The organism is Komagataeibacter xylinus (assembly GCF_031081985.1).
Classification (GTDB): Bacteria; Pseudomonadota; Alphaproteobacteria; order Acetobacterales; family Acetobacteraceae; genus Komagataeibacter; species Komagataeibacter xylinus_E.
The window spans coordinates 57,672-115,342 of sequence record NZ_JARWSK010000010.1 but is presented as its reverse complement, the minus strand read 5'-3'; the positions used below and the strand labels follow the sequence as shown (position 1 = coordinate 115,342).

Annotated in this window: 48 protein-coding genes, 6 pseudogenes and 1 other annotated feature (2 of these 55 cut by a window edge); of the genes and pseudogenes, 31 read left to right on the top strand and 23 right to left on the bottom strand. The window is 59.1% G+C overall.

Annotation, left to right across the window (positions count from 1 at the left end; all coding sequences use genetic code 11):
• Positions 1–552, bottom strand: partial view of a thiol reductant ABC exporter subunit CydD gene (gene cydD / locus QEG70_RS16305; protein WP_308721578.1) — the 5' end (the start) only. 1,146 nt of this gene lie to the left of the window's left edge; only the first 552 of its 1,698 coding nucleotides appear in the window; the start codon lies at positions 550–552; its stop codon lies beyond the left edge, outside the window.
• A gap of 638 nt (positions 553–1,190) precedes the next feature.
• Between cydD and QEG70_RS16300 the strand changes: the two genes are divergently transcribed.
• Entirely contained in the window at positions 1,191–1,628 is a 438-nt protein-coding gene (locus QEG70_RS16300) for a protein tyrosine phosphatase family protein (RefSeq protein ID WP_308721577.1), read from the top strand.
• Between the two features lie 490 nt (positions 1,629–2,118).
• Here the strand turns inward: QEG70_RS16300 and QEG70_RS16290 are convergent, their stop codons facing one another.
• Positions 2,119–2,682, bottom strand: a complete 564-nt coding sequence (locus QEG70_RS16290; RefSeq protein WP_308721576.1) for a TetR/AcrR family transcriptional regulator — start codon at positions 2,680–2,682, stop codon at positions 2,119–2,121.
• A 68-nt stretch (positions 2,683–2,750) separates the two neighbouring features.
• On the opposite strand from QEG70_RS16290, the gene QEG70_RS16285 reads away from it, so the two are divergent.
• The 3 genes from QEG70_RS16285 to QEG70_RS16275 are packed head-to-tail and all read left to right on the top strand — an operon-like array spanning position 2,751 to position 4,860.
• Positions 2,751–3,455 (top strand): DUF1349 domain-containing protein, encoded by a 705-nt coding sequence (locus tag QEG70_RS16285; protein WP_308721575.1) that lies wholly within the window; start codon positions 2,751–2,753, stop codon positions 3,453–3,455.
• Entirely contained in the window at positions 3,452–3,994 is a 543-nt protein-coding gene (locus QEG70_RS16280; protein WP_308721574.1) for a sugar O-acetyltransferase, read from the top strand. The genes QEG70_RS16285 and QEG70_RS16280 overlap by 4 nt, the downstream gene beginning before the upstream one ends.
• 23 nt (positions 3,995–4,017) lie before the next feature.
• Positions 4,018–4,860 (top strand): PhzF family phenazine biosynthesis protein, encoded by an 843-nt coding sequence (locus QEG70_RS16275; protein WP_308721573.1) that lies wholly within the window; start codon positions 4,018–4,020, stop codon positions 4,858–4,860.
• 171 nt (positions 4,861–5,031) lie between these two features.
• Here QEG70_RS16275 and QEG70_RS16270 read toward each other — a convergent pair.
• Positions 5,032–5,795, bottom strand: a pseudogene (locus QEG70_RS16270) (IS5 family transposase).
• A 72-nt stretch (positions 5,796–5,867) separates the two neighbouring features.
• Positions 5,868–6,071, bottom strand: a complete 204-nt coding sequence (locus QEG70_RS16265; protein ID WP_308721572.1) for a hypothetical protein — start codon at positions 6,069–6,071, stop codon at positions 5,868–5,870.
• 533 nt (positions 6,072–6,604) lie between these two features.
• On the opposite strand from QEG70_RS16265, the gene QEG70_RS16260 reads away from it, so the two are divergent.
• Entirely contained in the window at positions 6,605–7,300 is a 696-nt protein-coding gene (locus tag QEG70_RS16260) for an RBBP9/YdeN family alpha/beta hydrolase (protein WP_308721571.1), read from the top strand.
• A gap of 262 nt (positions 7,301–7,562) precedes the next feature.
• Here the strand turns inward: QEG70_RS16260 and QEG70_RS16255 are convergent.
• From QEG70_RS16255 to QEG70_RS16225, 7 genes and pseudogenes are all read right to left on the bottom strand, one after another.
• Positions 7,563–8,173, bottom strand: a pseudogene (locus QEG70_RS16255) (nitroreductase family protein).
• Between the two features lie 51 nt (positions 8,174–8,224).
• Positions 8,225–8,655 (bottom strand): annotated as a pseudogene (locus QEG70_RS16250) (FAD-binding oxidoreductase); the annotation flags it as partial.
• An 84-nt stretch (positions 8,656–8,739) separates the two neighbouring features.
• Positions 8,740–10,353 carry a rhodanese-like domain-containing protein gene (locus QEG70_RS16245; RefSeq protein ID WP_308721570.1) on the bottom strand — a complete coding sequence of 538 codons (1,614 nt, stop codon included), beginning with the start codon at positions 10,351–10,353 and terminating at the stop codon, positions 8,740–8,742.
• Complete coding sequence (locus QEG70_RS16240) at positions 10,350–10,949, bottom strand: cysteine dioxygenase family protein (protein ID WP_308721569.1); 600 nt, start codon at positions 10,947–10,949, stop codon at positions 10,350–10,352. The genes QEG70_RS16245 and QEG70_RS16240 overlap by 4 nt, the downstream gene beginning before the upstream one ends.
• 5 nt (positions 10,950–10,954) lie before the next feature.
• The gene (locus tag QEG70_RS16235) at positions 10,955–11,755 is read right to left on the bottom strand and encodes a class II aldolase/adducin family protein (RefSeq protein ID WP_308721568.1); all 801 of its coding nucleotides are present in this window, start codon (positions 11,753–11,755) and stop codon (positions 10,955–10,957) included.
• 25 nt (positions 11,756–11,780) lie between these two features.
• The gene (locus tag QEG70_RS16230; RefSeq protein ID WP_308721567.1) at positions 11,781–12,758 is read right to left on the bottom strand and encodes an NAD(P)-dependent oxidoreductase; all 978 of its coding nucleotides are present in this window, start codon (positions 12,756–12,758) and stop codon (positions 11,781–11,783) included.
• A gap of 11 nt (positions 12,759–12,769) precedes the next feature.
• Positions 12,770–13,861: an LLM class flavin-dependent oxidoreductase gene (locus QEG70_RS16225; protein WP_308721566.1), complete on the bottom strand. Its 1,092-nt coding sequence runs from the start codon at positions 13,859–13,861 to the stop codon at positions 12,770–12,772.
• 151 nt (positions 13,862–14,012) lie between these two features.
• Between QEG70_RS16225 and QEG70_RS16220 the strand changes: the two genes are divergently transcribed.
• The 8 genes from QEG70_RS16220 (at position 14,013) to QEG70_RS16185 (ending at position 22,787) form a co-directional block, all read left to right on the top strand.
• Positions 14,013–14,906: a LysR substrate-binding domain-containing protein gene (locus QEG70_RS16220; RefSeq protein WP_308721565.1), complete on the top strand. Its 894-nt coding sequence runs from the start codon at positions 14,013–14,015 to the stop codon at positions 14,904–14,906.
• 99 nt (positions 14,907–15,005) lie between these two features.
• Complete coding sequence (locus QEG70_RS16215; protein WP_308721564.1) at positions 15,006–15,704, top strand: peroxiredoxin-like family protein; 699 nt, start codon at positions 15,006–15,008, stop codon at positions 15,702–15,704.
• A complete protein-coding gene (locus QEG70_RS16210; protein WP_308721563.1) occupies positions 15,694–16,227 on the top strand; it encodes a flavin reductase in 534 nt (177 codons plus the stop codon). The genes QEG70_RS16215 and QEG70_RS16210 overlap by 11 nt, the downstream gene beginning before the upstream one ends.
• 25 nt (positions 16,228–16,252) lie before the next feature.
• Positions 16,253–17,335: an ABC transporter substrate-binding protein gene (locus QEG70_RS16205; RefSeq protein ID WP_308721562.1), complete on the top strand. Its 1,083-nt coding sequence runs from the start codon at positions 16,253–16,255 to the stop codon at positions 17,333–17,335.
• Positions 17,332–18,327: an ABC transporter permease gene (locus QEG70_RS16200; RefSeq protein WP_308721561.1), complete on the top strand. Its 996-nt coding sequence runs from the start codon at positions 17,332–17,334 to the stop codon at positions 18,325–18,327. Before QEG70_RS16205 ends, QEG70_RS16200 begins: the two co-directional genes overlap by 4 nt.
• Positions 18,321–19,088 carry an ABC transporter ATP-binding protein gene (locus tag QEG70_RS16195; RefSeq protein WP_308721560.1) on the top strand — a complete coding sequence of 256 codons (768 nt, stop codon included), beginning with the start codon at positions 18,321–18,323 and terminating at the stop codon, positions 19,086–19,088. Before QEG70_RS16200 ends, QEG70_RS16195 begins: the two co-directional genes overlap by 7 nt.
• Before the next feature lie 271 nt (positions 19,089–19,359).
• The gene (locus QEG70_RS16190) at positions 19,360–19,905 is read left to right on the top strand and encodes a thioredoxin family protein (protein WP_308721559.1); all 546 of its coding nucleotides are present in this window, start codon (positions 19,360–19,362) and stop codon (positions 19,903–19,905) included.
• 371 nt (positions 19,906–20,276) lie between these two features.
• Entirely contained in the window at positions 20,277–22,787 is a 2,511-nt protein-coding gene (locus QEG70_RS16185) for a TonB-dependent receptor plug domain-containing protein (protein WP_308721591.1), read from the top strand.
• A 217-nt stretch (positions 22,788–23,004) separates the two neighbouring features.
• On the opposite strand, the gene QEG70_RS16180 is transcribed toward QEG70_RS16185, so the two are convergent.
• The 4 genes and pseudogenes from QEG70_RS16180 to QEG70_RS16165 form a co-directional block, all read right to left on the bottom strand.
• Positions 23,005–25,419, bottom strand: a complete 2,415-nt coding sequence (locus QEG70_RS16180; RefSeq protein WP_308721558.1) for a TonB-dependent receptor — start codon at positions 25,417–25,419, stop codon at positions 23,005–23,007.
• Between the two features lie 354 nt (positions 25,420–25,773).
• Positions 25,774–26,314, bottom strand: a pseudogene (locus tag QEG70_RS16175) (IS5 family transposase); the annotation flags it as partial.
• A gap of 286 nt (positions 26,315–26,600) precedes the next feature.
• A complete protein-coding gene (locus tag QEG70_RS16170; RefSeq protein ID WP_308721557.1) occupies positions 26,601–26,906 on the bottom strand; it encodes an O-methyltransferase in 306 nt (101 codons plus the stop codon).
• A complete protein-coding gene (locus tag QEG70_RS16165; protein WP_308721556.1) occupies positions 26,887–27,273 on the bottom strand; it encodes an O-methyltransferase in 387 nt (128 codons plus the stop codon). The genes QEG70_RS16170 and QEG70_RS16165 overlap by 20 nt, the downstream gene beginning before the upstream one ends.
• 106 nt (positions 27,274–27,379) lie before the next feature.
• Here QEG70_RS16165 and QEG70_RS16160 point away from each other — a divergent pair, with 106 nt between their 5' ends.
• Positions 27,380–28,015: a TetR/AcrR family transcriptional regulator gene (locus QEG70_RS16160; RefSeq protein WP_308721555.1), complete on the top strand. Its 636-nt coding sequence runs from the start codon at positions 27,380–27,382 to the stop codon at positions 28,013–28,015.
• A 30-nt stretch (positions 28,016–28,045) separates the two neighbouring features.
• Here the strand turns inward: QEG70_RS16160 and QEG70_RS16155 are convergent, their stop codons facing one another.
• Both QEG70_RS16155 and QEG70_RS16150 read right to left on the bottom strand, forming a co-directional pair.
• Entirely contained in the window at positions 28,046–28,717 is a 672-nt protein-coding gene (locus QEG70_RS16155) for an NAD-dependent epimerase/dehydratase family protein (protein ID WP_308721554.1), read from the bottom strand.
• On the bottom strand, positions 28,714–30,120 hold the full coding sequence (locus QEG70_RS16150; protein ID WP_308721553.1) for a coniferyl aldehyde dehydrogenase: 1,407 nt from the start codon (positions 30,118–30,120) through the stop codon (positions 28,714–28,716). Before QEG70_RS16150 ends, QEG70_RS16155 begins: the two co-directional genes overlap by 4 nt.
• Positions 30,121–30,220: 100 nt before the next feature.
• Here QEG70_RS16150 and QEG70_RS16145 point away from each other — a divergent pair, with 100 nt between their 5' ends.
• From QEG70_RS16145 to QEG70_RS16060, 17 genes and pseudogenes are all read left to right on the top strand, one after another.
• Entirely contained in the window at positions 30,221–30,829 is a 609-nt protein-coding gene (locus QEG70_RS16145; RefSeq protein ID WP_308721552.1) for a TetR/AcrR family transcriptional regulator, read from the top strand.
• Positions 30,830–31,101: 272 nt separating this feature from the next.
• Positions 31,102–32,544 (top strand): annotated as a pseudogene (locus QEG70_RS16140) (tyrosine-type recombinase/integrase).
• A 126-nt stretch (positions 32,545–32,670) separates the two neighbouring features.
• Positions 32,671–33,905: pseudogene (locus QEG70_RS16135) on the top strand (IS3 family transposase).
• Positions 32,958–33,074: a sequence feature (AL1L pseudoknot), on the top strand. (Overlaps the previous pseudogene by 117 nt.)
• Before the next feature lie 745 nt (positions 33,906–34,650).
• Positions 34,651–35,073, top strand: a complete 423-nt coding sequence (locus QEG70_RS16125; RefSeq protein ID WP_308721551.1) for an NADH-quinone oxidoreductase subunit A — start codon at positions 34,651–34,653, stop codon at positions 35,071–35,073.
• Positions 35,073–35,708 (top strand): NADH-quinone oxidoreductase subunit B, encoded by a 636-nt coding sequence (locus QEG70_RS16120; protein ID WP_308721590.1) that lies wholly within the window; start codon positions 35,073–35,075, stop codon positions 35,706–35,708. Before QEG70_RS16125 ends, QEG70_RS16120 begins: the two co-directional genes overlap by 1 nt.
• Positions 35,709–35,712: 4 nt before the next feature.
• Entirely contained in the window at positions 35,713–37,482 is a 1,770-nt protein-coding gene (nuoC, locus tag QEG70_RS16115; protein ID WP_308721550.1) for an NADH-quinone oxidoreductase subunit C/D, read from the top strand.
• Positions 37,469–37,960, top strand: coding sequence for an NADH-quinone oxidoreductase subunit NuoE (nuoE, locus tag QEG70_RS16110; RefSeq protein WP_308721549.1), 492 nt, complete (start codon positions 37,469–37,471; stop codon positions 37,958–37,960). Before nuoC ends, nuoE begins: the two co-directional genes overlap by 14 nt.
• Positions 37,957–39,255, top strand: coding sequence for an NADH-quinone oxidoreductase subunit NuoF (gene nuoF / locus QEG70_RS16105; protein ID WP_308721548.1), 1,299 nt, complete (start codon positions 37,957–37,959; stop codon positions 39,253–39,255). Before nuoE ends, nuoF begins: the two co-directional genes overlap by 4 nt.
• Before the next feature lie 2 nt (positions 39,256–39,257).
• On the top strand, positions 39,258–41,984 hold the full coding sequence (nuoG, locus tag QEG70_RS16100) for an NADH-quinone oxidoreductase subunit NuoG (protein ID WP_308721589.1): 2,727 nt from the start codon (positions 39,258–39,260) through the stop codon (positions 41,982–41,984).
• On the top strand, positions 41,981–42,934 hold the full coding sequence (gene nuoH / locus QEG70_RS16095; protein WP_308721547.1) for an NADH-quinone oxidoreductase subunit NuoH: 954 nt from the start codon (positions 41,981–41,983) through the stop codon (positions 42,932–42,934). The genes nuoG and nuoH overlap by 4 nt, the downstream gene beginning before the upstream one ends.
• A gap of 28 nt (positions 42,935–42,962) precedes the next feature.
• On the top strand, positions 42,963–43,475 hold the full coding sequence (gene nuoI / locus QEG70_RS16090) for an NADH-quinone oxidoreductase subunit NuoI (RefSeq protein ID WP_308721546.1): 513 nt from the start codon (positions 42,963–42,965) through the stop codon (positions 43,473–43,475).
• 5 nt (positions 43,476–43,480) lie between these two features.
• Entirely contained in the window at positions 43,481–43,981 is a 501-nt protein-coding gene (gene nuoJ / locus QEG70_RS16085) for an NADH-quinone oxidoreductase subunit J (protein WP_308721545.1), read from the top strand.
• Between the two features lies 1 nt (position 43,982).
• Positions 43,983–44,294: an NADH-quinone oxidoreductase subunit NuoK gene (nuoK, locus tag QEG70_RS16080; protein ID WP_308721544.1), complete on the top strand. Its 312-nt coding sequence runs from the start codon at positions 43,983–43,985 to the stop codon at positions 44,292–44,294.
• A 4-nt stretch (positions 44,295–44,298) separates the two neighbouring features.
• Positions 44,299–46,269: an NADH-quinone oxidoreductase subunit L gene (nuoL, locus tag QEG70_RS16075; protein WP_308721543.1), complete on the top strand. Its 1,971-nt coding sequence runs from the start codon at positions 44,299–44,301 to the stop codon at positions 46,267–46,269.
• A complete protein-coding gene (locus QEG70_RS16070; RefSeq protein WP_308721542.1) occupies positions 46,266–47,759 on the top strand; it encodes a complex I subunit 4 family protein in 1,494 nt (497 codons plus the stop codon). Before nuoL ends, QEG70_RS16070 begins: the two co-directional genes overlap by 4 nt.
• The gene (locus tag QEG70_RS16065; protein WP_308721541.1) at positions 47,756–49,210 is read left to right on the top strand and encodes an NADH-quinone oxidoreductase subunit N; all 1,455 of its coding nucleotides are present in this window, start codon (positions 47,756–47,758) and stop codon (positions 49,208–49,210) included. The genes QEG70_RS16070 and QEG70_RS16065 overlap by 4 nt, the downstream gene beginning before the upstream one ends.
• 43 nt (positions 49,211–49,253) lie before the next feature.
• The gene (locus QEG70_RS16060; protein WP_308721540.1) at positions 49,254–49,754 is read left to right on the top strand and encodes a CBS domain-containing protein; all 501 of its coding nucleotides are present in this window, start codon (positions 49,254–49,256) and stop codon (positions 49,752–49,754) included.
• A gap of 28 nt (positions 49,755–49,782) precedes the next feature.
• Here the strand turns inward: QEG70_RS16060 and ligD are convergent, their stop codons facing one another.
• The 6 genes from ligD to QEG70_RS16030 form a co-directional block, all read right to left on the bottom strand.
• Positions 49,783–50,673, bottom strand: coding sequence for a non-homologous end-joining DNA ligase (gene ligD, locus QEG70_RS16055; RefSeq protein WP_308721539.1), 891 nt, complete (start codon positions 50,671–50,673; stop codon positions 49,783–49,785).
• A 74-nt stretch (positions 50,674–50,747) separates the two neighbouring features.
• Positions 50,748–51,392, bottom strand: coding sequence for an OBAP family protein (locus tag QEG70_RS16050; protein WP_308721538.1), 645 nt, complete (start codon positions 51,390–51,392; stop codon positions 50,748–50,750).
• Positions 51,393–51,765: 373 nt separating this feature from the next.
• Positions 51,766–53,217 (bottom strand): efflux transporter outer membrane subunit, encoded by a 1,452-nt coding sequence (locus QEG70_RS16045; RefSeq protein WP_308721537.1) that lies wholly within the window; start codon positions 53,215–53,217, stop codon positions 51,766–51,768.
• Positions 53,174–54,346: an efflux RND transporter periplasmic adaptor subunit gene (locus QEG70_RS16040; RefSeq protein WP_308721536.1), complete on the bottom strand. Its 1,173-nt coding sequence runs from the start codon at positions 54,344–54,346 to the stop codon at positions 53,174–53,176. The genes QEG70_RS16045 and QEG70_RS16040 overlap by 44 nt, the downstream gene beginning before the upstream one ends.
• On the bottom strand, positions 54,339–57,503 hold the full coding sequence (locus QEG70_RS16035) for an efflux RND transporter permease subunit (RefSeq protein ID WP_308721535.1): 3,165 nt from the start codon (positions 57,501–57,503) through the stop codon (positions 54,339–54,341). Before QEG70_RS16035 ends, QEG70_RS16040 begins: the two co-directional genes overlap by 8 nt.
• Before the next feature lie 112 nt (positions 57,504–57,615).
• A protein-coding gene (locus QEG70_RS16030; protein WP_308721588.1) for a hypothetical protein crosses the window boundary here: on the bottom strand, positions 57,616–57,671 show its final stretch. The gene runs 259 nt beyond the window's last position; only the last 56 of its 315 coding nucleotides appear in the window; its start codon lies beyond the right edge, outside the window; it ends in the stop codon at positions 57,616–57,618.

The window sequence follows — 57,671 nt, the reverse complement described above, 5'->3', positions numbered from 1 at the left end:
CCCCACCAGCGCCATGAATACGGGAATAAGCGGCCCCGTGCAGGCAAGGATGACAAAGCTCCATGCATCCAGGTGCATGACCACGCCAAGCACCAGCAGCGGCAGGACCACCATCATGGCGGCGCGCGGCACGTATTGCGCAAAATAGGGCTCCAGCGCTGCAATGCCACCACCCATCACGGTCACCATATGGCCCGTCGCCTGCCCGGCCAGGCCAACAGGGCCGACATGGAACAGGTGGCGCAGCAGTTCGCGACGCATGGCTGCGGTCAGGCGCAGAGCGCCTTCATATGCCACCATATCGGCAGCCCATTGCAGCAACGCGCGCCCGGCCAGCAGGGCCAGCAGCATTGCCAGCCCGGCAGACTCATCGGAAACGACGCGGCCATGGAACGCAAGGTCGGACACGATGCGCGCCAGAACAGCCAACTGGAGAACCAGCATGACTGCCGCTGCCCCACCCAGCACGACAGCCGCACCAAGCCAAAGGCCGATGCGCCGCGTAAACCCCATGAGCGTTCTGTTACCGGGATTGTCCATAACCACTTTCACACCATTTATCTGCCCCTATCCGGACAGATAATTACATACTTTATGTATATATGATTATATTAAGTATGTAAATATTTGATGTCAAGAAGGAGCGAGGCGGTCCTCTTTAAAAAAGACCTCGGATGGGCTGGAAAATCCTGGCGGCAGGCGAGACTGTTGCGCGACAACATCACCCCGCGAGCGCCATTCGCTTGGCGGATCAGTCAGCGCCGAATACTCATAATGGACCAAAAAAACTCTATAAAACAGTTCGATGGGTTCATAAGTGCGCACAAAACAGACCGGGCAAGAGGGCACTTGCAATGAACTGCGCGATCGATCGAATGCGCACATACCCAGCGCAGCAAGGGCGCTAAAATTCAAGATGCATCGCCGATATCAGCCTGCAACAACATTCTTGACGACGGACGATACGGGGGATAATATTTACATACATAATATATTTATGTAATTAAAATGCATTCAGGAGGTGATGCCCGGTAGCGTCATGCAGGCAGTAGCCACGCGGGTCGAGGCTGGTTCAGCATGAACCTCTGCCCTGGCCATGGGGGGCTACCTTCAGGCTACGTGCCATATGTATTAAAAATGGCATGAATACCTGCGTATTTATTTCTTCATACAAAATAAGGATCTGTTCCGTGAACGATTTGGCCCGCGCCCTTACGCCTATGTTCTATGTTGCTCCGCAACTGACTGTGTCCGATATCAACAAGGCAGCTTCTGACGGGTTCAAAAGCATCCTTTGCGCTCGCCCTGATGATGAACAGGGAAATCATGTACCAAGCAAAGAGATTGAACAGGCTGCTTTTTGCCTGGGTCTTGATTTTACAATTATTCCAGTGCAGCAGGGGCATCTGCCAGATGCCAATGCCGTGACCCGCATGCGCGCGGCGCTCAAACTTATGGCCGGGCCTGTACTTGGATATTGCCGTTCTGGCACACGGGCAGCGCAATTATGGGCGATGGCCGAGGTTGGCACCCTGCCGGATTCAGAAATATTGGAAGCCGGGCGCAAGATTGGCATCGATCTTTCTGCCGCCATTGCCGCAGCCCCAAGGCCGAATGCCGACACCTGAGCGATGCAGTTCCGTGGCAGCGCCCATCAAGGGTGCAAGTTCTGCCATACGGTTGGCCCGCAGGCGATATGACGCAGATTTCCTGATATGAGCGCCAAACACGGACGATACGTTCTGATGGCGCGGATATCTCCATGCCCAGTGGGGATATCGTCAATGCAAGGAGGGGCGTTGTCGGGCAGCGTTTGTGAACATGAAACATACCAACGCGATGGCATGGAAACCCGCTCGTGCTGAGGCATAATGCCCGTAATCCTTGACGAGCCTACGGCATCGTATTGTCTACGCAACAGATCGGTCGACTTACCCACCGGCGTGGCAGCAAGACAAAGCCGCGTCCGGCCTTGGCGCAGATGACCGAACGGGGATATCCGCGGCTCGGGGCCAGCATACATTCACCGTATGTGTGGAAGCGGCAATTCGCAAAGGTGGCATCCGGCGATACCAGCAGGGATGCAAAGTGAGATACGCTTGCATTACCGGGCACTCTTTAGCCATGCGAACCGCAGATGCGACGGATGATATCCTCTATCTGCCCACGGTCCAGCTTTGCGTGATCCACCGAGCCATGAATGCCCATGCCCTCGACCAGGGCATCGAGTGCGCGGCAGGTCAGCGGATCGAAGAAGCGCCCCAACGCCTCCCGGCTGGCCTGCATCCAGTCGCGCATGATGGCCGCGAGTTCGGGCTTGCGGGCGGCAAAGGCGTATAATTCATAACTCAGCAGCAGCGTGCGTGGCGTGGACCAGATGTTTCCGGCGATGATATCGACAAGCGCTCCTATCGCTTCCTCCCGGTTTCCGGCCTCGGCCAACCGCCCGACAAAGGCTGCGGAACTGGCCTGAGCCACCTGCGTAAAAGCCAGTTGAAGCAGGTCGTCCATGCCGTTGAAATGGTATGTCATCGAGCCAAGCGGCACGCCTGCCGCCTTGGCCACGCGGCGGTGCGTCGTGCCCTGCACGCCGTGTTCCACGATCACGTCCACGGCAGCATTGATGATGCGCTGCTTGCGGTCGGGATCAGGGCGGCGGATGGCTGAAGGGTTGCTTGACATGAAGGAACAGGTTTAGCCTTGCGCTATGTGTACATTCGTACACAAGATGAATATCTCAACGATGCGGGATGGTAGCAGTGAGCGAGAATACCGAAAAGAACGGTTCCCCCGGCATGACACGACGCACGGTCATCGCAGCAGGCGCGGCAGTCAGTGGCATGGCCTTGGGCGGTCGGGCACATGCCAGCACGCGCAGCCCGTGGCGTGGCGGGGTCTGGCTCAACAAACCACACCACAGCGCGATCAGGGCCGATGCGCTTGAGATGACGACTGACAAGGGCTCCGACTTCTGGCGCGAGACTTTCTATGGCTTCACGCGCGATAGCGGCCATTTCTACGGCATGCATGCCCCTGCCCGCTTCACCGCGCAGCTTCGCATCCGCGCCGAATATGAAAAGCTGTACGATCAGGCCGGTCTCATGGTGCGCATTGACGAGACGCGTTGGGTCAAGGCTGGCATAGAACTCTCGGATGGCCGCGCCATGCTCAGCAGCGTGCTGACCGATGGCCGATCGGACTGGGCCACGGCGCCTTATGAGGGCGACCCGAAGGATTTCTGGATGCGCGCAAGCGTGGCCGATGGCGTGCTGCGGCTTCAGGTCTCGGGTGATGGCAGGACCTGGCCGCTCGTGCGTCTGGCCCCCTTCCCCGTGGCTGAGTCCTATCTGGTCGGGCCGATGTGCTGCACGCCGGAGCGCGAGGGGCTGAAGGTGCGTTTTTCTGACTGGCACCTGACCCCACCGCTTAACAAGCCACTGCATGACCTGACATGATGCCCCACCGCAGCGAAAAACAGAAAATGCTGGCAGGCGAGCTGTATGTGGCCAGCGACCCCGAATTGCAGCACGAACTGGCGCAATGTGCCCAATGGGTTGCCCTGTACAATAGCGGCAACGCCTCCCTGCCCGAACGGCTGGGTGCGGTTGGGGTGAATACCTGCATCCGCCCGCCATTTCATTGTGATTATGGCTACAACATTTTCCTCGGGCGCAACGTGTTCCTCAATTTCAACTGCATCGTGCTTGATGTGGTGCCGGTCAGGGTCGGGGATGGCACGCAGATCGGCCCCGGCGTGCAGATCCTAGCAGCCGATCATCCGCGTGACCCGGATTTGCGCCAGAAAATGCTGGAATCTGGCCGCCCCATTACCATCGGCAGCAATGTCTGGATCGGTGGTGGCGCCATCATCCTGCCTGGCATCACGATCGGGGATCATGCCATTATCGGGGCGGGCAGTGTCGTCACCCGCGATGTGCCTTCTGGCGTCACCGTCGCTGGCAATCCGGCGCGGCCCCTGCATATTGGATCATAACCTCGGCGGACAAGCGGACACCCATGGCTGAATTCCAGTTTCAACAGATCGATGTATTCTCCGCCGAACCGACCAGGGGCAATCCGGTCGCCGTAGTAATCGGGGCCGACGGCCTGACCACCGAGCAGATGGCCGCCTTTGCCAACTGGACGAACCTGAGCGAAACCACGTTCCTGCTCCGGCCCACCACGCCGGATGCGGATTACAGGGTGCGTATCTTTACGCCCCGGACCGAACTGCCGTTTGCTGGCCACCCTACCCTGGGCAGTTGCCATGCCTGGCTGGCTGCGGGCGGCCAGCCACGCGGGAATACGATCGTGCAGGAATGTGGGCTGGGCCTTGTGCCGGTGCGCGCGCATCATGACTGCCTCGCCTTTGCAGCGCCCCCATTGCAGCGATCGGGGGCGGTGGAGCCCGCCCTGCTGCACCGGGTTGCAAATGGGCTGAAGATTCCCGCCTCCTCCATCCGGACTGCGGCATGGACTGATAATGGGCCGGGATGGCTATCCGTCATGCTGGGCTCACGCAGGGAGGTACTGGCGCTTGAACCCGATTACGCGGCCCTGTCTGACCTGTGTATCGGCGTAACAGGCCCTTGGGATCCCATTCTCGATGGACAACAGGCACAGTTCGAGGTGCGTGCCTTCGCCATGGCCTGTGGGGTCAATGAAGACCCCGTGACCGGAAGCCTGAACGCCGGGCTGGCGCAGTGGCTCATCGGCAGCGGGCTCGCGCCCGGGCATTACATTGCCAGCCAGGGCACCTGCCTTGGCCGGGCCGGCCGCGTGCATGTTGATCTGAAAGATGGAAAAATCTGGGTTGGCGGAGTAACAACGACCCTGATTGCAGGCATGCTGCGGTTATGATCCTTCCTGCGGGAAAGGTGGTCTGTCTGCCCCAGCATTGTTGAGCAGGCAGGCGGAACAATGCAAGATGTTTTTCCATCTCAGATGAAGGCGTTAGCGGAATACGCTCTCCAGCACGACATCGAGCGCCTGCGGGGTATCCGTGCCAACAATCCCGTCTAGGCTCAGGGCTCATTCTTTGAGATAGAAGATGAAGCTTGCTGCGATGTGGATTGCAGACATGACTGTATGAACGCAGCGGTCGTATCTGGTCGCTACACGTCGCCAGTCTTTCAACTTTGCGAACATGTTTTCGATAAGGTGGCGCTTTTAATACAGGTGCCAGTTGTAAGATGGCTTTGATTTCCGGTTCTTCCTCGGTGGAATGCAGGCGGTAATGTCCCGTTCGACAGGATATCGTCTGATCCGGTTGCTGTCATAACCCCGATCCCCGATGACCTCTTCTGTTTCTTCCGGCAGGTGCGCCAGCAGAATATCTGCCCCTTTGAAGTCACTGACCTGTCCCGCAGTCAGATGAAGCCGGATCGGTCGGCCCTGACCGTCGCACACGGCATGGAGTTTTGAGTTCAGGCCGCCTTTCGTGCGTCCGATATGGCGGGGAAAAACCTCTTTTTAAGCAAGGAGGCTGCTGTCCGGTGTGCTTTCAGATGTGTCGCATCAATCATCATACGCTTCGAACGGCCAGCCTGTTCTGTCAGGGCGACAAAAATTCTGTCAAAGACACCTAGGCGGCTCCACCGGATGAAGCGATTATACAAAGTCTTGTGCGGACCATACGCTTTCGGGGCGTCTTTCCACTGAAGACCGTTGCGGATCACGTAAATAATCCCGCTCAGAACACGACGGTCATCCACACGCGGAACCCCATGAGCCAGAGGAAAAAACGGTCTGATCCGTTCTATCTGGCTCTCAGACAGCAAAAACACGTCACTCACAGCCTAACCTCCATCGGTAAGCCTGTGAATCACAATACCCCACTCAGTTCAATAAATTAATAGGTCCTGAGCCTAACCAATCGTAGTAGATGCACGTGCGCAGCGATAATGACGGACGACTTGATTCATCAAATCACCTGCTGCACTGACGGTATGGTTATGAAAGGTGCGCACGCTATCATGCGCGGCATAGAAGCGCCGGGTTTTACGGTCAGCTTCCAAAATGAGGGCACCGAGAAATGTGCCATCAATTTCTACAATCTGAGATTCGAGCATGGAAATCCTGTTCCCTCTCTCTCTACACGCTTTCACGCGTCTCTCGAGGTCGACAGTCATTCTGCCGACCATTCTATCCGATTGCCGTCACGTATTGTGCGGCGGTCGTGGTGCTACATCGATTCATGCAGCACATTCGTCTGATGGCATGGATCATATGATCTTAGTCCCAAACTCTGGCACGCGGGTTAAGGGGAGAACGTGGGCACCATACACGCCCCACATTGTAGGTCAACATATATATCATTTTTTTACAGTGGTATAATTTTAATGCATCATTTTTATGTTTTTTATGAAAGGTGATCTCCATTATCGTATAAAATTGAATCCTAACAGATTGTTATGGCGACAGTTTTCTCATGCGCCATGCCTGCCAATTTCTACGCCAAGTATCTGCTCTTTGCTACATCCGGGAGTAGATGGAGGTCAGCATCTGTCGGTTTTGCAGACATCGATCATTGATGTCCAATTTCACTATATACTATAGTTATATAAAAATGAAAACGTCATCGCTTGATACGTCAGGAAATACCATGTCTTCTTTCAATATGCCGCACTACGGCACAAGAACTGATCCCATGACGACATGCGATTTTTTGAGAACATCCGTTCAGGACATCGACCCGAGTGAAAAAGCAGCGGCAGCACTTGCCAGTTATGATGTCGTCATCGTGCCGGGTTTGGATGGATCAAATCCTCGGCACTGGCAGTCTCGCTGGGAAATATTGTTGCAGCAGCATGGAGCATCCGTATATCGGGTTCAGCAGGACGACTGGATGCATCCATTTTATCCTACATGGAAGCAGGGATTATTATCTACACTGCGGCAGGCTCATCGGCGTGTTATTCTTGTTGCGCACAGTCTGGGGGCAATACTGGTGGCTCACGTGGCTGCTGAAGAAGGATTGCCTGAAGTTGCGGGGGCTTTTCTGGTCGCGCCCGCTGATATTGAGCAGTATGAAGGCCCTGCCATCACGCGCATAAAGGCATTCCAACCCCTGCCCAGAAAACCCCTGCCTTTTCCTGCTGTCATCATGGCGAGTGAGAATGATGAGTGGTTATCTTTATCCAGGGCACATGTCCTGGCCACTGAGTGGAAAGCGGAATTGGTCAATGCTGGTACAGTCGGGCATATTGGCAATGTTGCAAATATCGGCATGTGGCGTGATGGTCTGTCGGCATTGACGCAATTTGCTGATAACCTGCCATCCAGAACGCGGACCTGTTAGGTTTTGTATTGCATAGCTATTCGTGGCCGACATGATTCCGTCTGTCTTTACCTGATGAGACAACGCGCCGTGCCCGCCCTGAACGCGCCAAGACAGGCAAAAAGGCAGGCACAGGAAGGGTAAGGCTCTCGGCCCCAGGATCGGTGTCGCCTCAGGTGGTTATGGGCTGGGCGCTCTTTCATCCTGCCAAGGAAAAACGATCCTCAAGTCGCCTGTCCCCCATGGGCTTGCAGGTACCGGCATCTGGCTGAAGACCTGTCGGCTATGCCATGTCCTGATCTTGTTGACTGACAGTAAAACGCCCCTGAAAAGCAAGCTGGTGTAATGCCCGCCGTCCTGATGGCTGTTCGCGCTGCCGCAATGAATCGGGGAGGGTTTTTGTCTCTCCCTGCCGACCTATGATGATAGCGGCATTGGGCGCGTAATCATCGGATAACTCAAGCCCCGCACGTGCCAGTTCCTGATCAAATCCACTGACGGGATGCGTGGCCCAACCTGCCTTGCTGGCCTGAAGCTGGATCAGCACCGAGGCTGCCCCCGCATCGAATGCATGGGTTGGCACGGGCTCGGCCTTTCCCCTCCATGACAGTGTGCGATGCGATATAGACCAGGGCAGATGCATGCTGCGCCCAGCCATGGTTGAACGGGATCAGCCATGACAGGAACCGCTCCCATTCCGGCGTATCGCGCCGGGCATAGATAAAACGCCAGGGCTGCGAATTATAGGCCGACGGCGCCCAGCGCCCGACATCGAGAAAGGCCAGAAGCTCCGCCTCGGCAATCGGGGCAGGCGTAAAGGCGCGGGGCGACCCAGCGGTCAAGGATCAGGCGCTCGACCGGGGTATCGGACAGGCATTCGGGGGCTTGGGTCATGGAAGTCCTGTTTTCAATGCCGTGGAAATACGCGTTCGGGGCCAATGCCCCTTAACCCTGATAGACCGGCCCCGGCGGCAGCAGCTTGCCGGGGTTGAGGATGTTGAGCGGGTCCATGGCGTGCTTGAGCGCGCGCATGACCGCAAGCGTGCCCGCGCCGTGCTCGGTCTCAAGAAATTCCAGCTTGTGCCCATGCCCACGCCATGCTCGCCACTGCATGAGCCACCCAGCGCCAGCGCCCGGTGCACGATCCTGCGGTCAAGATCCAATGCGCGGGCATGGCCTGCGGGCGTATCATCGGTGATGATGAGGGAGTGGAAATTGCCATCGCCCACATGCCCCAGCAGCGGCACGCGCAGGCCGGAGGCCGCAATATCTTCCCGCACGCCCGCAATCAGTTCGCCCAGCTTCGAGATCGACACGATGCAGTCGGTTGAAATGACGCGCGCAATAGGCTCGGTGGCCTTGGCGACCCAGAAGGCCAGTTACAATCATGCTGCGAGATGGCAGGGCACGGGAAAAGTCATGTTCTTTTCCCGGTCCTGGCAAATGGCGTTGCAATCAGGTTATGGGCCATCTTCCAGCACGCTGAAGCCATGTGTCCCGTCACGTTCCAGTTGCGCTACAAGTCCGAATTCCCAATCCAGATAGGCCTGCATTGCGGCGGCGGCATTATCGGTGCCTTCATAAGGGCGCTTGTACACATCATCAGCCCGCGACAGGGCACGGCTTTCATCCAGCCCGGTTTCAAGCGGCAGGCCCGCATCACGCCATGACAAGGTGCCTCCCGCCAGTACGCGTATGTGCAGCCCCTGTTTGCGGAGTTCCGGCGTGGCAATGCGCGCGCCCAGCCCATCGGGGGAAGTCAGGACGATCTCGGTATTCTTCTCCCATGTCTGTGAAGGCAGATCGCTCCGAATGGCGAAGACCGCGCCGGGCACATGACCGCGGCGGAACGTGGGGCTGGATGCGAGGTCAATCACAACCGGGGCATGCGATGTGTCCAGTTCGGCCGCCAGTTCCAGCGCACCCACCGTTTCCACCTCCGGCAGTGGTGCCACCAGCGTGGCGGGTTCAGGCCCGCTGGCGCGCGGCAGGCCTGCCCAGTTATGCAGGACATAGACTTCCTGCCAGCCCAGTTGACGGAGCCAGTGGCCTGTCATGCGCGCGCGCACGCCGTCATCATCGGTCAGCACGATGGTGCCATGGCGCACGCCCACCCATTCATCCGTGGCCTGTACCAGTTGCCCACCGGGCGCGGAACGGAAACCCTTGAGGTGCTGCGTCACGTATTCCTCAGGTGAGCGGACATCAAGCCGATAAAGGGTGCGTCCTTCCCCTGCTTCCAACTGGTCCAGTTCCATGCGCCCGATTTCCCGCACACCCGTGCGGCGGGCAAGGGAGCGGGCTGTCTCGCGCGCCTTTGCCACATTATGGGCTGATGGGTCTCCCGCCTTCCGGGTTGCATCATGATCGAGTTGCAGGCCGGCCAGTGTCCAGCCGATCGTGCCGTTACGCAGCGCAAGGACCGGGTTGGGAATACCGGCATTGACCAGGGACTGGGTGCCGATAATGGAGCGTGTGCGCCCGGCGCAGTTCACCACCACCGTTGTATCGGGCGATGGCGCGATATCGCGCACACGTAGCGCCAGTTCCCCCCCGGGCACGGAGCGGGCGGTCGGAATGGACATGGTATTGTATTCGCCAAACCGTCTGGCATCGAGGACGACAATATCCTCCCCCCGCTCCAGCCGCTCATGCAGGTCGCGCGCCGCGATCGAGGGTGTACCGTGCACGTGTTCCACCAGCTCCCCAAATGCCTTGGAAGGGACATTGACATCAATGAACAGCTCCCCCCCAGCCTCCCGCCAGCCATCCAGGCCGCCTTCGAGCACACTGACATCAGTATAACCCAGCGCCGCCAGAACAGGCAGCGCACGGGCCACGCGCCCTTCCCCATTGTCATACAGCACAATGGGGGCATCGCGGCGAGGGATCAGCCCCCCGATCCGCTCCTCGATGCGGCCAAGGGGCAGATTGACGGCAAACAGGGGGTGTGCCGAGGCAAACGGACCTTCCTCACGCAGGTCGAGCAGGGCGATTTCATGCCCTTCGCGCAGGCGATCGCGCACGAAACTGACGGAAGCAACGCGGGAAGCCGCGGGAATCTGGATATTCATGCTGCCTCCGCACGGCGGGAGCGATCCCACAGGTTGGGCACTTCCTCGCTGGAATAGCCAGAGATGAAGGTTTTCTCCGCCCCCGTGGCCACATCATAGGTCGCGCGGGCAACACCACCGATATTATCCCCATAGACATGGATGGAAATGGAGGCCCGATCCGGCAGGGCGTTGGCCACGAGATGGTAGTCATTCACGCCCGGCGTAAGGGAGGCCACCTGCCCCGGCTCAAGAAACGTGGTCTCTATGGCGCGGAACGTGCCATCAGGATCACGCGCGAACTGGGTCTCGCTCTCCCGCCCCCGCAACATGCCGATCAACCCCCATACACGATGATCATGCAATGGCGTTTTCTGCCCTGCTCCCCAGACAAAACTGACAACCGAAAAACGCTCCAGCGGGTCGCAGTGCAGCAGGTACTGGCTGTACCGCGCCGGGTTGGGGCGGGTAAAGGGTTCGGGCAGCCAGTTATCGTGCTGGACCAGCCTGCGCAGCAGATCGGCGCCTTCAGCCTGAATGGCGGCCGGTGAGAGGCCGCGATCATACAGCCTTGTAAAATCGGTTACGAAATCGCGTAGCGGTGAAATGGTGCTCATGTCATTCAGTCCAGTAAATCGGGTTCAAGGGCCACGATCCAGTCCCACAGGGGCTGGAAGCAGAAATATCCACCCTGCTGGGTGCCCACCTGACTTGCGGTCAGGCGTGCGATGTCGGGGGCAATGGGTTTGACCCGGCCTGCGGCTTCGGCGAGGAGCTGGGTATGGGCGGCGTTGTCCATGCTCAGGAACCACCACGCTGCTGCTTCCACCGTCGGGCCGACGGTCAGCAGGCCGTGATTTTGCAGGATCAGCGCCTTGCGCGGGCCAAGGGCGTGGGCCAGGCGCTCGCCTTCGCTGTCATCAAGCACAACGCCACTGAAAGGATCAAAAAGTTCATGATCCTCATAGAACGCGCAGGAATCCTGCGTGATCGGCAGCAGCTTTTTGCCCAGCGCGGAAAAAGCCTTGCCATAGGTGGAATGGGTGTGGGCCGCCGCAATAACGTCGGGCCGCGCCCGGTGCAGGGCGGAATGGATGGTAAAACCCGCCGTGTTGATGGGCCGGTCCCCCTGCAGGATCGTGCCGTCGTGATCCACCAGTTGCAGATCGGATACCCTGATCTGGGAGAAATGAACCGCCAGCGGGTTGATCCAGTACTGATCGGGAAATTCCGGATCGCGCGCGGTCACGTGCCCGGCCAGCCCCTGATCGAACCCGTAGCGGGCAAACAGCCGGAACGTTGCGGCCAGCCGCTGCTTGCGGTGCAGACGCTCGGCTTCAAACGACGCGGCTGCCGGGCGTGGTTGCAGCCTGCGTGCCCGTGCCTGCGCCTGATTGTGCCGGGAAGAGGGTACTACGTTCATGAAGAAGGCTCCCTGTCAGGAAAGATCAGTAACCACGGTCCGCATCCACCACATCAAGGAGCGGACGATCGCCGAGGAAACGGTTCAGATTGTCCGCGATGCGGCGGGCGAGATTCTGGCTCACGGCAGGCCCTGTCCATGACAGGTGCGGCGTCAGCCGTATGGCGGGATGGCTGTAAAACGGGTGCCCGCGGGGCAATGGTTCAGGAGTGGTGACATCAAGGGTGGCAAACCCGAGCTGCCCGCGATCAAGCGCATCGAGCAGCGCGTCCTGATCGACCAGGCCACCCCGGGCGACGTTGATCAAGTGGCGGCCGGTCCTGGCACGCGCCAGCAGGGCGGCGTTGACGCATAATGCCGTCTGGGCCGTCAGCGGCAGGGCGAGGACAAGGTGATCGGACTGCCCGGCCAGCGCCTCGAGTGTGGCAACGGGCTGCACATCCGTATCCGCATGGTCCCAGGCGCCACGCCGCCATGCCAGCACCCGCATGCCAAACGCCCGCGCACGCACGGCCACCGCCCGCCCGATCGCCCCATACCCCGCCAGCCCCAGCGTCTGGCCTGCCAGACTGGCCAGCGGCGGCATGGCCTTGGCCTCCAGCCACCCCTCCGGTCCGTCCGGCGTCATCGCATCAAGTCGTTTGGCGCGCAGCAGAATGGCCGCAAGCACGTATTCAGCAATGGGGATGGCCGCATCACCACGACCACATGTTACCGTGCGCCCACGCAGCAGCCATTGCGGAAACCCGTCCACGCCAGCGGAAGCAAGCTGTACCCATCGCGGGCCGTGCCGTTGCCATGCCTCTGGCGGATGAAGCGGCGCGTTGCGCCATGCTGGCGTGGGTGCGGTCAGCAGAATATCCGCATGCCCGACATCCCACGGCGCCGCGCATTCACGCTCCCCCGTCACGACTTCTATACGCTCCGCGAACTCAGCCAGCGCTGGCGCCAGAAACGCGCCAATCTGGTTGACCACAACCGGAGCCCTGGCGATTACGGCCATCCCCCTGTTCCTCAGGCTGCCGCAGTCTGGCCTTGCCCATCCTCGGCCGCAATCAGGGCGCGGACGCGCGGGATCAGGTCCCGCCCGTATTCATAGGCATCCTCCAGCGGATCAAAGCCGCGGATCAGGAAGGTGCTGATTCCGATACGGTAGTAATCCAGAAGCGCCTCCGCCACCTGATCGGGCGTGCCAACCAGCGACGTCGAGTTCCCGCGTGCGCCGGTCAGAGCGGCGATGCCGGTCCATAAGCGCTTGTCGAGGCGTGACCCCTGTTCAGCCGCGGCCAGCAGGCGGCGCGAGCCTTCGTTCGGGATGTCGGCGGCACGGGCGTAGCCGGTTTCAGCCTGCAGGGCGCGGGCGGTTTCAAGGATCCGGTCGGCCTTGGCCCAGGCGGCCTCTTCCGTATCTGCCAGGATCGGGCGCAGGGAGAGCGAAAAGCGCGGGGAGCGTCCATGCCTTGCGGCGGCGGCCCGTACGCGCGCTACGGTTTCACTCACCTGTTCATAGGTTTCACCCCACAGGGCATAGACATCGGCATGCTTGCCCGCCACCACGATCGCCTCATCGGAAGAGCCGCCGAAATAAACGGGAATGCCACTTTCACGGTAGGGATGGACCAGCGAGCTGGCCCCGCGCACATTGTAGAAATCCCCCGTATAATCAAAGGGCACGCGACTGTCCCACTCCGCGCGGACGATATCCAGATATTCGCTGGTGCGAGCATAGCGGCGGCCCTTGGTCGTATGATCGCCATCAGCCTGCAGTTCGACATCACTGCCCCCAGTGATGATATGCACCGCAACGCGCCCCCGGCTCAGGTTATCAAGCGTTGCCAGTTGCCGTGCCGCGATGGTGGGGGCGTTGAAGCCGGGCCGGTGCGCGATCAAAACCCCGAGATCGCGCGTAACCGAAGTGACATGCTGCGCCAGAAGAATACTTTCGGGCGAGTTGGAATGAAACGCGATCAACGTACGGTCAAAACCGGCGTTTTCATGGATTTTGGCCGAAGCCTCGATGTGGTTGAGATCCACAGCCGCTCCCTGCGGAGGAATGGTTTCCGACTGATTGCGACTGCCGATAAAGCCGATAAATTCCACAGGCATTGCTGCTACCCCCATATTGCACGATGATGATTCGTCGTTTAGATAAATTTATCACCATAACAATGTTAATTGGCAATTTAAAAACCGTTATATAACGGTTTAATGTCGTTAATATGAGATGCTCTTTCCTGCCTTATGGAGATAAGTCATCGTGTCACATCCCCCTCCCCCGCGCGCGCCACAGCGGATGGCGCGCAATGTGCAGACTGAACTGCTGCGTTCGTTTGTTGCCATTGTGGAGGCGGGCTCCATGGCGCAGGCGACGGAAACAATCTTCCTGACCCAATCCGCACTGAGCCTGCAGATGAAACGACTTGAAGACATGCTGCAGCAGAAGTTGTTCCGGCGTGACGGGCGCAGGCTGCTGCTGACCGCAACGGGCGAGGAACTGGTCACCTATGCCCGCCAGTTGCTGGCGCTGAATGACCGGATCATGCAGAATCTGGGCCAGCAGTCCGACCCCGAGCCGATTACGGTCGGCATGGTCCAGGATTTTGCCGATACCATCCTGCCTGACGTGCTGGGTCGCTTCCGGCTGGAACATCCGCGCGCGCGGTTGATCGTACGCGTGGGAGGCTCGATGGAACTGCTTGAAATGTTTGACCGTTCTCGCCTTGATCTGGTGCTCTGCCTTGGCCAGCATGGCGACCGGGCCGGTGCATCATGGGATGTCGTGGGGCATGACCGGATGGTCTGGCTAGGCGATCCCGCCAATATCGAACGCGAGGAACTGCCCCTCGTGCTGCTTGAGCCCCCCTGCCGTTTTCGTGATGCGGCCCTGCGCACCCTGACGGAAGCGCGGCGGGATTATCGTATCGTCATGGAGACACCCAACCTGCCTGCCCTGCGCGCAGGCGTGCGTGGTGGGATCGGAATCAGTTGCCGCACGCGCCGGTTTGCCGCTGCCGAAGGTTTACCGGTCATAACCGCCAGTTCCCTGCCACCCGTACCCGATATCGAAACCATTCTGGTCCGGCGTGATGGACTGGCGGACAGCGCCCATGATTTTGGTGACCTGCTCGCCGATGCGGCGGGGAACCAATGAGTAATCCTCACATGCAAATTGAGGGAAACTCTTTTGTCGGCTGGGTGAGTGTTAATTCATAATAGCGACTTCTGATCGTGATTTCGCAGGAATCGAGACATGAATGCCGACCATTTCACTACCGGCGCCTCGCTACGGAAGCGTTTTCTTGAGCTGGAAAACGAGCGCAAACGCAGCTGGGCGCCTGAAGCACTGGCCGTAAACGCCAACCAGCGTGCAACACTGGTTGGCGGGCATGGGCTCGAGCCTCATGTCAGCGCGGGCGACACCCTGCCCCCGGCTGGCCTGACCACTGTGGATGGTCACACGATCACGCTGGATGAACTGAGTGCGCAGGGGCCAGCGGTTCTGGTCTTTTTCCGCTTTGCGGGGTGTCCCGCCTGCAATATTGCACTGCCGCATTATCGCGATACGCTGTGGCCCGTGCTGCGGGCGGCCCATATCCCGCTTGTCGCGATTTCGCCGCAGCCCCCTGCCCTGCTCAAGGAAATTGTCAGTCGGCATGACCTGCCTTTCCCCGTCGCAACCGACAGCAACCTCGCCCTCTCCCGGGCACTGGGGATCACCTATGAGTTCGATGCGCCGTCCCGCAGTGCCGCACAGGCAAAAGGCAGCACCAGCCAGGGCCTGAACGGCACGGATGCATGGGAACTGCCCAAACCTGCCGTGATCGTAATCGGGCCCGGCCGGATCGTGCAGTTTGCCGATATTTCACCCGACTGGATGGACCGCACGGAAACGCCGGCAATCCTGTCCGCCCTGGGACTGCCCGCGAAGGAAAGCCTTCATGCAATCTGATACGATCATGCCTGTGGAACAGGTGCCGGATGTCACGGGCGATCTCTTCCGTAACGCCATGAGCCGACTGGGCGCGCCTGTTACTGTCGTAACCACCAGCGGTCCTGCTGGCCGGCAGGGACTGACCGTTTCCGCCATAACCAGCGTCAGTGCTTCACCACCCACAGTGCTAGTCTGCCTTAACCGCGACAACCGCTCCCATATAGCGTTCATTCAGAACGGTGTGATCGGGATCAGCCTTCTTTCACGGGGGCATGAAGACCTTGCGGGCATATTTGCCAGCAGCCGTCGCACGCCGGATGAAAAATTCGCGGTGGCGGAGTGGCGTACCGATGTAACTGGCGCGCCTTTGCTGTCTGATGCGCTGGTTACGCTCGATTGTACCATTGCCCTCATTCATGCCGCCAGCACGCATGACGTGCTGTTCTGCACGGTAGAAGCCATTCACGTTCATCCCGCCGGTGAAACCGGGCTGACCTGGTTCAACCGTCAGTTCCATACCCTGCCGCTGCTCCCGGCCTGAAACGGGCCCAGAACAAGGTTTTCCGATGTCCATATTTTCCCGAATTTCCCGACGGGAAGCCCTGACTTCCCTTACCGGGCTGACAATTGCCGCGTTCGTGTCCGGCCGCGGGCCGTCAGCCCGCGCGGCAGATGAAATGCCCGGCATGGACGCCAATGGAGCCTGCGTGGGGGCAGAAGGGAACGGGGCCATCGCGCCACCGTCTGGACCACCACGCAAGCTGACCATTGCGTGGAATGAAACGGCACTATGTGTGGCGGCCATACCGGTTGCCAGGGAGAAAGGCTTTTTTGCCCGCTACAATCTTGATGTTGATTACGTCAATTTTGGCGGTGCGACCGACCAGTTGCTTGAAGCCCTGTCAACCGGCAAGGCGGATGCAGCCCCCGGCATGGCGCTGCGCTGGCTCAAGCCATTGCAGCAGGGTTTTGACGTCAAGCTGGTCGGCGGCCTGCATGCGGGCTGCATGTACATGCTTGTGCCCCCGGGCAGTGCCATTCGGCAACTGACCGATCTGCGCGGCAAGACCGTAGGGGTTACGGATATTGGTGGGCCTGACCGTAATTTCTTTGGCATCCGCCTCAAACAGGCCGGTGTAGACCCGGAAAGCGAGGTGCAGTGGCGGCAATATCCCGCCGACCTGCTGCCGCTGGCACTTCAGCGCGGGGATGTGCAGGTCATCACGGATTCCGATCCGTTTACCTATGTGCAGAAACGGCAGTTCGGGCTTGTCGAGATTGACAACAACATGAAAGACGCCTGGGCCCATGCGGCATGCTGCGTGATCGGCCTGCGGGGCAGCCTGATCCGTAATGAACCCCAAGTGGCCGTGGCCGTAACCCGCGCCATACTGGATGCCGGTGCGTGGCTGGCGTGCAACCCCGATGAAGCCGGGCGCATCTTCAAGCCATATGCCCCGAAGGTCAGCGCCGAAGATTTGGCGCAGATGATCAGGATTGAAGGCCATCACCACCAGAGCGTAGGGCCGAAATTCCATGATGAAATTGTTCAGTATGCCAATGCGTTAAAGGATATCGGCGTATTCCGCCCTTCCCTTGATAGCGCACGTTACGCCAACCGTGTCACACAGGACCTGTTCAGCGCATGACCCAGACAACGTCCTTCCCCATCCATGACATCGACACCGTGCCGGAAGCCGCCATCTCCCCCCGCAAGGCATGGCCATCTGGCCTTTTACCTTGGCTGGCGGGGCCTGCGTGGTTCGTCGCTGCTTTTGTGACATGGTTCTGGCCGGATGCTGATGATTTTCCGGCCACTGACAGTCTTGCCATTGTATTTGCAATCATGGGTATCATTCTTGTGCCCGCAGCATTGCTGCGGCGCTTTTCGGCAAAAGCACCGTGGATGATCGCCCTCGCCCTCGGCTTTGCTGCGTGGGAAGGAGTGCAGGCCAAACTACTCCTTCTGCCCCGTCCCTTTTTTGGCACGCCACAGGACCTGCTGGATGTGTTCATGACGGACTGGCACAAACTGGGGGACAGCCTGCTCCATTCACTGGGCCTGCTCGCGGTTGGTTACATCACGGGGTCCCTGCTGGGGATTGCCATTGGGGTCGGGCTGGGCCGTTCGGCCCGGTTCCGCTACTGGGTGCAGCCCGTCATAAGGCTGGTTGGCCCGCTCCCGCCTGTTGCCCTGCTGCCTCTGGCTTTTGTGATCATTCCCTCAAGCTGGGCTGCAAGCGAGGCGCTGATGGCGCTGGCCTCGGCCTTTCCGGTCATTGTGCTGACATGGTCGGGCATCTCGGCGGTGGACCCGGCCTATTACGACGTCGCCCGCACCATGGGGGCACGTGACCGCTTTCTGGTTTTTCGTGTGGCGCTGCCTGCGGCGGCTCCGCAGATATTCGTGGGCCTGTTCATGGGGCTGGGCATGTCCTTTGCCATGCTGGTCGTGGCTGAAATGCTGGGCGTCAAGTCAGGACTTGGCTTTTACATGCAGTGGGCACAGGGGTGGGCGGCCTATCCCAACATGTATGCTGCCCTTGTGGTCATGTCCCTTATGTGCACCGGGCTGATCACCATTCTGTTCCGTATACGTGACCGTATTCTTGGCTGGCAGAAGGATGGACTGAAATGGTAAACGCCACCATGACCCCGCTGGGTATCCAGCTTGATAATGTAAGTCACGGCTATGATATCGGGGGACGTTTTACCCCCGTTCTGGAAAACGTGAACCTGAATATCGCGCCAGGTGAGTTCATTGCCCTGCTCGGCCCTTCCGGCTGCGGCAAATCCACCCTGCTGCGGCTGGTGGCAGGCCTTGAGGCACCGCATGCCGGGCGCATACTGGCCGATGGCGCCCCCATAACCGGCCCCGGCCCTGACCGGATTGTCATGTTTCAGGACCCGACCCTTTACCCATGGCGCAGCGTACGGGCCAATGTCGCACTCAGTCAGGATATTTCTGGCAGGGTCGATAACGCGGCGGTGGATGCCACCATTGCCATGGTCGGACTGCAGGGGTTTGAACGTGCCTGGCCGCACCAGCTTTCTGGCGGCATGGCACAGCGGGCCGCACTTGCACGGGCACTGGTCAATAATCCACGCCTGCTCATTCTCGATGAACCCCTTGGCAAGCTGGACAGCCTGACACGGCTGACCATGCAGACCGAACTGCTACGCCTGTGGCAGGATCGGGGCTTCACCGTCATCATGGTCACGCATGACGTGGAAGAAGCATTATTGCTGGCCACCAGGGTTATTACCTTCAGCTCCCGCCCGGCCAGCGTGGTGTCGGATATCAATATCGACCTGCCCTATCACCGTCATCGCGATGATCCACACCTGCTTGCATTGCGCCGCGATATCCTGGTCCAACTAGGGCATAGTGCGGACTGGTAACCAGCAGCGACACCCGCAACATGCGGCCAGAAACCCGATTGACCGGGAGGAAATCACATGGTCGGGGAGCCGTTTACATGACGTTAAATCCGGATCAGGAAAGAGAATATCATAATCAACGAATTAATGGTGTTGTTTTAAAATACGACGAAGATTATAGATGGTTCCATTGTCTGCCCGAGCTATCCTGTTCAAGGGCCATGAGCCGGTTTTCGTGCCCGAAGCCCTTTTATTTTCTGCAATAGAATGAATTCATTCGGGAGCGATATGCATGAATTATTCTTCCCTGCCTCAAAAAATCTTCCTGGCATTGGCCCTGTGCATTCCCGCGGGCCAGACAGCCTTTGCCGCACCGCAACCTCCTGCCTTCGGCACGGACCCCATCATCCCGGTCAGTCACCCCTATGGCGCGGCCGAGGGAGCACAGCAGGCTGTTGATGCCGCCTTTCAACAGGCGCGGCAGACTGGCCGGAAAGTATTGCTTGATTTCGGTGCCAACTGGTGCCCTGACTGCCAGATACTGGCAGGCGTGCTGAAACGCCCGGCCATTGCGGCATGGGTTGACCAGAACTTCGTAGTTGTAGCCCTCAATGTTGATCGCGCTTCCGGCCCGACAGACCCGGGTGAGCGATTCAACAATAACATGGATATCGCACGAAAATACGGTGTCACCATCAAGGCCATTCCCGCCGTGCTGGTCTTTACGCCCGAAGGCAGGCTGCTCAATGGTGACAACGCGCTGGTACTGGGCAATGCGCGCACCCTGTCCGGGCAGGCGATTGTGGATCAACTGAACGAATGGGCACAGCATTCCTGATCCTGCGCTGCGTCACATGATCCCTGTTATCGCCTGATTTTCATTCCCCCTGTCCGGCTTGTGAGCAAACCAGACGGGGACTGCCCTGCACCTTTTTTGCATACTGATACTTAACGCTGCCGGTAATTCGTGTGCGGCGGCATCTGGCATGTCATCTTTCCGAATACCCTGCTTTCGCGCCCATTCCCTGCGCATAGTGCATTCGGCCATGAAAGGTTTGTATTCATTAAGTTTTTCAAATATGACACAGCTTGAAAATTCATTCATTAATGACAAGAAACACTGTTGAAAAAATAATTCACATAATATAGTGCGCTATCTGGATTTGTCTTTTTTCCCAGGAGCTTACTGTGCACTCACGCCGTTCGATCATGGCCCGCCCTGCCCGTTTTACACGGCCTCTGTTTCTGGGGACAACATCCATATTCTGCCTGCTGGCTGAACCGCTACATGCCCAGAGCGCAGGCACTCCCCTGCCTGAACAGCACCAGCCCGAAGGCGAGAAAACAGCAGCGGTATCGCATGCCCGGAAACTGAGCGTGGTTACCCCTCATCATGTAGCCGGACAGGACGCGGCTGGCACCGAGACCATTATCGTGACCGGCACGCGTGAAATCGGCAAAAAAGCGCGCGACAGTATTTCGCCTGTCGATATCATCACGGCACGCCAGCTTTCCGAGACGGGCATGCCCTCCCTTCGTGAAGCGCTGACCCAGCTCACGCCATCACTGACCATGCCCACGAGCGGATATGATGCAGGGGCCCTGACCTCGGCCTTCAGCCTGCGTGGGCTGAGCCCGAACGAAACCCTTGTGCTCGTTGATGGCAAGCGCCGGCATACCACGGCCAATATCTATGCTGATCCCGGCCCCCAGCAGGGCAGTACGCCCGTTGACATCGACATGATTCCACTTGCCGCGATCGATCATGTCGAGATCCTGCGCGATGGCGCCTCGGCCCAGTACGGGTCCGACGCGGTGGCGGGGGTAGTGAACATCATTCTGAAAAAGCAGGACCATGGTTTTCATGCCCAGTCCCTTACCGGCATCACCGCGTCAAAGGACGGGTTCGAACAGGGCATCTACATGGATGGCGGCGCGAAGCTGACGGATCGCGGCTATATCCATATCAGTGGCGACTATGTGCATGAGGATCATACCTATCGCAGTGCGCCAGACCTGCGTACCGGCACCACGGCCAACAAGCTGCTGGGGCAACCGGAACAGACACGCGAAACCGTGGCCATAAAGGCCGGTTACCATATACTGGACAACCTGGAAGCCTATGCGGTGGCAACATACGCACACCGCCACGCGGAATCCTTCCAAAACTATCGCACGGCCAGTTCCCTGCAGGACTACCCGGGTTATGCCGCTCTTTATCCTGATGGTTACTCGCCTGTCATGACCATGGATGAAAACGACTGGGAAGTAACGGCAGGCCTGCGTGGCGAACTGGCGCATTGGCACTGGGACCTGTCATCGGTCTACGGGCGCGATTACGACCGGATCGGGATTGCGAGTTCAGCCAACCTGGGGCTCTCCACAGCTACGGGGCGCACGCCAACGGATTTTGATGCCCAGGGCTACAGTAACGAACAGTGGAGCAACACGTTCGACCTGAGCAGGGCTTTTCATATTCATGGCTGGCCGCATGCAATCAACGTGGCGGGAGGGGCATCATACCGCTATGAAAGCTACAGCATCGCCACCGGCTCGGCTGATTCCATTTATGGCAGCGGTTCAGATGCCCTGCAGGGAACCGTGGCCGCCAATGCCGGCAATTACAACCGTGATGTTATTGGCGGTTATATTGATGTCGCGACCCACCTGGCAAAGAACCTGCAACTCGACCTGGCGGGTCGATATGAACATTATACCGATGTAGGCGATACGCAGACCGGCAAGGTTGCCCTGCGTTATGATCCCCTGCCTTGGCTGGGCCTGCGCGCCACGATCTCGAACGGTTTCCATGCGCCAACGCTGGCGCAGGAATATTACAGCGCCGTTGCGGTTTCTCCTTCCGCCGCGCGCGGCATCATTGCCGCCAATTCACCCGGCGCGCGCGCGAATGGTGCGGGTGAACTCAAGCCGGAACGCTCGACCAGTGTTTCAGGCGGGATCGTGCTCGAACCTGTCAGGCAGTTGCACATCACTGCGGATGTCTACCAGATCAACCTGCGCGACCAGATCCTGCCGGGCGGTAACGTATATGGCACGAATGCCCTCTCGGCACTGCAGATGAACGGGTTCACGCTGCCCGCCGATGCGGCCTCATGGGGCAGTTCGCTCTCCACCCACTGGTTCGCGAATGTGGCAAGCACGCGCACGCAGGGGCTGGACATTACCGCGACATATCCGACAAGACTGGGGAGCAGGATCGGCAAAATCGACTGGGATGTAGGCATCAACCTCAACCGCACGCGCCTCACCCATCAGGCCGACGCATCGGATGGCACATCCCTGCTGACAGCCCAGAGCATTGCCTACATTACAACAGCCTACCCGCGCAGCAAGATGATCTGGGGTGGCCGCTTTACCAGCAGCAATGGCAAATGGACCGTTGGCGTGCATGAAATACGCTGGGGGCAGACCACTTCGGAACTGACTGACTATACGGGGGCAACGAACAGTTCCAGCCTCAGTGCCTATTCATTTACCCAATTCCATAATGCCCCCAAATTCGTGACCAATCTGGACATCACCTACCGGGTCATGCCGCAACTGTCCTTTACACTGGGGGCCAATAACCTGTTCAATGCCATGCCATCGCGCGTGCCGGAGGAAAACCGCTACCTGGGTGTGCCCCAGTATTACATGAGCACATCGCAGCTTGGCATAAACGGTGGATTTTATTACCTGAAGGCGGATGTGAAGCTATAGGCTTGGATATTTCTGGCTGACAGCGAAAAGTCAGTAACGGCCTGATGGCAGTCAACTGACCCTTACCGCCTCATGATGCTTTCTGGGGGCACTCCGTTGAGGACATGCCCGCGCGCAATGCTGTTCTGGAGACGGTGTCTTTTCCATGCAGGCATCGTTGCTAATGACAGATAAATCATACGCGAGAGTAAGTAATACCCTCGCGTATGATACGGTTTTACAACCTGAACTGTGCCGTGACATAAATGGTGCGTGGGTCCGAGTAGGCTGCGGCATACCCCGTGCCCACACCGCCGCTGTAAAAATATGACAATGTCTGCGGGTACCGATGATTTAACAGATTGCGCGCCTGCCCGGTTACGGTCCAGCGCTGATCGGGGCTTGTCCATATAGCGATGGCATTGACATAAGTCTGGTCAGGCAGACGCGTCTGCGCATTTTCATTTCCATCCAGGAACAGTGATGACTGGAATGATACATCTGCGCCAATCCGCAATTGCCCGGCAACGCGCGGCAGTGGCAGACGATAGCTGGTCGAAGCACTCATCTGGAAACGTGGTGAATATGGTAGCACGTTGCCCGCACGTGGTGTTGTATTATAGCTGGTGTTGTTAGCCAGAACGGTGGCGGCAGATGGACGGCCATAGAACTCATCGAGCCTGGAATAGAGGTATGATGCTGTATAATGAATATCCCATGCACGCGTTACCTGCGCTGTTGTCTCAATTTCCGCTCCGACAGAATGTCCTTTCCCTGCATTGAAGCGCTCGGATACGCCGGTAGTGGGATTGTAGGTGGTCATCTGTATATTATCAAAATTATTATAGAATAGCGCTCCATTAAAAGTCAGTATCCGTGGGAGTGGGCTCGTCTTTACACCAATTTCATATGTCGTAACCATTTCAGGATTGTACGGGCTAGTAGCCTGTTGTGGAACACCTGGTGTCTGCGCACGATAGTCGAAACCTCCCGATTTACTACCCTGAGAGATGGAAACATAGGGCATGAGGTTTGGCAGTGCCTGCCAGCTCAATGTACCCTTGGGCAAAAGTTGAAACCAGCTTTTATGGGCTTCCGCTTCGTATGCCCATGCGGCTGCCCCCGGCGTACCAAACAACGTTGCAATATCCTGGGCCCAGCCCACTTCATGATTGGCCGTATGAGCAAGATAATTCAGCGTGGAAGAATTTGAATGGTCCTCCCAGTTAAAACGCAGGGCAGCGGTGGCAGTAAGTCTGGGAGTGATTTTATATTCAGCCTGCCCGTAAACTGCCCAGTTCCGTGTTTGCTGATCGATCACAGAATATACCGGAGTATAAAGCTGATCTGCTGATATGGCAGGGGACGCGGTAGCACCCAGGAAACCGTTGGCAGGCGTATTCGCACGACGGTTGGTATACCAGTCCTCATATTCAAAAAACGCGCCTGTAGTAAAGGATATCTTGTTATAAACACCATGCAGGCTCAGATTCTCGGAATAAGAGCGGTCCGTATATTTCACCCATTGTGAACTCTGGGCATAATATGAACCATAATTGTCGTACATTCCGATATTGTCATATCCCCGGATTCCAGTTGTGGAATGTAGGGAAAGATGATCGTTTATAATATAGTTTATGTTTCCCGTAAAACCTATTTCACTATAATTGTTTTGAGTATAGACAGAAGAATAAAGTCCATATTGGTATGTGTTGTTTATATTTCCGTATCCACGATTGGAACTGTTATCAACCGTTCCGTCAAAAGCTAATGTAATATCCCATCGACTATTGGGCGTGAAGCGAATCTTGCCACGTGCCTGAGAAAAATCGATATCATTTTCCTGTCGGTCGAGCGTGTAATTATGGTCTATACCGTCTCTCGCATGCCGATCAAATGAAAGGCTGGCATATACCTTGTCCTTGACGAGCGCACCGCTCGCCATGCCAGCAATACGATATTCGTTATACGTACCGTAACCTGCCAGAAGACTGAGATGCCGTGCGTTGGTGGGAGCGAGCGTATTGATACGGACTGCCCCGCCCTCTGCCTGATGACCATAATCAAAGCCCACGGGACCACGATCAATCTGAACATTATCAACGTCCAGAAGTTCCTGCATGGTACCTATATTGCGTGGAAGATACACTCCATCAACATATGTGCCCACGGACGGTTCACCCTGCGGATCAAGTTCGCCGATCCCGCGGATAAAATAATTTGTGGCGGAAAATCCTACGGTTGCTCGAGGCTGATACAGATTGGGAGTCTGGTTGCTGAGTTGTCTCACATCCGTGACGCCCAGCTCACGCAAGCGCTCGGCCGACAGGATCGAAACAGATGAAGGCGTTTTCTGGACTTTTTCGCGCAACTGAGCCGTATGGGATTGCTGATGCACATGAATATTTTCTGTCTTTCCTCCAATCCTCCCCCCTGTCGAGCCATTGCCCTGCGAGGTATTGGCAGGTGTCGACGTCTTACGCGCTGCGCTGACCTGGCGCGGCGGCGACTCAGCAGCGAATGCCGAATTTCCTAATAGGAAGATGGGGGAGAGGCTGAAGAGAAGTGCGGATCGGTAGATTTTTACCGATTTTCGTAAGGGAGATATCCTATATAACAGAAATGAAATTCCGGTAACGTTAAATGTATCCATCAGATATCCCCTTCATATATTATTTATGAATAATATATTTTCCGTATTATACTTTATATTTTTTTTGTTATACAATGGTTATAAATGTTTATTTTTTAAAACTTTGACTTTACTATTTTTAATGCTAATTTTTTTGTTGGAATTTGAAATCCCTCATACGTTACAGAGACTGCAGAAGGAGCCTGAACCGGCATTTTCACAGGCGAAACATCAGTGATATGGGAACCTTTGACTAAGGTGTTTCACCCTCGGAGCAAGACACAGTCGCAGGTTCTGCAACGCCTGTTATCGGGGATATTCTGATGTTACGAAATGGCGCAAAATAGCGAAATATTCCACCCGAACCAGGGCCTGTTAGGCCTTGATATAGTCTGCTGTAGCCGCGATGAGGATGACAGAGAGAAAGGACGCGGCTGTTTTTTCGTATCGGGTCGCGACAGCCCGTCACTCCTTGAGCCTTGCCCACAGATTTTCGACTAGGTGCCGGTGTCTGTAAGCCCATTTGGGACAAGCGACTTCTGGATCATTCTTCCTTGGCAGGATGACAGGACGAGATCCGCGGTTCCAAAGATCTTCACGAAATTTATGTGGAGCATACCCGCGATCGCAGACGACATAGATTGGTGGGTGTGGCAGAGCGTCAAGCAGGGCGTAGGCACACGGTAATTCGTGCGCCTGTCCAGCAGGGACAGCGTAAAGGACAGTGCCCTGCCATGACTGTCCGCAGCTACGCAGACCTTGGTGCCAAATCCTCCACGTGAGCGGCCAGGAGCCTCACGATCCTTTCGGCGTTCTCTGTGCCCCCTTTTTTAGCCGCTCCGGCTGCCTTGTGATGGGCACGGATCGTCGTGCCATCGAGAAAGACCATGCCGAGAGCCTGATCCCTGCGGTTTATGCATCTATATTACCAGATTTCGAATGAGAGCATTCTTGCTACGCACGCTGGGTAATCCACGGTCGCTTTCAGGACAGCCGATCGTAGCCCTGCAAGTCCCGGATGAGGCGTTTGCCACCTGACTGATTGTCTGTTTGCTTCATCAAGCTTATCTGGGGGTTTTTCACCAGTCTGCTACCTGACACCTCCACGGCGGCCGCTTAGGGCGCTTGCAGCCCCCTTGCCCGTAAGCGATCATGGTTCTCGCTTATGGGCAATAAGCTCCGCCCCGCTCAAATCGCGGCATTCAACCAAGTTTCATAGACAGTTCCACATCCCCGTCAAACGGCAGGGACAGGTAACCAGATTCTGGAGCCCGCACCCGCGCCAGATAGTCTGGACTGTAATCGGCATTATCCGCGACAATCATCGCGCCGGGTCGCAGCCTACTTTCCAGCAACGCAAGAATGTCGAGATAAAGTGGCTTGGCACCATCGAGCAGTACAAAGTCGATGGTTTCGGGCAGATTGGCGGCGAGCGTGGTCAGGGCATCCCCCTCGCGTATTTCCACAAAATCGTCCAGTCCAGCTTCTTCAACATGCTTGCCGCGCACGGACGATCTTGGAAGGTTCAAACTCGGTGGTAATCAGCCTGCCACCTCCATTGTCGCGCAGGGCAGCGGCAAGATGGATTGTCGAAATCCCGAAGGATGTTCCGAATTCCACAATGTGCTGCGCCCGCATGGCGCGGGCCAGCATGTAAAGAAGCGGGCCTGTTTCGCGTGAGACGGGAAGCCACAGGTCTTTTGCGAGGCCATAGAATTGCACATAATCAGCCCGGCTGCCGACCAGACGCTGCAATTCTTCTGGAGCCAGATTGGAGACGGCAGGGCTCGTGGCGGCATCCGCCTCGGCGAACAGCCGGTCGAGCAGCGGAGCGACTGGTACGCTGATCAGGGTGGGAGCTTTATCAGGGGTCATGATGTGATCTCTGTTCAGTAACGGGATTGCTGCGGCACTTCACCTTGCGCACCCCGCGAAAATACGATTGATTCATCGCGTTTCCTATTCGCATTCCCCGGAACACATGACCGATCGTCGCAATCCAAGGATTTCCGTCCGCAAACAGCCTAGCCAGGTGCGTTCGGCGGCACTTGTCGCCACGATTCTGGAAGCAGCTGTTCGTGTTCTGGCCAAGGAAGGCGCCACGCGTTTCACCACGGCGCGTGTGGCGGAGAAAGCCGGCGTGAGCATCGGCTCGCTTTACCAATATTTCCCCAACAAGGCCGCCATCCTGTTCCAGCTCCAGACCGACGAATGGCGGGAGACGACTGCAATGTTGCACAATACGCTTGACGATGCCAGTAAACCACCGCTGGCGCGTTTGCGCACGCTGGCCCACGCCTTCATCCGTTCGGAATGCACCGAAGCCTCAGTACGTGTGGCACTCAACGATGCCGCTCCCCTCTATCGGGATGCACCAGAAGCCGTCGAAGTGCGGCAGGCCGCGGATGACATCATCCGACGCTTCATGTGCGAGGTTCTCCCCGACACTTCGGATGTCACGCGCGATATAGCTGGGGACCTCATCAAAAAGACTTTTGGTGCGGTCGGCAAGGCATTTTCGGAAACACCCCGAAGCGACGCGAAAATTGTAGCCTATGCCGATGCCATGGCCGATATGTTCGAAGCGTACCTGATACGACTGGCCAAAGAATCATAATCCGGGCCGGCTGTTCCGAACCGGGCACCCTCATCGGCTTGCAGTCTGACTGGCGATGCGGCGCAGGTCCGCGTTGTCATATGTCCGGCATCCATCACCCGCCTGCCCCACAAGTCTGGCACTCGCCTTCGCAACGGTTTTCGCGTCAATGCCACCATATCTGGAAAGCCTGCCAACCATAAGCGGCGACAGCGCCACGGCCAGTCGTTGACCAACCGCCTCCATCGGTCGTGCCACCGCACGGTGACCCAGCAGCATGCCGGGGCGTAGGATATCGACACGGCTGAAACCCAGTGCCCTGATGTCGCGTTCGACCGCGTCCTTGGTCCTGAGGTAAAAACCGGGACCACCCGCCCCCACTGAAGATACGAGAATGAACTGACGCACGCCAAGCGCATGCGCGCCCCTGGCAAAAGCGAGGACGTAATCGTGATCCACGCGGAACATGGCCGCCTGCGATCCTGCGGCACGAATTGTCGTGCCCAGGCAGGAAATCGCCACGTCAGCACCTGTTGGGGCCACGGTCCGTAACGTCACCTCGGGCGCCGTGCATAGACGTTCGAAGTCAATGACATGATCAGAGCCGGATGATTGCCGACGCGTCAGGCTGGTGACGAGGGTATCGAGCCGCGTGGCAAGGTCCGCATCGATAGAATGCCCGATGAGACCGGTGCCCCCGATGAGCAGAATGCGCGTCGTCATCGCAGGATCAGATTGGTGATGGCGTCGGTGAATTTGCCGAAGGGTGGCTTAAGCAGCGTTGCCGCATTGAAACGCCCCTGTCGGTACACGCCACGGGCATGCGTGAGCGCGATGAAACCTTCCTTGCCGTGATATGCTCCGATGCCGCTATCCCCCACGCCGCCAAATGGCAGGTCGTCCTGCACATAATGCATCAATGTGCCGTTGATCGTCACGTTTCCTGAAACCGTGTTCTTCAACACCCTGTCGCGTTCAACGCGATTGTCGCCAAAATAATACAGGGCCAGGGGGCGAGGCCGCGCGTTGATGAAGGCAATTGCTTCGTCCAGTGTGCGGTAGGTCAGCACGGGCAGGACGGGACCGAAAATCTCCTCCTGCATGACCGCCATCTGGGGCGTGACATTGAGCAGCAGCACGGGGGCCAGGACATGATCCGTAGTCGAATCACTGCCCAGCCGGATCACCTGCGCGCCCTGTGCTGCGGCATTATCGATCAGACCGCTCAGCCGTCCGTAATGATGCGTGTTGAGAATGGCCGTATAATCAGGCGACCCCACATAACCGCCCGGATGCAGCTTTTTCACAGCGTCCTGATAGGCTGCGGCAAAAGCGTCTCTATCGTCTTCATGCACCAGCACGTAATCCGGCGCGATGCAGGTCTGCCCGCCATTGGTCAGCTTGCCGAACGCCACGCGATCTGCCACCCGCTGCATGGCAAAGCCGGGCGCGATCACTACGGGCGACTTGCCGCCGAGTTCGAGCGTCACCGGTGTCAGATTGCGCGCCGCCGCCTCGGCAACCTTCTTGCCAACCGCCGTACTGCCGGTGAACAGGATATGATCAAACGGCAGGGCCGAGAACGCGGCGCCCAATTCGCCATTGCCGGTCACGACAGAAACCTGTTCTGGCGGAAAGATGGACTGAACGATCTGGCCGATCACAGCCGATGTGGCCGGTGTGAATTCCGATGGTTTGAGCATGGCCCGGTTACCAGCGGCAATTGCTGTCGCCAGCGGCACAAGGGCAAGCGAGACCGGATAATTCCACGGCGCGATAATGCCCACCACACCCACCGGCTGCCGGACCACCCAGGCACGACCGCATTTGAAATAGGCCGAGACGTGGCGGCGCTGCGGTTTCATCCAGCACCCCAGATGCGCGATCATGTAATTGATCGACTGCACCAGCGGGATCAGTTCCACGATGGCGCTTTCGCGCTCCGACCGCTGGCCGAAATCCGTTTTCAGGGCACGCACGATCTCGGTGCGCCGCTTCAGGATTTCGGCCTTGAGGCGGCGCAGATCGGTCCGGCGCTGTTTCAGGTCGGGTGGTCCGGCATTCATGAACGCGGCACGCTGGCGGTCGAGAATACGGTTCAGGTCAGCAGGCGTAACATCGGACATCGTGTCCTCCATGTTTACAGGAGAAACTTATGCGGGCAAGGTATGGAGCATGACGATCTGGTGTCAATAAAAGTTTCTTGTGTAAACATGGACCTCACGAATGAGTAAAACAAAGGACCGCCCCTACCATCACGGTGACCTGCGCCGCGCCCTGATCGACACGGCGCTGGACATGCTGGCGGCAGACCAGAACTGGACCTTCACCCTGCGGGAAGTGGCGCGGCGCACAGGTGTCAGTCACGCAGCACCCTACAAGCATTTCCGTGATTGTGAGATGTTGTTACGCGAACTGGCCCGGATCGGCTTCATCAGGCTTGGGGAGAGCCTGATAGAGGCCATGTCTCTGGGGCTGCCGTCCACGCGCGCGCAATTCATGGCGGCGGCGCAGGCCTGTATCAGGTTCGCCTGCCAAAATCCCGGCCTTTATCGTCTGATGTTCAGTTCCGATGCCGACAAGACAATAGATCCGCCGCTACATGATGCGGCCATGAAGACCTTTGGCATTCTTCTGGGGCTTCTGGAAAGGGGACAGCGCGACGGCAACTTCCGGCCGGTTGCCGTCAGTGCTTTGGCAACGGCAAGCTGGGCACAGGTGCATGGCCTGGCCATGCTGGCGATCAGTAACCAGTTGCTTGAGGAGAAGGTCGGGCCAGCACCAGTCCCGGCCGCGCTGGACGTGTTGCTGGATGGTATGGGCTGCAGCGATTGATTGAACCACGACGTGTCAGCTTTTTAGAACGATTGGTAATTTTCTTGATGATTGAAATGTTACGGAAGTAGTCTCAGTTCTGAAAATCCTGAAATCATTCCTTCGCATAATTAAGGATATTTTTTCATCTCAATTAAAGATATTCTCGTAATTAACGTATTAAAATAGGCGATTAATAAAATAGGATTCCTATTCCCATTAATGAGGCTTTCCAGCAAAAATCCTGCAATGCACCTACTCCAGAGCCTTTTCCCCATGTCTGTCTACCTGCCCTGCTGAGCGACGTCCAGATCCTCGGCTCCAGCAGGCGGGCGCAGGCCGCGCTGCACGCCCGCGTTGACCAACTGACACGACAGCGTCTGGCCGAAACACAGGATCCGGCGCGTTGGCGCGAAATCCTCTCGACCGCGCGTTTCACCCCGCCCCTGCCCCTGCTTCTGGCGGGCATCAAATTGCCCGACGGTAGCTATTCCCCGGATACCCCCCTCGCCCAGGACGTGCCGTATGCATCCGCCGCCCAGCAGATGGCTCAGGACCATGTGGCCGATATCCCATCAGGGTTTGATGGCCGTCGGGCTGGAAATCGATGATGGCACACCCTGTTTCCTGGCCTGGTTCCGGCCACTCCAGCCCGTAGGCTCCTGTTCCGGGACGGCAGACGCGGCGCCCCCTGCGCCCGTCGGCCAGCCAGCCGCCGCCGTCGCGCAATGGTTTTCCGTCGTCTCGGCACAACCCGTACCCGAACATGATGGCCGCCTGGCTACGGCCCGTCAGGCGGCCGATGCCTATATGCACCGCAGCAAGGCCGAAAACACACTGCGCACCTATCGCACCGCCGTGCGGTCCTGGTGTCGCTGGGCTGCCGGTCATGCCCTGCCCGCCCTGCCGCCCAGCAGCGAGGATGTTGCCGCCTATTTAGCCGACATGGCGCTTCAGGGCCGCAGGACCAGCACCATCGACCTGCATCGTGCCGCCCTGCGCTACCTGCACCATCTGGCGCAGATTACCGTACCCACCGCTCACCCGATGGTGACCGCAACGCTGGCCGGCATCCGTCGGGAGACAAAGGAGACCCTGCCCCGCCAGAAAACCGCGCTCACCTGGGACAGGCTGGTCCGGGTCGTCGAGGCCATCAGTCTCCACGATCTGGTCGGCGCGCGGGACCGGGCCATTCTTCTGCTCGGCTTTGCCGGCGCTTTCCGGCGCTCCGAGCTTGCTGCACTGAAGGTGGACGACCTTACGGTGGACGAGGATGGCATGCAGATCCGGCTGGGCCGGTCCAAGGGAGATCCCCAGCGCAAGGGCGCGCTGATCGGCATTCCGCGGGCCTGACCCGGAACTGCCCCATTCTGGCGTATGAGGCCTGGCTCCGGCAGGCCGGGATCACGGACGGTCCGATCTTCCGGCGCATCTGGTCCGCTCGGGACCGCAGGGCGGGCGCCACTCCCGTCGGAGCCCCGCCCAGGATCGGGCCGCACGCCCTGTCGGACCGGGCGGTCACGGACCTCATCCGCAAGCGATGCGGTGACACCCACCTTGAGGGGGACTTTGGCGGACACAGCCTGCGTCGTGGCGCCATCACCACGGGAGCAAAGGACGGGTATGATCTTCTGGAACTGAAGCGCTTCTCGCGGCACAAAAGCCTTCAGGTCGTCGAGACCTATATCGACGAAGCCAGCATAAAGGCCCGGCACCCAGGAAGATCGAGATTCTGAGCCTGTCTTGACCCCTGCCTTCAGAGCGCTTCAACTGCAGCACGTCAGGGCGGATCAAAGAGAAAAGACAGCGTGATGAACTGCCCCGGGTTTACCGGAGAGTAAAACTCTTGAAGGATGAGCCCTATGATAGAGAAGAAGAAAACATCACGTTATTCGCCTGAGTTACGTGAACGTGCCGTGCGCCTTCTGGATGAGCGGCGGTCGGATTACCCAAGCCTATAGGCGACCTGTCGCGAGATTGGTGGCAAACCTGGATGCTCGGGCGACAGCCTGCACGACTGGTGGAAGCAGGCCCGACGGGACGCTGGGGCGCAACCGGGACCGACCACGGCCGAGACAGCACGGATCAAGGCGCTGGATCGTGGGGTCCGTGAACTGCGTCAGGCTAATGAGATCCTTAAGAAGGCCTCGGCTTATTTTGCTCAGGCGGAGCTCGACCGCCCGTTTCGCAAATGATCGCGTTTATTGAAGCCTATCGTGCCGATTACGGGGTTGAGCCAATCTGTCGCGTTCTGCCGATTGCCCCGTCCAGGTTTTACCAGCAGGCGGTCATGGCAAGAAATCCGGCCAGGGCCAGCCCGCGTGCCCTGCGCGATAGGGAACTGATGGAACATATCTGCCGGATCTGGCGGGACAACCGTGCTGTTTATGGTGCGCGCAAGGTCTGACACAGCCTGCACCGTGAGGGGTGACAGGTTGCACGCTGCACTGTTGAGCGCCTGATGCGGCAGATGGGTCTGAAGGGTGTAATCCGGGGCCGGAAGGTCATCACGACCCGTCCAGATACGGCGCGCCCCTGTCCCGATGACAGGGTCAACCGGCAGTTCCGGGCCGAGAGCCCCAACCAGCTATGGGTCTCAGACTTTACCTATGTCCAGACCTGGAATGGCATGGTCTATGTGGCGTTCGTCATTGATGTGTTCGCCCGCAGGATCGTGGGCTGGAAAGTCTCGACTTCCATGACCACCCGGTTCGTGCTCGACGCCCCTGAACAGGCCATCTGGCAACGAAAGCCCGCAGGAAACAAGGCGCTGATCCATCATTCGGACCGTGGATCACAATACCTGTCGATCCGGTATACCGAACGCCTGGCACTGGCTGACATCGATGCCTCGGTCGGCACGGTTGGTGACAGCTACGACAATGCACTGGCGGAAACCATCAACGGTTTATACAAGGCCGAGGTCATCCATCATCTGGGGCCATGGAAATCCATGGCGCAGGTCGAATGGGAAACCCTCAGATGGGTGGACTGGTACAATAACCGACGCCTGCTGGCGCCAATCGGCTACAGGCCTCCCGCCGAAGCCGAACGCGCCTTCTATGCAGATCAGAGCAGACTTGATCTCGCAGCCTGATTACTGAACAAATCGCTCTCCGGTAAACCCTGGGCAGTTCAGAACTGGCCAACCCGCCGTCAGGCTACTGCCGCCATCTGCCAGTATATCAATGGTTTCTGCAATCCACGTCAACGCTATTCATATCTGGGCGGCATCAGCCTTCTCGCTTTCGAAGCAAGAGTGGCATAATCACTTCCTGACCGGCACAGAACCGTCACAAGTCCATAACCGACCTGATCTTTCCACCTGCCGGGGCTGATCGCATCATGACCTTTCTGAAAATGGCATGACCAGATTCAGGCATATAAAGATAACCCTTCTTGACGGCAACAAATAATCAAAACGTTTTACGATCTGCTTCTGGACGATAAATGGAATATCACGAACCGCTGAATTATGAAGAACCCGCATAGTTTACGGTGTAGCGCCTCATCAACAAAGCCAATGTAGAAAGCCATGAGGCGATGTTCCTGCGGGAAGAAGATCATGATCTCGCCCTACACGATCGACATATCTGACGAACGGCTTGCCGCAATCAGGGCCAATGTCGAAGCTTATCATGATCACACCGCAACTTCCCCTTTACATACGCGTATAAGCGACTGACAGCATATTCCGGCATTCCATACATCCAGCTGGAATACGTAGGGGGTGCCTGTATGCCCCTCCTGAAGCAGTGTCTGGTTATGGCCTGTCAACGCGAATAGCATTATACAGATTGCCTCCGTTCAAAATAAAACCAAAAGAAGCGGAATTGCCAGTTATGGAAACAATGTACAACATATGGTCAGTATTTTCGTATGCTATAGTCATAGGAATACTGCTTGCCGGTATGCTTGGACTGTCTTCCATCACCGGCACCCAGCGAACCGGCGGGAGCATGGGCCGTTCCATGTCTCAACCCTTTGAATCCGGCATCGTACCCACGGGGTCGGCACATCTGCGGTTGCCTGTACAATATTATCTGGCAGCCATATTCTTCGTCATCTTTGATGTCGAAACAGCCATTCTGCTGACATGGGCAACCGTTGTAACACAAACGGGCTGGATCGGTTATACGGCGGCCCTCATCTTTACTGTCTTTCTGGTCATTTCTCTTGTCTATCTGTGGCGTGCCGGGGCACTGGACTGGGGGCCACGGGTCCACCTGCGCCAGGTAACGGATACGCAGAAGGATCATGTATGATGAACTGGTCCCTTTCCTCCCCCCATGCGGCTGGCAATGCCCAACCTGCGCCCAGCTTCAGTGAGACTGTGCGCCGCAATCTTGTCATGGGCCGGTTGCAGGATTTTGTGGCATGGGGGCAGAAAAACTCCATCTGGCCGCTGAATTTCGGCCTGTCATGCTGTTATGTGGAAATGGCGACCGCCTTTACCAGTCGGTTCGATATTGCCCGCTTCGGTTCTGAAGTCCTGCGCGCCACGCCACGTGAAGCCGACCTGATCGTCATTTCCGGCACCGTGTTCGTCAAGATGGCCCCGGTCATCCAGCATCTGTACAACCAGATGCTGGAGCCGCGATGGGTCATTTCCATGGGTTCCTGCGCCAATTCCGGCGGCATGTACGATATCTACAGTGTCGTGCAGGGCGTGGACAGCTTCCTGCCGGTGGATGTGTACGTTCCCGGTTGTCCGCCCCGCCCCGAAGCACTGCTGGAAGGCCTGCTGTTGCTGCAAAAATCCATTGGCGCGCAGCGCAGGCCCCTTAGCTGGCTCATGGGCCCGCAGGGTGCCCAACCCGTAACACCGCCCAGCCTGCGCGATGAAAAACGCGCCGGGCGTCAGGCCATGCGCGACCTGCGTACGCCCGACGGGGTCTGACACCATGGCTACCACCCTTCTTTCTCCTGCCCGCGAACAGGGCCTGGCGGATATCATTTCGCACCATCTGCCAAATGGCTTTCTGGCCACCCAGCCTGCGTGTGACGGCGTGCCCACCCTCTGGATTGCGGCTGCTGACCTCCGCCCCGTCATGGCCGCGCTGAAGGCATCGGCCGCCATATCCCTCATGCTGCTCGACCTGACCGCCATAGATGAACGTCAGCGCACCCACCGTAACGGACAGCCACAGGCCGCATTCACGGTCGTCTATCATCTGATCTCGCTTGCCACCCGCACGGATGAGGTGCGGATCAAGGTGCCCCTTGGTGCAACTGCCCCGGCCCTTCCCAGCATCTGCGACCTGTGGCCGGGCGCCAACTGGTATGAACGCGAGGTCTGGGATCTGTTTGGCATTCACTTTCATAACCATCCCGACCTGCGCCGCATCCTGACCCCGCCCACATGGACCGGGCACCCCCTACGCAAGGACCACCACGCCCGCGCCACCGAAATGCCGCCCTACAGCCTGACGGAAGAACACGAGGCATGCGAACAGGACGCCATGCGCTTTGACCCGTCCGCATGGGGCATGCGGCGGCATAGTGACCATAGCGATTTCATGTTCCTCAATCTCGGCCCCAATCACCCCAGCGTGCATGGGGTGTTCCGCATCATGCTGCAACTGGAAGGCGAGCGGATTGTCGATGCCGTGCCCGATATCGGCTTTCACCACCGCGGCGCGGAAAAAATGGGAGAACGCCAGTCCTGGCACACCTACATCCCCTATACCGACCGGGTGGACTACCTCGGCGGGGTCATGAACAATTTCCCCTATGTGATGGCGGTCGAGACACTGGCGGGGATTACCGTGCCACCACGGGCACAGATGATCCGTGTCATGCTGGCGGAACTGTTCCGCATTGCCAGCCATCTCGTATTCTACGGCACCATGGCGCAGGATGTGGGGCAGCTTTCGCCGGTATTCTACATGTTTACCGACCGTGAGCGCGTATTCGGCATCATCGAGGCGATATGCGGCTTTCGCATGCACCCGGCATGGTTCCGCATTGGCGGCGTGGCCATGGATCTGCCCGAAGGGTGGGAAGGACTGATCCGTGCTTTTCTTGATGACCTGCCGGAGCGGCTGGATGAATACGATGCAATGGTCATGCGCAACCCCATCTTCCGCGCCCGGACGAAAGGGATCGGCGCCTATACCACGACGGAAGCCATTGAATGGGGCGTCACCGGGCCGGGGCTGCGCGCCACAGGGCTTGCGTGGGATTACCGCAGGCATGCGCCCTATGCCTGTTACGACCAGCTTGAATTCGATATTCCCACCGGCACCAACGGCGACTGTTATGACCGGATTGCCGTGCATGTGGAGGAAATGCGCCAGAGCCTGCGCATTATCCGCCAGTGCGTGGACAACATGCCAGCAGGCCCGGTCAAGGCCGACCACCCGCTGACAACCCCGCCACCAAAGGCGCGGACGATGCATGACATTGAAACCCTGATCCACCATTTCCTCAGCGTAAGCTGGGGGCCGGTCATTCCACCGGGGGAGGCACGGGCCAGCATCGAAGCCACGAAAGGCGTGAACACCTATACGCTTGTCAGCGATGGCGGTACCACGTCCTACCGCACCCGCATCCGCACCCCGTCCTTTGCCCACCTGCAGATGATCCCGCTGCTCAGCCGCGGCATCATGATCGCGGACCTGATCGCGATCCTGGGCAGCATCGATTTCGTCATGGCCGATGTTGACCGCTGAAAATCCCCTGCCCGCGCCCGTGCGGGCGGAAATCCTTGCCCTTGCGGCGCAGGAACTGTACCCGCGTGGGGCGAGTGTCGCGGCCCTGCGGCTGGTGCAGGCCCGCTTTGGCTGGGTCAGCACCACGCATCTCCGCGAAGTGGCCGACCTACTGGGCATGTCGGCCGATGATCTGGATGGTGTCGCCACCTATTTCAACCTGCTGTTCCGCAGGCCGGTCGGGCGGCATGTCATCATGCTGTGTGACAGCGTTTCGTGCTGGATCATGGGGCGCGAACCCCTATGCGCCCATCTGTGCCGGAAACTGGGCATAAGACCCGGCGAAACCACGGCGGACAACGCCATCACCCTGCTGCCCACGGTCTGTATCGGGCATTGCGACCACGCCCCGGCCATGCTGGTGGACAACGCCCTGCATGGAGATGTGGACACGGCTATCCTCGATCACCTGATCGACACGCTGAGGGACATGCCATGACACCCCCTTCCGAACGGCCCCTGACCGCCATGATCGACCCGGCTACCGGCCCACCGGACTGTGCTGCATATGAACATGCAGGCGGCTGGCAGGCCACGCGCAAGGCATTGAGCAGCCTTGCCCCGGCCGAGATCATTGACATGGTAACACGCTCAAAACTGCGCGGGCGCGGGGGCGCTGGTTTCGGGACCGGGCAGAAATGGAGCTTCGTGCCGAAGGAGCCCGCAACGGATCGCCGCAAATACCTGATCGCCAACGCTGATGAGATGGAACCTGGCACCTTCAAGGACCGCCTGCTGCTTGAAGGCAATCCCCTGCAACTGATCGAGGGGATGATACTTGCGGCCTACGGCGTGCAGGCAGGCCATGGAATCATTTTCCTGCGCGGGGAATATGATCTGGCCTGCACCCGCCTGCACCGCGCAATCGGGGAAGCACGGCAGCAGGGCTGGCTGGGCGGGAATATCCTGGGCTCCGGCTTCAGTTTCGACATTCACGTGCATTCCAGCGCCGGGCGCTACATATGCGGCGAGGAAACCGCCCTGCTGACCGCGCTGGAAGGCCGCCGGGCCACACCGCGCAGTAAGCCGCCCTTTCCCCAGACCGGCGGGTTGTGGGGCGCGCCGAGCGTGGTGAACAATGTCGAGACACTGTGCAACCTGCCCCACATCATCGCCAATGGGCCCGAATGGTTCGCGGGCCTCGGGCTGGGAGAGGATGGTGGCACCAAGATCTATGGTGTCAGCGGCCGGGTGGCAAAACCGGGCGCATGGGAACTGCCCATCGGCACGCCGCTGCGCCAGATCATCGAGGAGTATGCAGGCGGCATGCGCTCTGGCTACCGGCTGCGCGCCCTGTTGCCCGGCGGGGCATCCACCGCTTTTCTCGACGCAGCCGCCATCGATGTCGCGATGGACTACGGGTCGGTGGAAAAGGCGGGCAGCAGGCTTGGCACCGGCATGGCCATCATTCTCGATGACCGGACCTGCCCCATCGGCATGATCCGCAACCTGGAACATTTCTTCGCACAGGAATCCTGCGGGTGGTGCACCCCATGCCGTGACGGGCTGCCATGGGTGGAACGCCTGCTGGACGCAATCGAGGACGGGACAGGGCAGGATGAGGACATGGACCAGCTTGCCCGTCATGCCCGCATGCTCGGCGCTCCCGGCCGGACCTTCTGTGCCCATGCACCGGGGGCAATGGCGCCGCTTGTCAGCGGGCTGAAACTTTTTGCCGCCGATTTTGCAGCCCATATCCAGCAGGGCCGCTGCCCCCTGCAGGCGGGAGCATGACCATGACCTCCATCCGCATTGATGGCAGGGACTGCCCCACCCGCGCCGGCATCAACCTGCTGCAGGCCTGCCTGGAAGCGGGGGCCAACCTGCCCTATTTCTGCTGGCATCCCGAACTCGGCTCCGTGGGCGCGTGCCGCCAGTGCGCCATCAAGCAGTTCAGCGGGCCCGATGACACGAAGGGCCGCATCGTGATGGCCTGCATGACCCCCGTCAGCGAAAACACCATCATATCCATCGACGACCCGGAGGCCCGCGACTTCCGTGCCAGCATCATCGAATGGATGATGGTCAACCATCCCCATGACTGCCCGGTGTGCGAGGAAGGCGGCGAATGCCACCTGCAGGACATGACGGTCATGACCGGGCACAACACCCGCCGCTACCGCTTCACGAAACGGACCCATCGCAACCAGGACCTCGGGCCATTCGTGAAGCACGAGATGAACCGCTGCATCGCCTGCTACCGCTGCGTGCGCTTCTACCGTGATTATGCGGGCGGGGATGATCTGGCGGTCTTTGCATCGCATGATAATGTCTATTTCGGCCGTGCCGAAGATGGTACGCTGGAAAACGCCTTCAGCGGCAATTTGGTGGAAATCTGCCCGACCGGCGTCTTTACCGACAAACCCTTCTCCACCACCTATAGCCGCAAATGGGACATGCGCGGCGCGCCCTCGGTGTGCGTACATTGCGCAGTGGGCTGCAACACCCTTGTCAATGCACGCGAGGAAACCCTCCGCCGCGTCCTCAACCGCTACAATACGGATGTCAACCGCTACCTGCTGTGCGACCGGGGCCGGTTCGGGCATGGTTTTGTCAACGCACCAACGCGTATCCGCACGCCGCTGCGCGGTATTGGCGGGCAGCAGGTGCCCATTTCCATGGCAGACGCCCTGACAACCTTCGCCCGCATGGCAGCACAGGGCCGGATCGTGGGCATAGCCTCCCCTCGCGCGGCACTGGAAACCTGTTTCAGCCTGCATGCGCTGGTGGGGCCACAGCATTTCTGCACCGGCCAGACGCGGCAGGAACAGGAATGCACGGAACTGGCCCATGCCCTGCTTGCCCGCCATCCCGGCGCCCTGCCCACCCTGCATGAAATGGAAAGTGCCGATGCCGTTGTGGTGCTGGGGGAGGATGTATGCGCCACCGCCCCCCGGCTTGGCCTGTCACTGCGGCAGTCGGTGCGGCAGGCTTCCCTCCATACGGCCGATGAGGCAAAAGTGCCGCGCTGGATGGATGCGGCGGTGCGCACACTGGGCGCCGAATGCCCATCCGCCCTGCATGTGCTGACACCCGCCCCAACCGGCCTGGACGATGTGGCGGCACAAGCCCTTCGCGCCGCGCCGGATGATATTGCCCGGCTGGGCTTTGCCATCGCCCACGCGATCGATCCTGCCGCCCCGCCGGTTACGGACCTGTCGCAAGACGACACGCAGCTTGCCGCGCGCATTGCGCATGCGCTCATGGCAGCGCGCAGGCCGCTGGTCGTATCGGGCATGCAGTATGGCTCTCGCCCGCTTATGCAGGCCGCCGCCAGCATTGCCGCAGCCCTTGCGCACACCACGCCTGAAACCGGCCTGTCGCTGGTGCTGCCGGAGTGCAACAGCATGGGGCTGGCCATGCTGGGAGGGCTGCCGCTGGAAACGGTGATGGAACAGGCACGGGCGGGCGAAATTTCCACCCTGATCATTACGGAAAATGACCTGACCCGCCACCTGTCCCCGGCGGATGTGGCGGAACTGGTGGCGGCGGTTCCCGATATTGTCGTGATCGACCATACGGAAACACCGCTATGCCAGCAGGCCAGTCTTGTACTGCCCGCCAGTGCCTTCAGCGAATGCAGCGGCACGCTGGTCAGCCAGGAAGGCCGGGCGCAACGCTTTTTTCAGGCGGTTTTTCCCTCTGCCCCCATCCAGACCGGCTGGCGCTGGGTTCAGGCGCTGGCCCGCAGCCTTGACCCGTCCACGCTCCATATAACGGGGCTGACCGGCTGGCGGGATCTCGATGATGTCCTTGCCGCGCTCGGGGTGGCATTCCCCCCTCTTGCCCCTGCGGCACAGGCCGCACCGAGAGCGAATTACCGTATGGATGGCCAGAAACTGCGCAGCCAGACCTACCGCGCCAGCGGGCGGACCGTTATCCGTTCCTTCATCAATGTGCACGACCAGCCACCGCCCGGCAGTCCGGACATGCCGTTCAGCAGTTCCATGGAAGGCGCCTATGGGCCGGACATGCCCGCAGCACTGGTTTCGGGTTATCAGGCATCTCCATGGAATTCGGTTCAGGCGCTGAACCGTTTCCAACATGAAATCGGTGGTCCCATGCGTGGCGGGGACTGCGGTATCCGGCTGTTACCCGGCACCGGACACCCTGATGCGAAACCGGCTTATGCCACGGATATTCCCCGCCCCTATGCCCTGCAGGCTGATACCGTTCTGGTACTGCCCGATACGCGCCTGTTCGGTAGCGAGGAACTGAGCATGTTTTCCCCGCCCGTCAAGGCGCGCGCAACCGCGCCAGCGATGGGGCTGCCCGCCAGCATGGTGACATCGAGCCACATGGTGCTGCATCTGGACGATGGGCCGCATGTACTGCCCGTGGAACCCGTGCCCGGACTGCCTGCGGGTATTGCCCTGTGCCCGGCGCACATGGTCGCGCGTGCGTTCCGTTTCCCCTGCATGGCCCGGCTGGAGCGGATAGCGGACGAAGGAGAGCGGTCATGACATATTCAGCGTTCTTCACCATCATTCTCACGCCACTGGTCATCCTTGGCCTTGCCACCGTGCTGACATGGGTTGAACGGCGGCTGCTGGGGTTATGGCAGGACCGGTATGGCCCCAACCGCGTGGGGCCCGGCGGCATGTTCCAGGCCGTGGCGGATGGAACCAAGATCCTGTTCAAGCAGGACTGGATCCCTCCCTTTGCCGACCGGGGCGTATTCATCCTTGCTCCGGCCATCGGCATGATGACGGTCCTGCTGTCCTTTGCCGTCATTCCGGTCACGATGGGCATGGGCATTGCGGGGGACATGAATGTCGGGCTGCTGTTCGTCCTCGGCATGATGGGGCTTGGGGTCTATGCCGTGGTGCTGGCCGGGTGGTCGTCCAACAGCAAATACGCACTGCTGGGCGGCATGCGGGCGGCAGCGCAGATGATCAGTTATGAAGTATTCATGGGGCTGTCCCTGCTGGGCGTGGTCATGATGGCGGGGTCATTCAACCTGCATGATATTGTGGCAGCACAGGCGGGGGTATGGTTCATCATCCCGCAATGCCTTGGCTTTGGGGTGTTCATGCTGGCTGGCATTGCGCAAACCCACCGCCTGCCCTTTGACCTGCCCGAAGGGGAGAACGAACTGGGGGCGGGATTCCATACCGAATATTCGGGCATGAAATTCGGCATGTTCTTCATTGCCGAATATGCCGGGATCGTTCTGGTCTCAAGCCTTGTCACCACGCTCTACCTTGGTGGCTGGCGCGGGCCGTTCCTGCCCCCTGCCATGTGGTTCGCGCTCAAGACCGGGGTCATGATAATATTTTTCATCCTGCTGCGCGCCAGCCTGCCCCGCCCGCGTTACGACCAGTTGATGGCGCTGGGCTGGAAAATCCTGCTGCCGCTTTCCCTGCTCAATGTCATGGCGACCGGAACCATCCTCATGCTGCGTGCGTCTTGATGACACGCCTGATGCAAAGGCATCTCTCATGCTTGATACCCTACGCACCCTGTTCCTGACGGCGCTGCATGCCTTCCACCGGCGCGCGACCGTGCAGTATCCAGAGCAGAAACCCTATCTGCCGCCACGCTATCGCGGGCGGATCATCCTGTCGCGCGATCCCGATGGGGCGGAGCGGTGTGTTGCATGCAACCTGTGCGCCGTCGCCTGCCCGGTGGACTGCATAAGCCTGCAGAAAACCGAAGCGGACGGGCGGTGGTACCCGGAATATTTCCGCATCAACTTCTCACGCTGCATTTTCTGCGGCTTCTGCGAGGAAGCCTGCCCCACCTACGCCATACAGTTGACGCCCGATTTTGAAATGGGCGAATACGCACGGCCCAACCTTGTTTATGAAAAGGACGACCTGCTGATAAGCGGGACCGGCAAATATCCCGATTACAGTTTCTACCATGTTGCGGGCATTCCCGTTCCCGGCAAGGATCGCGGCGCATCCGAACGTGAGCGCCCGCCCGTCGATCTTCATTCCCTGCTGCCGTAACCATCATGCATGCCCTGGCCCTTCTTGCCGCCAGTGTGACCGTTGTGGGGGCCATCATGGTGATTACCCGGCGGGTGGCGGTGCATGCGGTGCTGTACCTGGTGGTAACGCTGCTGGCGCTGGCGGCCGTGCTTGTCATGCAGGGGGCATCGTTCGCGGCAATGCTGGAGATCATCATCTATGCCGGCGCGATCATGGTGCTGTTTGTATTCGTGATCATGATGCTCAATCTGGGCCAGACGGACAGCACGCGTGAAAAGGAATGGCTGCGCCCCCGCGCGTGGCTGGGGCCGGGCATTCTGGCCACCATCGTGTGTGCGGAACTGCTTTATTGCCGCCGTCCACTATCCGGGCCTGCGCCCGCCCTTGCTCCCATTACGGCGCATGATGTGGGGCTGAGCCTGTTCGGTCGCTACGTACTGATGGTGGAACTGGTGTCGTTCCTGCTGCTGGCCGGTCTGGTCTCGGCCTTTTACATCGGGCGCAACCGGATGGGGAGGCACTGATATGCCCGCCTTTTCCTTCAATGACACATTGCTGCTGGCCACAGCCCTGTTTTCGGTCGGGCTGGCAGGGATTCTGGTCCGGCGCAACATGGTGTTCATGCTGATGTCACTGGACATCATGCTCAATGCGGCAGCCCTGGTGTTCGTAGGTGCGGGCGCGCGCTGGCATGATGCGACAGGACAGGTGATGTTCCTGCTTATCCTGGCCCTTGCCGCCGTTGAAACGGCGGTAGGGCTTGCCCTCATCGTGTGCCTGCATGCTCATGGGCGCCCTACGCTGGATGCCGATACCGGCAACCTTCTGAAGGGATAGGACCATGGCCACATTCCTGATCCCCATCCTTATCCTCTGCCCGCTGGCCGCGTCCCTGATCACATTCGTATCCGCCGGGCGCATGGACGCGCGCGGTATCGGGATGGTTGCCTGCGCCGGGGTGGGAATTTCCGCCGTAATCAGCATCATCCTGTCCGTCATGCTCCTGTCCGGGCCGGTGACGGGCGTACTGCAGGTGACGCTGTGGCCATGGATGCATATGCCCGGATTTTCAGCAGATATCGCCTTCATGCTGGACCGGGTTTCCATGCTCATGATCCTGGTCGTTACGGTCGTGGGGCTGCTGATCCATATCTATGCCGCCAGTTACATGTACCACGATCCGGGAATTGCCCGCTTTTTTGCCTGCATGACCCTGTTTGTGGCGGCCATGCTGGTGTTGGTTCTAGCATCCGACCTCCTGTGCCTGTTTATCGGGTGGGAAGGCGTGGGGCTGTGTTCCTACCTGCTCATCGGGTTCTGGTATGACGATCCCGCCAATACCGTGGCCGCCCGCAAGGCCTTTTACATGACACGCATGGGGGATGTGGCATTGCTGTGCGGCCTGCTGCTGCTGGTGACCGCAACGGGGGGCTCCCTGCGTATCGGAACCGTGCTGGCGGCGGTTGCAAACGGGCAGCTCGCCCCGTCTGGCATCAACATGGCGGCGCTTTTCATACTGGTGGCAGCCCTTGCCAAATCGGCGCAGATCCCTTTCCAGACATGGCTGCCGGATGCCATGGCAGGGCCGACACCGACCTCTGCCCTGATCCATGCCGCCACGATGGTGACGGCGGGTGTCTATCTGATCGCACGGCTGCATGATCTGTTTGCCATGGCGGTACCCGTCATGGCGCTGACGGCCGTACTGGGGGCGCTGACACTGCTCATGGGGGCATGCACGGCGCTGGTGCAGTCCGATCTCAAGCGTATCCTTGCCTGGTCCACGATCAGTCAGCTTGGTTACATGTTCCTTGCCCTGGGGTGCGGGGTATGGCAGGCGGCGCTGTTTCACCTGATGACCCATGCCTTCTTCAAGGCGCTGCTTTTCCTGACGGCGGGCGCCATCATCATGCGCGCCCATCATGAACAGGATATTTTCCGCCTCGGTGGCCTGCGCCACACCATGCCGGGACTGACTGCAGCCTTTGTTGCAGGCGCATCCTCGCTGGCCGGTCTGCCACTGGTCACGGCCGGGTTCTACAGCAAGGAAATGATCCTGTCGGGTGTATGGTCCGCCCATTTCAACCTGACACATGGATGGACCCTGAGCGGGCCTCCATTATGGGGAATGGCCCTGCTGGGGGCCTTCCTGACCGCGCTGTATATTTTCCGCTGCGTATTCATCGTCTTTTGCGGTAAGGCGGGAACCGGGGCTGCAGGCCGGACGTCACGTCTCATGAGCATTCCGCTGGGCTGTCTCTGCATTCTCTCTCTGTGCGGCGGCGTTATTGAAATGCCCGATACGCTGCTTCCCCTGCACCTGTTCAGTGGCCTTCTTGATCCGACAGCAGTGCTGTCGCATACGCATCAGCCTGCCTGGCTTGTGATGGCAGGCGCAGGGGCGCCGCTTGCCGGGCTTGGAGTTGCATGGGTGTTGTGGGGGCGTTCTTCGCCTGTCATGCGCGAAATACCCGGACAGGCACCCGTCATCTGCCCTGTCCGCACGGGTCGGGGCATGGATGCGCTGTATCATTATGCGTTCGTGCAGCCCTTTTGCCTGCTGGCATGGCTGACACGGCTTGATATCCTCAATCATGCCGTTACCGGAACAGGGCTGTTGATACAGACGGCCAGCGCCCGAATATTCAGGGCACGGGCCGATTTTCTGGGCAGACTGGCCATACAGGCAACCCGTATGATCAGATGGGCAGGTCATCTGCTGGGCCTGCTCCACAATGGTCGCGTGCGATGGTATGCAGCATGGATCGCAGGCGGCCTGTGCGCGGGTCTTGCCATGGCGGTGCTGTCATGAACCCCCTTCCCGCCCTTGTGCTGCTGCCCCTCATGGGTGGGGTTCTGGCCTGGGTGGCCGGGCGCATGCGCGCTCCTATCAACCCCTCTACGTCGTGGTGGGTGGTGCTTGCGACCCTGAGCGTGGAAACACTTATACTCGGCATGGTCACATTCGCCCATCGCGCCCATGCGGGGCCATGGCTGGAGCATTTTTCCATGCCATGGATTCCGGCCATGGGCATTGCGGTCAGGCTGGACATGGATGGTCTTTCGCTATCGCTGATCTGGCTTTCGCTTATCCTGTGCTTTCTGTGCGTATTCCTTGCCACACGTCAGGTCACGGCCCATGCCGGGGCATTCCATTTCCTGTTCCTTGCAACCCTTGCGGGCATTATCGGGACATTCCTGGCAACCGACCTGTTTGTGTTCTTCTTTTTCTGGGAACTGATGCTGGTGCCGATGTTCGTGCTGATTGCCGCATGGGGGCATGAGGACAGGCAGCGCGCCGCGATGAAGTTTTTCATGTTCACGCAAGGCAGCGGACTGCTCATGCTGCTTTCCATCCTTGGTCTGGTCATGGCGCATGACCGGCTGACCGGCGTACTGACATTCGACATCTTCACGCTGGCGCAAACGCCGCTTTCTCCTGCTCTTTCCATGCTGCTCATGCTGGGTTTCTTTACCGCCTTTGCCGTCAAGCTCCCTGTCGTGCCGGTGCATGTCTGGCTACCCGACGCCCACACGCAGGCGCCCACGGCGGCCAGCGTGCTGCTCGCGGGTATCCTGCTCAAGACCGGGGGGTATGGCATGATCCGCTTCAATGTCATGCTGTTTCCCGATGCAGCCAGCCGTTTCGCGCCCATTGCTATGGGGCTTGGCGTTGCCGGCATCCTGTACGGAGCGTGGCTGTCATGTGCGCAGGATGATGTCAAACGCCTGATCGCCTACAGCAGCATCAGCCATATGGGCTTCGTGCTGCTTGGCATCTTTAGCGGTTCAGCCATGGGCATGCAGGGAGCGATCATGCAGATGCTGGCCCACGGATTGGGCACGGCAGCCCTTTTTGTGATTGCAGGGGCTATTCAGGACCGGCTGCATACACGTGACATGAATCGGATTGGCGGGTTGTGGGCAGCCATGCCACGCCTGTCTGGTATGGGGCTGTTCTTTGCCGTGGCATCACTCGGCATGCCAGGACTGGGTAATTTTACCGGCGAGTTCCTTGTTCTGCTGGCGACATGGCATGTCAGCCCAGCTACCGCGACGCTCGCGGCCATAGGGCTTGTTCCTGCCGCCATCTATGCGCTGCGCATGGTCAACCGCATATTCCTGGCAGCCCCCCGGGCAGGCCTGCCTTCGCTGGAGGACTTTCCGGTCCGGCATATGGCGGTTCTGGGCTGCATCATGACCTTCCTGATCGTGCTGGGCCTGTATCCACAGCCTTTCAGGACATTTTCCGTCCCATCCCCCCTGTCCGTTACGGCCAGCCAGGAGGATCACACGCCATGACCGGGCATGATGTTTTCCTGCCAATGCCACTGATGGTGGTCTCTTCGGGCATCATGGTCATGCTTGCTGCTACGACGTGGCGACGTTCGGTAGAGCGCAGCTTTGTGGGGAGCATGGTGACACTGGTGCTGGCCCTTGCGGTCATGGGGTACCATACAGGCAGAATGCCCGATACGGGTAGCAGCCTGTTCATTCAGGACTGGTGGGCAGGCTATACAGCCATCCTGACCATATTTTCCAGCCTGTGCATCCTGCTCATGGCATGGCGGGATGCGGGGCATGACCGAACCACGCTGGTGGATGAATATCCCCTGCTGTTCATGCTGGGCACGCTTGGCGCGCTGGCCATGGTGTTCAGCGCAAATTACATGTCCTTTTTCCTGGGGCTGGAAATACTGGGCATCTCCCTCATGGGGCTTGCGGCCTTCCGGCACCGCTCCTTCATGCAGGGGTGCGAAGCGGCGATGAAATACCTGATCCTGTCCGGGGTTTCTTCCGCCATTCTCCTGTTCGGTATCGGTCTGGCCTATGGCATTACGGGATCACTGCGGTTCATACCCCCTATCGCGGCCGGGGATATGCCTGCCGCCCTGCCCGTTGCCGCCACGGTCATGATCCTTGTCGGCATGTTCTTCAAACTTTCTGCCGTGCCCTTCCATATGTGGCTGCCTGACGTGATGGAGGGCGCACCCGTTCCCGTAGCGGCGTTTTTGGCTGTGGTCTCCAAAATTGCAATATTTGCGTCGCTTGTGCGCTATTTCGGCACGGGAAACCAGCCGCCCTTTTTCGATGACATCCTGTCTGTCGTCATTACCCTGACCATTCTGGGCGGTAACCTGCTTGCATTGCGCCAGACCAGCCTCATACGCCTTCTGGCCTGTTCATCCATTGCACATGTGGGGTATCTCCTGATTGCTTTTCTCTGCCCCGGCCGCCTGCAATCGGGGGCCATCACCATTTATCTTCTGGCCTATACCGCCAGTACATTGGGCGTTTTTGCCACCATCACCGCCTTTGCCATCCATGAAGGGCCAGATGGCACGGCTATCATGCAGTGGAAGGGACTGTTTTTCAGCCGCCCGTTCCTGGCTTCGGCCATGTCGCTCATGCTGCTTTCGCTTGCGGGTATTCCGCCTGGCATCGGCTTTTTTGCCAAGTTCGAAATCGTGGCAACCGGCGTTGAATACCCGCGTGGCCTGCTGCTGTGCGTACTCATGATCGGCAGTATTATCGGGTTGTATTATTACCTGAACATCATCCGTATGATGATGACAGCCCCCTCGTTACCATCCCCCCGCCAGAACCGGCATGCCCGCCCGGAACTGACGGTGCTTGTCATCGTTCTGAGCATGATCGTGGTCATCGGTGGGCTTTTACCCGCCCGCGCCATTCATTCACTTCTGCCTGCCCCCGCCGGGCCGCCTGCAGTGCAGGACAGGATGGTGCCTTGACGGACCTGCTTTCGATTACCCAAAACATGGAAAGGGTTCTCCCATGTCCTCTCGTGTTTTTCACATTCTGGCGCAAAAAGGCGGTACGGTCATTACCGTCAGGGCAGATGACCCCATTCTCGGTGTCGCCACCACGCTGACGCAGCATAATATTGGCGGGGCCCCCGTTCTTGATCCTGATGGACAACTCCTTGGCCTCGTATCGGAAAAAGGGATTGTCCACGCGCTCTCCCACCACGGTGCAGACATAATTACCCTGACGGCAAGGGACATCATGACAAAAGATATGCCGACCGCAACACCTGAAGACAGTATTTATGATCTTGCCTGCCGCATGACATATTCGCGCAACCGGCATGTGCCCGTGCTGGAAAACGGCAAACTCGTCGGACTGGTCAGTATTGGCGATATTGTCAAGCTGCGTGCCGAAACTGCAGAACAGGAAGCCCGGGAACTGCAGGACTACGTAACAGGCAGCGACCATGGGGCCGTCCAGCCACCGGCTGACACGCCCCTCCACCAGTGCGGGGAAAAGAAAAACTGATCTCTTTGCTGCCCTTTGGGGCTGCAGGTCAGCCATTCACTGTTCCAATCGGTCGTCGCGCGGCATGAAAATCCGCCCATGGGTCCGTACGCTGCGAGGCAAGCCGTTCCATGGTGTTGCCCAATGTGAACTGGGCCGGGCCCGTAAGGGTGCCCAGTTCCGCCCAGCTTACCGGCATCGAGACAGGAGCGCCGGGGCGTGCGCGGGTTGAATAGGGCGCCACGGATGTCGCCCCGCGCTGGTTTCGCAGGTAATCGAGCAGGATCCTGCCATGGCGCTTTACCTTGGAAACAGTCGTAATAAAACGCTCCGGGCTGTCGGCCGCCATATCCTGCGCCAGAGTATGGGTAAAGGTTTTTACACCTAGCCAGTCGGCCACCGGCTCAAGCGGGGCGATAACATGCAGCCCCTTGCCGCCAGAGGTCTTGACGAAGGCGGCAAGCCCGGAGGCTTCAAGCCGCGCACGCACTTCCCGTGCAGCTGCAATGACAGATGCCCATTCCACGCCTTCTCCCGGATCAAGATCCATGACCAGTTGGTCGGGTTGCTCCCAGTCGCGGCATGAGGCCTCCCATGGATGAATTTCCAGTGCAGTTCCCTGCACCAGCCCCATAAGGCCATCAAGATCATGGATACCGATCAGATGGCCCTGCTGCGCGTTCTGCGGATCATCAAGCGTTACGATATGGGCGTTCATGCCCTTCCATGCGGTTTTCTGAAAGAAGCACGGCCCCTCTATCCCTTCCGGGCAACGCAGCAGCGCCAGTGGCCGGTCAATAATGAACGGAGCCATGCGTGGCCATATAGCTTTATAGTAATCGGCCAGACCTTCCTTGGTTATACCGGCGTCTGGCCAGTAAATCCGGTCCGGATGGGTTAGCGTAACAGTATGCCCGGTTCGGGGCGCGGATGTTTCCATGGCAGGCATCCTGCGTTCGTTCTCGTGTGCGGAGCTGTGGTTGCGCATGGCTGGGCAGGCTGTTGCCATCCCTGTCAGAGGGTAAGATTTTTTACGGGCATTTCCACAAGCTGTAACTGTGGTGTCTTGCCGCCCTGCCATGCGTTGGCACCCGGCACGATCTGCGGTGTCGGGATATCGGCACGGTTCTCTTTTTCGCTCCGGGTGGAAATATCGAAACGCCTGTCCCGATCATCGAGAAAGGACTGACGAATCTGACCGTCTTTGGTAAAGCCCATCATCAGTTGGGGAATACCCAGAGGCAGGTCATGGTCCCGGTCGATCTGCCAGGTGTGCCATGTCTTGCCATATGTGGTGACAAGATCGGCCATGAACGCATGCTCGCCCATATCAGGCACGCCGGGGGCGACAAGCATGCCGGATTTCACCTCGTAGTGATGACTATGCCATAATTTCTTTTCTTCTTCAGGGAGTGTCCTGAATATTTTTTCACTGACAATATATTCGATGCCGATCAACCGGGCATTTTTCTGGTTGGCTTCATAAATCACGCATTGATGGAATCCCTCGCTCAGATGCGTGCAGAAATGATTGGCCTCCACCTGTCGGCCCAGATCATCGGCATAGAAATGGAAACCGTTCAGATACGCGCTCATTGCATCGATGGGCTTCTTGACCTGCAGCGTCTCCGCCGCCGCGTCGAGCACATCGCTGCGCATGGATGTGGGGCCGCCGGGAACGGGCGCCAGCTTTTTGTCCGCCGCACCGGCCCTGCGCCCCGCGATTGCCGAAAGGGGTGCCGCAACAAGGGTTGCGGCAAGCGTGCGATTGAAACATCGGCGGCAGGTAAAGTTATGAAGGAACGACATGGTCTGTCCTTTCATGCAGCACGAAGCATATGTCGCTATAAAGCACACCCGTCGACTGAAGTTTCGTTTAAGGTATCGTGCGCATTACAAAGAACTTTCCAGTGGAGATTTTTTGAAAAAAGGCGACATCCGAAAACTTCCATCAATGCATTATTTTCAAACAGTGCCTGATGAATTGCCGCCGCATGCCCCACAAGCGGCACCAACATGCGGGCAAGGGACCCTATTTCCCTTTCAGCCCATCATGCTCACCCCAGTTACCTCCCATGGCCCGTACAAGGTCGATACCACTCATCAGGCGGCGCGTATTGACCATAATCAGGTCTTCGCGCGCCTGTAATTCCGCCGTCTGGGCAATGACAACCTGGAGGTAGTCAACGGCGCCTTCGCGGTACTGAATGGTTGCCAGATGGTCAGTGCGTGTGGCCGCCTCCACCCCTTCATCCTGCCGCGTGGCGGCATCGGCCAGATGGTTGAGCAGCGCAAGCTGGTCTTCCACCTCACGGAAGGCCGTAAGGGCCGTCTGCCGGTAAGTGGCTGCGGCCTGTGCATATTCCGCGTGCGTGAGTGCCAGATTGGCGAACCGCCGCCCGCCGTCAAATATAGCCAGTGTTGCCAGTGCCGGGCCAAGCGCCCACACACCACTCCCGGCCGAGGCCAGCATACCGGTCGTGGTTTCCGAACCACCGGTCGCCCCCAGCGTGATGTTGGGAAAGAAAGCAGCCCGCGCCACGCCAATCCGGGCATTAGCCGCTGCCATATGCCGCTCCGCCGATGCAACATCGGGCCTGCGTTCCAGCAGGTGGGCGGGTGCGGTTATGGGAATGGGTGGCACGGGCGGCAGACCGTCTGCTGGCGGGATTGAAAAGGTGGAGGGCTGCTCACCGATCAACACCGCAATGGCGTGTTCCACCAGCGCACGGTCGGCCTGCTGCTGTTCAAGCTGGGATTGTGTCGTGGTCAGCTGTGTGCGTGCACGGCCGACATCGAGCTCATTCGCGGCCCCTCCCACAAAACGCTTCGTGGTCAGGTCCAGTGCTGCGGAATAGGCTGCGATGGTCTTTTGCAGCAGGCTGATGCGGGCATCCAGACCGCGTAGCTGGAAATAATCATCGCCCAGTTCCCCCTCCAGGCTGAGGCGGAGCGAGGCAAGATCAGCCGCACTGGCCTGCGCACTGGCCCGCGCCGCCCTGACCAGATTGCGGATGCGTCCCCAGATATCGGGCTCCCATGAAACGGTGCCACCGGATTCATAGTCATGATATTCGTAATAATTGCCGGTGGCCGGAAAGAGGGCGCGTTCGCGCTGCGCGCTGGCCGTCGCATCAATCTGGGGAAAGAAGTCTGCCCGTGCCCGCCTGACCAGTGCCCGCGCCTGATCATATCGCGCCACGGCGGCGGCCAGTTGCGGGCTGCCGTGTTCGATCCTGTCTTCCAGCCGGTCCAGAACCTCATCGCCCATGACCGACCACCATGCCCCGCGCTGCGCGGTATCGGCGGGCCGTGCCGGGGTCCATGGTCCGGCTTCCCTGAATGTGGCGGGCGTGTCGGGCAGCGTGGGCCTGTGGTAACGGGGAGCGAGATTACAGCCACACAGCAGAATAACAAGAAGCAGGACTGCCCTGCCCCGCTCACGCGCCATGCCTGCCCTCACGCGGTTTGACGGGATCCCCATTGTCGATATCATCCGGCGGGTTGGTGATGATCCTGTCCTGCTGTGTCAGCCCCGTGACCTCAAGTTCGGTCCCGAAATCGATCAGGATCGCGACGGGCTGTATCCTGACATGGTCATGCCCGTCCACCACCGCCACGGTTGTCCCGTCCCGGCGGAAGAGCAGGCTGCTGGCGGGTATGCGCACGGTGGGGGGCGCCTGTGGTCCGGGGCCGTGAAACGTAAAGGCGATCTGGGCATAGGCCCCCGGTTTGAGAAGATTTTCCCCATTATCATAGACAAACTGGACCAGCATCGTGCCCGACTGTGAGTCAACCGCATCCGAAGAATGCAGCAGACGGGCATCAAACTGCCGGTTGCGGTAATCGGGTACCGTAAAATGCGCGACAAAGCCCTCATGCATCCGCGCGGCATAGGCCTGTGGCACACGCACATAAAGCCGCAGGCGGGTCACGTCCGATACGGTAAAAAGCGGCTGGCTGGCAGCCGTTCCCGCCACGATCAGCGCACCGATATCGGTCGCACGGCTAGTGACCACACCGGCAAAAGGGGCAATGATGCGCTTGAAGGCGGAGAGCGTTTCAAGCCGTTCGACCTCTGCCGCGGCTTCATGGCGCGTGGCCTCGCTGGCGGCCAGATTGCCCCGCCGCTCATCCGTTTCCTGCTGGGATACGGCATTCTGGGCATTCAGCCGGTCCCACCGGCGTGATGTAATCTGTGCCAGATCGCGCTGCGCGGTCCGGGTGCCCAGCGCAGCCCGTGCGCCTGCAAGCTGCAGATCAACATCAGGTGTGTCAATTTCCGCCAGAAGCTGACCTGCTTCCACCTTCTGCCCGATATCGACATACCATTGCCGCAGGTAGCCACTGGTCCGTGCATAGACCGGCGCGCTGTACCACGCCTGCAGGATGCCTGGCAGGACCAGCGTATCAACAGCCTGACCACCCGGATGCACGATGTTCACACTGGGCACGCGTGCCGCAACATTGGTGGCATGGAGCCGGTGGCGTTCATGGATGCGCGTCATCGTGCCCGCCACGAGTATCACCCCGAAAACGCACGCCCCGCCAAGAACGATCCAGCGCAGGCGGGGGCGGGGTCCGGCATGCATGGCCGTATGGGTCTCAGCCATGGGCCCGTGCCCCGTCATGGCCGTGGCATGCACGCCGGTCGTAGATGATGGCGAAAAGCGTAGGCACAAAAAACAGGGAGGCACAGGTGGCAAATATCAGGCCGCCAATGACGGCCCGCCCCAGCGGCGCATTCTGCTCGCCCCCCTCGCCCAGCCCCAGCGCCATGGGCAGCATGCCGATCACCATGGCCAGCGCCGTCATGATGACGGGCCGAAGGCGTGTACTGCCCGCCGTCAGGGCTGCCCTGAGCGCATCCCCATGCTCCGCCAGCTGCTCGCGGCAGAAGGTGATGACAAGGATGGAGTTGGCCGTCGCCACCCCCATGCACATGATCGCGCCCGTCAGCGCAGGCACGGAAAGAGGAGTATGCGTTGCAAACAGCATCCAGCATATCCCCGCCAGCGCTCCCGGCAGTGCAAGGACAACAATGCACGGATCGGTCCAGCTCTGGAAATTGATGACGATAAGCAGGTAGATCAGCACGATCGCGCCCAGCAGGCCAAACCCCATGCCCGAGAAGGCAGCTGTCATGGCCTGGTACTGGCCGCGCAGCGTGACCGTAACTGTATCGGGCCGGTCGTGTTCAAGCCGGTGCAGGGCCGCCTGTACGTCCGAGGCAATGGCGCCGAGGTCGCGCCCGTCCCCACCGGCAAAAACATCGACCAGAGAGCGGATATCATACTGCGCCTCGACCGGTGAGGTCGTACCGCGCGTAATCGTGCCAAGGGCACCGAGCACCTGCACCTGGGTGGTTGAAAGCCCGGTTACAGGCAGGCCGATGATATCCGCCAGCGAACTGATCCGGTATTCAGGCATCTGCACCGCAATGGGGTATGTGACCATGCTGTGCGGGTCCAGCCAGTACAGCGGGGCGGTCTGCACGGTGCCGGCAATGGAGGTGGCAATGGATGTGGTGACATCACCTTCCGTCAGGCCAAGCTGGTTGATGCGGGTGCGGTCGGCATCAAAACGCAGTTCAGGGTAATGACCGGGCTGCTGGATGCGCGTATCGACCAGACCGTCAATGCCGCGTATGGCGCGCAATATGCGGCCTGCGAACTGTCGCGTCTCATCGGGGTTGGGGCCGGAGACCTGAATGTCGATCGGTGCCGGCACGCCGAAATTGAGGATCTGGGTCGTGATGTCCGATGGCAGGAAGGCAAAGCTGGCTTCGGGGAATTCCCTGGGCAGCTCGCGGCGCAGGATATGGATGTACTGCCCGGTCGGGCGGTGGTTTTCCTTCAGCGCGACAAGGATGTCCCCATCCTGCGGCCCGATGGTGCCCGATGCATTATAGGCGGTGTTGATGGCGCTGGTGGGTAGCCCGATATTATCGGCGATGGAATCAATCTCACCTGCCGGAATCCGCTGGCGGATCTGCTTCTCGATACGCTGGAACAGGGCTGATGTCTCTTCTATGCGCATGCCTGTGGAGCCACGCACATGCAAAGTCATCGTGCCCGCATCGACCTGCGGAAAGAAGTTGCGGCCAAGGAACGGGAGCAGCCCCATGCTCAGCACGGCAAAGCACAGGAAGCCTGCCACAAACCGGCCACGATGGTCCAGAATGCTTTCTAAAAGCGCACTGTAGTGGGCACGCAGCGCCTCGAAATACCGCTCGAAACCATGCTGGAAGCGTGTGAAGATATTCTCCTTATGCCCCTTTGCATCCGCATGCGGGCGCAGCAGGAACATGGCCATGGTCGGCACGAGCGTGCGCGACAGGATGAAGGACATGACCATGGCGAACATGACCGACAGCGCCATCGGCACGAACAGGAAACCCGCGACCCCCGGCAGGTAGAACATCGGCACGAACACGATGCAGATGCAGATGAGCGAAAGAAAGGCCGGGACGATGATCTCGCCTGATCCATCAACAATGGCGGCATGCACGTCCTTGCCCATTTCCAGATGGCGCTCGATATTCTCGATCGTGACTGTCGCCTCATCGACCAGAATGCCGACGGCCAGCGCAAGGCCGCCGAGTGTCATGATATTCAGCGTCTCGCCCAGCGCGGACAACGCTGCAATCGCCCCCATGACCGATAACGGGATGGATGTCGCCACAATCAGCGTGGACCGCCACGACCCCAGAAAAAGCAGGATCATGAGGCTGGTCAGCCCCGCGGCAATCGCCCCCTCGCGCATCACCCCGTTGACGGCGGCCCGGACAAACAGCGACTGATCGTTGACAGGGCGGAGCTTGAGCTGCTTTGGCAGGCCGCGTGTCGCATCAGGGATCATCGCCTTGATCCCCGCCACGATGGCGATGGTGGAGGTAGCGCCCGATTTCAGTACGGTCATGAGTGCGGAGCGCTGGCCATCCACATGCACCACGTTCTGCTGCGGTGTGGCCCCATCACGCACGTGGGCAACATCGCGCACACGCACCACGGCGCCGTTGACCGTGCGCACAGGCAGCATGTTGAGCAGTTCGACCGAAAGGGGCGCGTTATTCAGCCTGAAATTATACTGATATTCACCGATCTTTACAAAACCTGCGGGGGTGATCTGTGTCTGTGTGGTCAGGGCGTTGCCCACGTCCTGGGCCGATACGCCACGGGACTGCAGCTTGCCTGGGTCGAGATCCATCTGGATCTGGCGCACGCGGCCGCCATAGGGGTACGGCAGGGCAGCGCCCGGCACAGTTACCAGCCGGTTACGGATGAAGTTGAAGCCGTAATCATAAAGCTGCTGTTCGGTCATGCCCTCGCCCGACAGGGCAAGCTGGACGATCGGCACGGTGGAGGCATTGTAGTTCAGGATCAGCGGCGGCGTGGTGCCCACAGGCAGCTGGCGCAGGATGGTCTGGGCAATGGCGGTGACCTGCGTATTGGCAATGCGGATATCGGTGCCGGGCTGGAAGAATATCTTTATCACCCCGATGCCCGTCAGCGACTGTCCCTCGATATGTTCGATATTGTTGACCGTAGTGGTCAGCGTGCGCTGGAACGGCAGTACGATGCGCCCGGACATGTCCTGCGGTGAAAGGTTGCTGTAGGTCCACGCCACGGCAATGACGGGAATGCCGATATCGGGGAAGATGTCCTCCGGCGTGCGGATGGCGGAAAGCACACCGGCCATGGCGATCAGGATGGCCATCACGATAAATGTATAGGGACGGGCAAGTGCCAGCTGAACAATTGCATTCATGCCACCTGCCTGTTTCCTGTCGGTTATGATGCCCTGTGGTTCATGGGATGTCCGGCTTCAGATAACGGCCACGGCTCGGCCCGGTTTGTGCAGCGGGACAGATAATTTTGTATCAGGGCGCCGTATCCGGCGGTGGGCGCGGGTTCTGCGTGGTGGAAGATAACGTGT

Bases quoted from the DNA above. Each gene is read 5' to 3' on its own strand.
- QEG70_RS16290 (WP_308721576.1), bottom strand. From the start codon at position 2,682: ATGTCAAGCAACCCTTCAGCCATCCGCCGCCCTGATCCCGACCGCAAG.
- QEG70_RS16285 (WP_308721575.1), top strand. From the start codon at position 2,751: ATGGTAGCAGTGAGCGAGAATACCGAAAAGAACGGTTCCCCCGGCATG.
- QEG70_RS16280 (WP_308721574.1), top strand. From the start codon at position 3,452: ATGATGCCCCACCGCAGCGAAAAACAGAAAATGCTGGCAGGCGAGCTG.
- QEG70_RS16275 (WP_308721573.1), top strand. From the start codon at position 4,018: ATGGCTGAATTCCAGTTTCAACAGATCGATGTATTCTCCGCCGAACCG.
- QEG70_RS16265 (WP_308721572.1), bottom strand. From the start codon at position 6,071: ATGCTCGAATCTCAGATTGTAGAAATTGATGGCACATTTCTCGGTGCC.
- QEG70_RS16260 (WP_308721571.1), top strand. From the start codon at position 6,605: ATGTCTTCTTTCAATATGCCGCACTACGGCACAAGAACTGATCCCATG.
- QEG70_RS16245 (WP_308721570.1), bottom strand. From the start codon at position 10,353: ATGAATATCCAGATTCCCGCGGCTTCCCGCGTTGCTTCCGTCAGTTTC.
- QEG70_RS16240 (WP_308721569.1), bottom strand. From the start codon at position 10,949: ATGAGCACCATTTCACCGCTACGCGATTTCGTAACCGATTTTACAAGG.
- QEG70_RS16235 (WP_308721568.1), bottom strand. From the start codon at position 11,755: ATGAACGTAGTACCCTCTTCCCGGCACAATCAGGCGCAGGCACGGGCA.
- QEG70_RS16230 (WP_308721567.1), bottom strand. From the start codon at position 12,758: ATGGCCGTAATCGCCAGGGCTCCGGTTGTGGTCAACCAGATTGGCGCG.
- QEG70_RS16225 (WP_308721566.1), bottom strand. From the start codon at position 13,861: ATGCCTGTGGAATTTATCGGCTTTATCGGCAGTCGCAATCAGTCGGAA.
- QEG70_RS16215 (WP_308721564.1), top strand. From the start codon at position 15,006: ATGAATGCCGACCATTTCACTACCGGCGCCTCGCTACGGAAGCGTTTT.
- QEG70_RS16210 (WP_308721563.1), top strand. From the start codon at position 15,694: ATGCAATCTGATACGATCATGCCTGTGGAACAGGTGCCGGATGTCACG.
- QEG70_RS16205 (WP_308721562.1), top strand. From the start codon at position 16,253: ATGTCCATATTTTCCCGAATTTCCCGACGGGAAGCCCTGACTTCCCTT.
- QEG70_RS16200 (WP_308721561.1), top strand. From the start codon at position 17,332: ATGACCCAGACAACGTCCTTCCCCATCCATGACATCGACACCGTGCCG.
- QEG70_RS16195 (WP_308721560.1), top strand. From the start codon at position 18,321: ATGGTAAACGCCACCATGACCCCGCTGGGTATCCAGCTTGATAATGTA.
- QEG70_RS16190 (WP_308721559.1), top strand. From the start codon at position 19,360: ATGAATTATTCTTCCCTGCCTCAAAAAATCTTCCTGGCATTGGCCCTG.
- QEG70_RS16185 (WP_308721591.1), top strand. From the start codon at position 20,277: ATGGCCCGCCCTGCCCGTTTTACACGGCCTCTGTTTCTGGGGACAACA.
- QEG70_RS16180 (WP_308721558.1), bottom strand. From the start codon at position 25,419: ATGGATACATTTAACGTTACCGGAATTTCATTTCTGTTATATAGGATA.
- QEG70_RS16165 (WP_308721556.1), bottom strand. From the start codon at position 27,273: ATGACCCCTGATAAAGCTCCCACCCTGATCAGCGTACCAGTCGCTCCG.
- QEG70_RS16160 (WP_308721555.1), top strand. From the start codon at position 27,380: ATGACCGATCGTCGCAATCCAAGGATTTCCGTCCGCAAACAGCCTAGC.
- QEG70_RS16155 (WP_308721554.1), bottom strand. From the start codon at position 28,717: ATGACGACGCGCATTCTGCTCATCGGGGGCACCGGTCTCATCGGGCAT.
- QEG70_RS16150 (WP_308721553.1), bottom strand. From the start codon at position 30,120: ATGTCCGATGTTACGCCTGCTGACCTGAACCGTATTCTCGACCGCCAG.
- QEG70_RS16145 (WP_308721552.1), top strand. From the start codon at position 30,221: ATGAGTAAAACAAAGGACCGCCCCTACCATCACGGTGACCTGCGCCGC.
- QEG70_RS16125 (WP_308721551.1), top strand. From the start codon at position 34,651: ATGGAAACAATGTACAACATATGGTCAGTATTTTCGTATGCTATAGTC.
- QEG70_RS16120 (WP_308721590.1), top strand. From the start codon at position 35,073: ATGAACTGGTCCCTTTCCTCCCCCCATGCGGCTGGCAATGCCCAACCT.
- nuoC (WP_308721550.1), top strand. From the start codon at position 35,713: ATGGCTACCACCCTTCTTTCTCCTGCCCGCGAACAGGGCCTGGCGGAT.
- nuoE (WP_308721549.1), top strand. From the start codon at position 37,469: ATGTTGACCGCTGAAAATCCCCTGCCCGCGCCCGTGCGGGCGGAAATC.
- nuoF (WP_308721548.1), top strand. From the start codon at position 37,957: ATGACACCCCCTTCCGAACGGCCCCTGACCGCCATGATCGACCCGGCT.
- nuoG (WP_308721589.1), top strand. From the start codon at position 39,258: ATGACCTCCATCCGCATTGATGGCAGGGACTGCCCCACCCGCGCCGGC.
- nuoH (WP_308721547.1), top strand. From the start codon at position 41,981: ATGACATATTCAGCGTTCTTCACCATCATTCTCACGCCACTGGTCATC.
- nuoI (WP_308721546.1), top strand. From the start codon at position 42,963: ATGCTTGATACCCTACGCACCCTGTTCCTGACGGCGCTGCATGCCTTC.
- nuoJ (WP_308721545.1), top strand. From the start codon at position 43,481: ATGCATGCCCTGGCCCTTCTTGCCGCCAGTGTGACCGTTGTGGGGGCC.
- nuoK (WP_308721544.1), top strand. From the start codon at position 43,983: ATGCCCGCCTTTTCCTTCAATGACACATTGCTGCTGGCCACAGCCCTG.
- nuoL (WP_308721543.1), top strand. From the start codon at position 44,299: ATGGCCACATTCCTGATCCCCATCCTTATCCTCTGCCCGCTGGCCGCG.
- QEG70_RS16070 (WP_308721542.1), top strand. From the start codon at position 46,266: ATGAACCCCCTTCCCGCCCTTGTGCTGCTGCCCCTCATGGGTGGGGTT.
- QEG70_RS16065 (WP_308721541.1), top strand. From the start codon at position 47,756: ATGACCGGGCATGATGTTTTCCTGCCAATGCCACTGATGGTGGTCTCT.
- QEG70_RS16060 (WP_308721540.1), top strand. From the start codon at position 49,254: ATGTCCTCTCGTGTTTTTCACATTCTGGCGCAAAAAGGCGGTACGGTC.
- ligD (WP_308721539.1), bottom strand. From the start codon at position 50,673: ATGGAAACATCCGCGCCCCGAACCGGGCATACTGTTACGCTAACCCAT.
- QEG70_RS16050 (WP_308721538.1), bottom strand. From the start codon at position 51,392: ATGCGCAGCGATGTGCTCGACGCGGCGGCGGAGACGCTGCAGGTCAAG.
- QEG70_RS16045 (WP_308721537.1), bottom strand. From the start codon at position 53,217: ATGGGGATCCCGTCAAACCGCGTGAGGGCAGGCATGGCGCGTGAGCGG.
- QEG70_RS16040 (WP_308721536.1), bottom strand. From the start codon at position 54,346: ATGGCTGAGACCCATACGGCCATGCATGCCGGACCCCGCCCCCGCCTG.
- QEG70_RS16035 (WP_308721535.1), bottom strand. From the start codon at position 57,503: ATGAATGCAATTGTTCAGCTGGCACTTGCCCGTCCCTATACATTTATC.